The 57003-nt window shown below is 67.9% G+C and carries 48 protein-coding genes (1 of these 48 only partly in view); 28 read left to right on the top strand and 20 right to left on the bottom strand.

The features are described from left to right. The 11 genes from infB to ACFWZU_RS12400 form a co-directional block, all read left to right on the top strand. Positions 1–2288, top strand: partial view of a translation initiation factor IF-2 gene (infB, locus tag ACFWZU_RS12450; protein WP_439701833.1) — the 3' portion only. Its footprint begins 466 nt before the window's first position; 2288 of the gene's 2754 nt are visible here — the last part of the coding sequence; the start codon falls outside the window, past its left edge; it ends in the stop codon at positions 2286–2288. A 135-nt stretch (positions 2289–2423) separates the two neighbouring features. After that, positions 2424–2804: a 30S ribosome-binding factor RbfA gene (gene rbfA, locus ACFWZU_RS12445; RefSeq protein WP_439701832.1), complete on the top strand. Its 381-nt coding sequence runs from the start codon at positions 2424–2426 to the stop codon at positions 2802–2804. Continuing rightward, the gene (gene truB, locus ACFWZU_RS12440) at positions 2785–3741 is read left to right on the top strand and encodes a tRNA pseudouridine(55) synthase TruB (protein WP_439701831.1); all 957 of its coding nucleotides are present in this window, start codon (positions 2785–2787) and stop codon (positions 3739–3741) included. Before rbfA ends, truB begins: the two co-directional genes overlap by 20 nt. 207 nt (positions 3742–3948) lie before the next feature. Next, positions 3949–4218, top strand: coding sequence for a 30S ribosomal protein S15 (gene rpsO / locus ACFWZU_RS12435; RefSeq protein WP_439701830.1), 270 nt, complete (start codon positions 3949–3951; stop codon positions 4216–4218). A gap of 18 nt (positions 4219–4236) precedes the next feature. Then, positions 4237–6342, top strand: a complete 2106-nt coding sequence (gene pnp / locus ACFWZU_RS12430) for a polyribonucleotide nucleotidyltransferase (RefSeq protein ID WP_439701829.1) — start codon at positions 4237–4239, stop codon at positions 6340–6342. A gap of 158 nt (positions 6343–6500) precedes the next feature. After that, positions 6501–7331, top strand: a complete 831-nt coding sequence (locus ACFWZU_RS12425; protein WP_439701828.1) for a poly(R)-hydroxyalkanoic acid synthase subunit PhaE — start codon at positions 6501–6503, stop codon at positions 7329–7331. An 8-nt stretch (positions 7332–7339) separates the two neighbouring features. Next, on the top strand, positions 7340–8410 hold the full coding sequence (phaC, locus tag ACFWZU_RS12420; protein WP_439701827.1) for a class III poly(R)-hydroxyalkanoic acid synthase subunit PhaC: 1071 nt from the start codon (positions 7340–7342) through the stop codon (positions 8408–8410). An 81-nt stretch (positions 8411–8491) separates the two neighbouring features. Further along, positions 8492–9520 carry an S-methyl-5-thioribose-1-phosphate isomerase gene (mtnA, locus tag ACFWZU_RS12415; protein WP_439701826.1) on the top strand — a complete coding sequence of 343 codons (1029 nt, stop codon included), beginning with the start codon at positions 8492–8494 and terminating at the stop codon, positions 9518–9520. Next, positions 9517–9927, top strand: coding sequence for a GtrA family protein (locus ACFWZU_RS12410; RefSeq protein WP_439701825.1), 411 nt, complete (start codon positions 9517–9519; stop codon positions 9925–9927). Before mtnA ends, ACFWZU_RS12410 begins: the two co-directional genes overlap by 4 nt. Positions 9928–10075: 148 nt before the next feature. Next, positions 10076–12682, top strand: coding sequence for a DNA gyrase subunit A (gyrA, locus tag ACFWZU_RS12405; RefSeq protein ID WP_439701824.1), 2607 nt, complete (start codon positions 10076–10078; stop codon positions 12680–12682). Further along, positions 12682–12816 carry a hypothetical protein gene (locus ACFWZU_RS12400; protein WP_439701823.1) on the top strand — a complete coding sequence of 45 codons (135 nt, stop codon included), beginning with the start codon at positions 12682–12684 and terminating at the stop codon, positions 12814–12816. The genes gyrA and ACFWZU_RS12400 overlap by 1 nt, the downstream gene beginning before the upstream one ends. 58 nt (positions 12817–12874) lie before the next feature. Here ACFWZU_RS12400 and ACFWZU_RS12395 read toward each other — a convergent pair whose 3' ends face one another. After that, positions 12875–13270 carry a DoxX family protein gene (locus ACFWZU_RS12395; RefSeq protein ID WP_439701822.1) on the bottom strand — a complete coding sequence of 132 codons (396 nt, stop codon included), beginning with the start codon at positions 13268–13270 and terminating at the stop codon, positions 12875–12877. Next, positions 13267–13776, bottom strand: coding sequence for a peroxiredoxin (locus tag ACFWZU_RS12390; protein WP_439701821.1), 510 nt, complete (start codon positions 13774–13776; stop codon positions 13267–13269). The genes ACFWZU_RS12395 and ACFWZU_RS12390 overlap by 4 nt, the downstream gene beginning before the upstream one ends. A gap of 132 nt (positions 13777–13908) precedes the next feature. Between ACFWZU_RS12390 and ACFWZU_RS12385 the strand changes: the two genes are divergently transcribed. Then, positions 13909–14406 carry an Hsp20/alpha crystallin family protein gene (locus tag ACFWZU_RS12385; RefSeq protein WP_439701820.1) on the top strand — a complete coding sequence of 166 codons (498 nt, stop codon included), beginning with the start codon at positions 13909–13911 and terminating at the stop codon, positions 14404–14406. Positions 14407–14494: 88 nt separating this feature from the next. Next, positions 14495–15394 (top strand): DnaJ C-terminal domain-containing protein, encoded by a 900-nt coding sequence (locus tag ACFWZU_RS12380; RefSeq protein WP_439701819.1) that lies wholly within the window; start codon positions 14495–14497, stop codon positions 15392–15394. A 508-nt stretch (positions 15395–15902) separates the two neighbouring features. On the opposite strand, the gene pilH is transcribed toward ACFWZU_RS12380, so the two are convergent. From pilH to ACFWZU_RS12340, 8 genes are all read right to left on the bottom strand, one after another. Beyond that, positions 15903–16268, bottom strand: coding sequence for a twitching motility response regulator PilH (pilH, locus tag ACFWZU_RS12375; RefSeq protein WP_209614798.1), 366 nt, complete (start codon positions 16266–16268; stop codon positions 15903–15905). Between the two features lie 68 nt (positions 16269–16336). Continuing rightward, the gene (locus ACFWZU_RS12370) at positions 16337–17341 is read right to left on the bottom strand and encodes a YhdH/YhfP family quinone oxidoreductase (protein WP_439701818.1); all 1005 of its coding nucleotides are present in this window, start codon (positions 17339–17341) and stop codon (positions 16337–16339) included. Between the two features lie 20 nt (positions 17342–17361). Then, positions 17362–17958: a TIGR00730 family Rossman fold protein gene (locus ACFWZU_RS12365; RefSeq protein WP_439701817.1), complete on the bottom strand. Its 597-nt coding sequence runs from the start codon at positions 17956–17958 to the stop codon at positions 17362–17364. A 171-nt stretch (positions 17959–18129) separates the two neighbouring features. Beyond that, the gene (gene lpdA, locus ACFWZU_RS12360; protein ID WP_439701816.1) at positions 18130–19557 is read right to left on the bottom strand and encodes a dihydrolipoyl dehydrogenase; all 1428 of its coding nucleotides are present in this window, start codon (positions 19555–19557) and stop codon (positions 18130–18132) included. A 135-nt stretch (positions 19558–19692) separates the two neighbouring features. Continuing rightward, a complete protein-coding gene (gene odhB, locus ACFWZU_RS12355; RefSeq protein ID WP_439701815.1) occupies positions 19693–20904 on the bottom strand; it encodes a 2-oxoglutarate dehydrogenase complex dihydrolipoyllysine-residue succinyltransferase in 1212 nt (403 codons plus the stop codon). A 74-nt stretch (positions 20905–20978) separates the two neighbouring features. Continuing rightward, entirely contained in the window at positions 20979–23813 is a 2835-nt protein-coding gene (locus tag ACFWZU_RS12350) for a 2-oxoglutarate dehydrogenase E1 component (protein WP_439701814.1), read from the bottom strand. A gap of 483 nt (positions 23814–24296) precedes the next feature. Continuing rightward, the gene (locus ACFWZU_RS12345; RefSeq protein ID WP_439701813.1) at positions 24297–26348 is read right to left on the bottom strand and encodes a response regulator; all 2052 of its coding nucleotides are present in this window, start codon (positions 26346–26348) and stop codon (positions 24297–24299) included. 17 nt (positions 26349–26365) lie between these two features. Further along, entirely contained in the window at positions 26366–31717 is a 5352-nt protein-coding gene (locus ACFWZU_RS12340; RefSeq protein WP_439701812.1) for a HAMP domain-containing protein, read from the bottom strand. 462 nt (positions 31718–32179) lie between these two features. Here ACFWZU_RS12340 and ACFWZU_RS12335 point away from each other — a divergent pair, with 462 nt between their 5' ends. The 3 genes from ACFWZU_RS12335 to ACFWZU_RS12325 are packed head-to-tail and all read left to right on the top strand — an operon-like array spanning position 32180 to position 33036. Continuing rightward, a complete protein-coding gene (locus ACFWZU_RS12335; protein WP_439701811.1) occupies positions 32180–32491 on the top strand; it encodes a hypothetical protein in 312 nt (103 codons plus the stop codon). Between the two features lie 3 nt (positions 32492–32494). Continuing rightward, entirely contained in the window at positions 32495–32773 is a 279-nt protein-coding gene (locus tag ACFWZU_RS12330) for a DUF5985 family protein (protein ID WP_439701810.1), read from the top strand. Continuing rightward, positions 32770–33036: a DUF5985 family protein gene (locus ACFWZU_RS12325; protein ID WP_439701809.1), complete on the top strand. Its 267-nt coding sequence runs from the start codon at positions 32770–32772 to the stop codon at positions 33034–33036. The genes ACFWZU_RS12330 and ACFWZU_RS12325 overlap by 4 nt, the downstream gene beginning before the upstream one ends. A 76-nt stretch (positions 33037–33112) precedes the next feature. On the opposite strand, the gene ACFWZU_RS12320 is transcribed toward ACFWZU_RS12325, so the two are convergent. From ACFWZU_RS12320 to ACFWZU_RS12310, 3 genes are all read right to left on the bottom strand, one after another. Continuing rightward, positions 33113–33613, bottom strand: a complete 501-nt coding sequence (locus ACFWZU_RS12320) for a hypothetical protein (protein ID WP_439701808.1) — start codon at positions 33611–33613, stop codon at positions 33113–33115. Continuing rightward, positions 33610–34740 (bottom strand): ribosomal protein uL16 3-hydroxylase, encoded by a 1131-nt coding sequence (locus ACFWZU_RS12315; protein ID WP_439701807.1) that lies wholly within the window; start codon positions 34738–34740, stop codon positions 33610–33612. Before ACFWZU_RS12315 ends, ACFWZU_RS12320 begins: the two co-directional genes overlap by 4 nt. Before the next feature lie 149 nt (positions 34741–34889). Then, positions 34890–35639: a sulfite exporter TauE/SafE family protein gene (locus ACFWZU_RS12310; protein ID WP_439701806.1), complete on the bottom strand. Its 750-nt coding sequence runs from the start codon at positions 35637–35639 to the stop codon at positions 34890–34892. Between the two features lie 164 nt (positions 35640–35803). Here ACFWZU_RS12310 and ACFWZU_RS12305 point away from each other — a divergent pair, with 164 nt between their 5' ends. From ACFWZU_RS12305 to sat, 4 genes are read left to right on the top strand one after another with little or no spacing between them, the layout of a single operon-like run. Beyond that, positions 35804–37621 (top strand): assimilatory sulfite reductase (NADPH) flavoprotein subunit, encoded by a 1818-nt coding sequence (locus ACFWZU_RS12305; RefSeq protein ID WP_439701805.1) that lies wholly within the window; start codon positions 35804–35806, stop codon positions 37619–37621. Positions 37622–37623: 2 nt separating this feature from the next. After that, a complete protein-coding gene (cysI, locus tag ACFWZU_RS12300) occupies positions 37624–39309 on the top strand; it encodes an assimilatory sulfite reductase (NADPH) hemoprotein subunit (protein ID WP_439701804.1) in 1686 nt (561 codons plus the stop codon). After that, positions 39306–40028, top strand: a complete 723-nt coding sequence (locus ACFWZU_RS12295; RefSeq protein ID WP_439701803.1) for a phosphoadenylyl-sulfate reductase — start codon at positions 39306–39308, stop codon at positions 40026–40028. Before cysI ends, ACFWZU_RS12295 begins: the two co-directional genes overlap by 4 nt. A gap of 43 nt (positions 40029–40071) precedes the next feature. Further along, a complete protein-coding gene (gene sat, locus ACFWZU_RS12290) occupies positions 40072–41289 on the top strand; it encodes a sulfate adenylyltransferase (RefSeq protein WP_439701802.1) in 1218 nt (405 codons plus the stop codon). Positions 41290–41555: 266 nt separating this feature from the next. Here the strand turns inward: sat and ACFWZU_RS12285 are convergent, their stop codons facing one another. Next, positions 41556–42548, bottom strand: a complete 993-nt coding sequence (locus tag ACFWZU_RS12285) for a LysR substrate-binding domain-containing protein (RefSeq protein ID WP_439701801.1) — start codon at positions 42546–42548, stop codon at positions 41556–41558. A 280-nt stretch (positions 42549–42828) separates the two neighbouring features. Between ACFWZU_RS12285 and cysG the strand changes: the two genes are divergently transcribed. After that, positions 42829–44313 carry a siroheme synthase CysG gene (cysG, locus tag ACFWZU_RS12280; protein ID WP_439701800.1) on the top strand — a complete coding sequence of 495 codons (1485 nt, stop codon included), beginning with the start codon at positions 42829–42831 and terminating at the stop codon, positions 44311–44313. A gap of 44 nt (positions 44314–44357) precedes the next feature. Next, positions 44358–45338, top strand: a complete 981-nt coding sequence (gene cysK / locus ACFWZU_RS12275; RefSeq protein ID WP_439701799.1) for a cysteine synthase A — start codon at positions 44358–44360, stop codon at positions 45336–45338. 373 nt (positions 45339–45711) lie between these two features. Here the strand turns inward: cysK and ACFWZU_RS12270 are convergent, their stop codons facing one another. Next, positions 45712–46101, bottom strand: coding sequence for a winged helix-turn-helix transcriptional regulator (locus ACFWZU_RS12270; RefSeq protein WP_439701798.1), 390 nt, complete (start codon positions 46099–46101; stop codon positions 45712–45714). Positions 46102–46239: 138 nt separating this feature from the next. Between ACFWZU_RS12270 and gstA the strand changes: the two genes are divergently transcribed. Further along, positions 46240–46866, top strand: coding sequence for a glutathione transferase GstA (gstA, locus tag ACFWZU_RS12265; RefSeq protein ID WP_439701797.1), 627 nt, complete (start codon positions 46240–46242; stop codon positions 46864–46866). 223 nt (positions 46867–47089) lie between these two features. On the opposite strand, the gene purB is transcribed toward gstA, so the two are convergent. Continuing rightward, positions 47090–48457, bottom strand: a complete 1368-nt coding sequence (gene purB / locus ACFWZU_RS12260) for an adenylosuccinate lyase (protein ID WP_439701796.1) — start codon at positions 48455–48457, stop codon at positions 47090–47092. Positions 48458–48677: 220 nt separating this feature from the next. Between purB and ACFWZU_RS12255 the strand changes: the two genes are divergently transcribed. Further along, complete coding sequence (locus ACFWZU_RS12255; protein ID WP_439701795.1) at positions 48678–50060, top strand: class II fumarate hydratase; 1383 nt, start codon at positions 48678–48680, stop codon at positions 50058–50060. Positions 50061–50148: 88 nt separating this feature from the next. Here ACFWZU_RS12255 and ACFWZU_RS12250 read toward each other — a convergent pair whose 3' ends face one another. From ACFWZU_RS12250 to ACFWZU_RS12240, 3 genes are all read right to left on the bottom strand, one after another. Then, entirely contained in the window at positions 50149–50502 is a 354-nt protein-coding gene (locus ACFWZU_RS12250; RefSeq protein WP_439701794.1) for a TolB family protein, read from the bottom strand. A gap of 135 nt (positions 50503–50637) precedes the next feature. After that, entirely contained in the window at positions 50638–51225 is a 588-nt protein-coding gene (locus ACFWZU_RS12245; RefSeq protein ID WP_439701793.1) for a TolB family protein, read from the bottom strand. Between the two features lie 148 nt (positions 51226–51373). Then, a complete protein-coding gene (locus ACFWZU_RS12240; protein WP_439701792.1) occupies positions 51374–52462 on the bottom strand; it encodes a TolB family protein in 1089 nt (362 codons plus the stop codon). Between the two features lie 237 nt (positions 52463–52699). Here ACFWZU_RS12240 and ACFWZU_RS12235 point away from each other — a divergent pair, with 237 nt between their 5' ends. Then, on the top strand, positions 52700–52984 hold the full coding sequence (locus ACFWZU_RS12235) for a hypothetical protein (RefSeq protein WP_439701791.1): 285 nt from the start codon (positions 52700–52702) through the stop codon (positions 52982–52984). 34 nt (positions 52985–53018) lie between these two features. On the opposite strand, the gene ACFWZU_RS12230 is transcribed toward ACFWZU_RS12235, so the two are convergent. Then, complete coding sequence (locus ACFWZU_RS12230; protein WP_439701790.1) at positions 53019–54329, bottom strand: hypothetical protein; 1311 nt, start codon at positions 54327–54329, stop codon at positions 53019–53021. 145 nt (positions 54330–54474) lie between these two features. Between ACFWZU_RS12230 and hutU the strand changes: the two genes are divergently transcribed. The 3 genes from hutU to ACFWZU_RS12215 all read left to right on the top strand — a co-directional run bounded on the left by hutU (position 54475) and on the right by ACFWZU_RS12215 (position 56759). Beyond that, positions 54475–56145 carry a urocanate hydratase gene (hutU, locus tag ACFWZU_RS12225; RefSeq protein ID WP_439701789.1) on the top strand — a complete coding sequence of 557 codons (1671 nt, stop codon included), beginning with the start codon at positions 54475–54477 and terminating at the stop codon, positions 56143–56145. 94 nt (positions 56146–56239) lie between these two features. Then, on the top strand, positions 56240–56485 hold the full coding sequence (locus tag ACFWZU_RS12220) for a type II toxin-antitoxin system Phd/YefM family antitoxin (protein ID WP_231348976.1): 246 nt from the start codon (positions 56240–56242) through the stop codon (positions 56483–56485). Continuing rightward, the gene (locus ACFWZU_RS12215) at positions 56475–56759 is read left to right on the top strand and encodes a type II toxin-antitoxin system RelE family toxin (protein WP_439701788.1); all 285 of its coding nucleotides are present in this window, start codon (positions 56475–56477) and stop codon (positions 56757–56759) included. The genes ACFWZU_RS12220 and ACFWZU_RS12215 overlap by 11 nt, the downstream gene beginning before the upstream one ends. The last annotated feature ends 244 nt before the right edge of the window (positions 56760–57003 follow it).

The following is a 57003-nucleotide window of genomic DNA, read 5'->3' as shown; positions in this document are numbered from 1 at the left end:
CCGTGCGCGCGCAGGAAGAACAGCAGCGCCAGGCCGAAGAGGCCCGGCGAGTGGCCGCCGAGCAGGCTGCCGCCAGCGCGACGAGCGAAGCGGCGGTGGAGCCGGTGGCCGAAGCTCCCGAGGCGCCCGCGGTCGAACCGGCCAAGGCTGCCGCGCCGGCTCCCGCGCCGGCATCGGCTGCCGGGGTGACCGACCACAGCGCGTTCGGCATGATCGTGCCGCGCATCCACGAGCCGCGTAAGCGTGAGAAGAAAGTTGTCGTTGCCGCGCCTGCGCCGGCGCCTGCGCCCGCGCCAGCCCCCGCGCCGGCCGAAAACCGCGGCGCCAAGGCCCGCTACGGTCGCGACCGTGACGAAGGCCCCGGCGGCAAGCGTTTCGCGGGCGGCGAACTGCACCTGTCCGATGCCGATCGTGCGCGTCGCTCCAGCAAGCGCGGCAAGCCGGGCAAGGGTGGCCGCGACCTGGCCCGCGGTGGGTCCGCCGCGACCTCCGGTCCGCACGGCTTCTCCCGTCCGACCGCTCCGGTCGTGCGTGAAGTGGCGGTAGGCGAGGCCAATGTCGTCGCCGACCTGGCACAGAAGATGGCGGTCAAGGGCTCCGAGGTAGTCAAGGCGCTCTTCAAGATGGGCGTGATGGCCACGATCAACCAGACCATCGATCGCGACACCGCGACGCTGGTGGTCGAGGAACTGGGTCACACACCGGTCGAGGCGAGCGAGAACAACGCCGAGGCTGCACTGGCAGCGCACACCCAGAACGCCGAGCTGGAAGGCGAGAAGTCGCCGCGTCCGCCGGTCGTTACCATCATGGGCCACGTCGACCACGGCAAGACTTCGCTGCTGGACTACATCCGCCGCACCAAGGTGGCCGCGGGCGAGGCCGGCGGTATCACGCAGCACATCGGCGCTTACCACGTGGACACGCCCAAGGGCGTGATCACCTTCCTGGATACCCCCGGCCACGCGGCGTTCACCGCCATGCGCGCCCGCGGGGCCCAGTCCACCGACATCGTGGTGCTGGTGGTCGCCGCCGACGACGGCGTCATGCCGCAGACGGCCGAGGCCGTGCAGCACGCGCGCGCCGCCAAGGTGCCGCTGATCGTGGCGCTCAACAAGATGGACAAGTCCGACGCCAATCCGGACCACGTCAAGCAGGGCCTGGGCAACCTGGAAGTGATTCCGGAAGAGTGGGGCGGCGATACCCCGTTCGTGCCGGTCTCGGCCAAGACCGGCATGGGCATCGACGATCTGCTCGACGCGGTGTCGGTACAGGCCGAGGTGATGGAACTCACCGCCGTGCACGACGGTCCGGCCACCGGCGTGGTGATCGAGTCGAGCCTGGACAAGGGTCGCGGCCCGGTCGCCACCGTGCTGGTGCAGCAGGGCACGTTGAAGCGCGGCGACTTCGTGGTGTGCGGCGTGGAGTACGGCCGCATGCGTGCGCTGGTCGACGAGACCGGCAAGACCGTGCAGGAAGCCGGTCCTTCGATCCCGGTGCAGGTGCTCGGCCTCTCCGGCGTGCCGGAAGCCGGCGACGACTTCGTGGTGGTGGCGGACGAGCGCCTGGCGCGTGAAGTGGCCGCCGAGCGCCAGCAGAAGCGCCGCGAGACGCGCATGGTCAGCAAGGCCAACCGCCTCGAGGACATCATGGCGCAAATGGGCCAGGGCGCCGAGCAGCAGACGCTCAACATCCTGGTCAAGGCCGACGTGCAGGGTTCGGTGCAGGCGCTGCGCGACTCGCTGAGCCAGATCGGCAACGAGAACGTGAAGGTCAACGTCATTGCCGCCGGAGTCGGCGGCATCACCGAGTCGGACGCGACGCTCGCTGCCGCCTCCAAGGCACTGATCATCGGTTTCAACGTCCGTGCGGACGCCTCGGCGCGCAAGGTGATCGATACGGCAGGCCTGGATGTCCGCTACTTCTCGATCATCTACGACGTCATCGACCAGGTGAAGCAGGCTGCTTCGGGCCTGCTGGGCATGGAAGTGCGCGAGGAGATCATCGGCATCGCCCAGGTGCGCGAGGTCTTCCGCAGCTCCAAGTTTGGCGCGGTGGCCGGCTGCATGGTCACCGAGGGCACGGTCAAGCGGAACAAGCCCATCCGCGTGCTGCGCGACAACACGGTGATCTTCCAGGGCGAGCTGGAATCGCTGCGGCGCTTCAAGGAGCTGGTCGACGAAGTGCGCAACGGCATGGAATGCGGTATTGCCGTGAAGCAGTACAACGACGTCAAGGCCGGCGACCAGATCGAGTGCTTCGAGCGCATCGAGGTTGCCAGGACGCTGTGACGCCGTTGCGTTACGGCCTCCCGGGAAATCGGGAATGGCCGAGGGGGAATCGTCACGGCGATTCCCCGCGGCATCCCGGTTTCGCGCTGGCGGCTTTTCGATTGATGATTCCCTACCACGATTTCCGGCCTTTCCATGCCTTCACGTGACTTCAAACGTACCGACCGCGTAGGTGCAGAGCTCCGCCGCGAGCTCGGCCTGCTGGTCCACGCCGCCGTGCGGGACCACGCGCTGCCTTCCGTCAGCGTGTCCGACGTGGAAGTCACCCGCGACCTGGACTGGGCCACGGTGTGGGTCACTGCGCTGCAGCCCGACCGCGCCAGAGAGGCGGTCAAGGCGCTCAACGAACTGGCGATCGAGTTCCGCCGCACGCTCTCGCGCAGCATGCGCCTGCGGCGGGTCCCGGAGCTGCGCTTCAAGTACGACGATTCGGTCGACAAGAGCGAGCGGATCGAGCGCCTGCTGCGCGACTCGGGCGACATCCAGCCAACGAGCGATGACGAGAACGAGTCGTAACCGGCGGGGTTCCCGACGGGATTCCGCTCCTCCACTTCGCGACCTGCACGGCATCCTGCTGCTCGACAAGCCCCTGGGGCTGAGCTCCAACCAGGCATTGCAGGCCGCGCGCCGGTTGCTGCGCGCGGTCAAGGGCGGCCACACGGGTGCGCTCGATCCGCTGGCCACCGGCCTGTTGCCCCTGTGCTTCGGCGAGGGCACCAAGATTGCCGGCATGCTGCTGGGCTCGCGCAAGGCCTACCTGGCCGAGTGCCGGTTGGGCGTGACCACCACCACCGCCGACCTCGAGGGTGACGTCGTCGACCGCCGGCCCGTGCCGCCGCTGGATGCCACGCAGATCGAGGAGGCGCTCGCCACCCTGCGCGGGCGCATCACGCAGGTGCCGCCGGCGTACTCGGCGCTCAAGCAGGGAGGCGAGCCGCTGTACGTGAAGGCCCGCCGGGGCGAATCCGTCGACGTGCCGCCCCGCGAAGTCGACGTCCACCGCCTGGAGCTCCTGTCACACGAGGGCGACTGCCTGCGCCTGATCGTCGAGTGCGGCTCGGGCACCTACATCCGCAGCCTGGCGGTGGATCTTGGCGAGCGGCTGGGCTGCGGTGCCCACCTTACGTCGCTGCGGCGCCTTTGGGTGGAACCGTTCCGCGAGCCGGCGATGACCACCCTCGCGGAACTGGAACAGGCCGCCGGGCAGGGCGCGGCGGCGCTGGAAGCGCTGCTGCTCCCGCTGTCGGCCGGGCTTGCGGACCTGCCGGCCCTGGCGCTGGATGCGCCCCAGGCGCTCGCCGTGGCGAAGGGCCAGCAGATTCCGTGGCCAGGCGGGGCGGACCAGGGCCGCAGTGCCGCCTTCGCCCCGGAGGGTCGCCTGCTCGCGCTGGTCGAACCGGACCCGGCGGGACGGCTGCGCATCGTCCGCGGTTTCAATCTGCCTGAGGGTTGAGCCCGCCTGCCGAGCCGTCCATCTCCCCAAGGGGGCATCCGCGGACAAAATGGCGCCATTGGGCGCTCTTGTTGCCGGACGCCAGCCCTCGCTACAATAGCGAGCTTGTTCCAGCGTTTTACATTCAACCGGCGGAGCTTGTGCAACCTCATCGGGTGGTGACGTTGCGCAAGTTCCGCATCCGCATTTTCGAAGGAAGAGATACACATGTCCCTTACCGCAGAACAGACCGGCAAGATCATTGCTGAGTACGGCCGCGTGCCGAACGACACCGGTTCGCCGGAAGTCCAGGTGGCCCTGCTGTCCGCCCGCATCGATCACCTGACCGACCACTTCAAGGAACACAAGCAGGACCACCACTCGCGTCGCGGCCTGCTCAAGCTGGTCAACCAGCGCAAGCGCCTCCTTGGCTACCTCAAGGACCGTGACCTGGCTCGCTACCAGAGCCTGATCGAACGTCTCGGCCTCCGCCGTTAATCACTCGAGGAGACCAACGTGGCGAAAGTAACCAAGTCATTCCAGTACGGTAATCACGAAGTCACACTGGAGACGGGCGAAATCGCCCGCCAGGCGTCCGGTGCGGTCATGGTCAGCATGGGCGGCACCGTGGTGCTGGTCACCGCCGTGGCCGCGGCCAAGCCGCGCGAGGGGCAGGACTTCTTCCCGCTCACCGTCGACTACGTCGAGAAGTTCTACTCGGCCGGCCGTATTCCCGGCGGCTTCTTCAAGCGCGAAGGCCGTCCGACCGAGAAGGAAACGCTGACCTCGCGCCTGATCGATCGTCCGGTCCGCCCGCTGTTCCCGGAGGACTACAAGAACGAAGTGCAGGTCATCGCACAGGTCGTTTCGCTCAATCCGGAAGTCGACGGCGACATTCCCGCCATGCTCGGTGCCTCCGCGGCGCTCAGCCTGGCCGGCATCCCGTTCAAGGGCCCGATCGGCGCCGCCCGCGTCGGCTACGTGAACGGCCAGTACGTGCTGAACCCGTCGGCCACCGAGCTGAAGACCTCCGACCTTGACCTGGTCGTCGCCGGTACCGCGGGTGCGGTGCTGATGGTCGAGTCCGAGGCCAAGCTGCTGTCCGAGGAAGTGATGCTTGGCGCGGTCGTGTTCGGCCACAAGCAGATGCAGGTCGCGATCAATGCGATCGCCGAGCTCGCCACCGAAGCGGCCAAGCCCGCCTCGACCTGGCAGGCGCCGGCGCGCAACGAGTCGCTGATCGCCGCCCTCAAGGGCGAGGTCGGCAACAAGCTGGAAGAGGCCTTCCAGGTGCGCGACAAGCTGCAGCGCCGCGACGCGATCTCCGCGATCAAGGCCGACGTGATGGAAGCCCTCAAGGGCCAGGCCGAAGCCAACGGCTGGTCGAGTGCCGAGCTGTCGAAGGAATTCGGCGAGCTCGAGTACCGCACCATGCGCGACAGCGTGCTCAAGACCAAGGTGCGCATCGACGGTCGCCAGCTCGACGACGTCCGCCCGATCACCGTCCGCGTCGGCGTGCTGCCGCGCACCCACGGCTCGGCGCTGTTCACCCGCGGCGAGACGCAGGCGCTGGTCGTGGCCACGCTGGGCACCACCCGCGATGCGCAGATCATCGACGCGCCGGAAGGCGAGTCGAAGGATCCGTTCCTGTTCCACTACAACTTCCCGCCGTTCTCGGTGGGCGAGGCCGGTCGCTTCGGCGCGCCGAAGCGTCGCGAGATCGGCCACGGCCGCCTCGCCAAGCGTGGCGTGCAGGCGGTCAAGCCGAGCATCGAAGAGTTCCCGTACGTGCTGCGCGTGGTCTCCGAGATCACCGAGTCGAACGGCTCGTCCTCGATGGCGTCGGTGTGCGGTTCCTCGCTGGCCATGATGGACGCCGGCGTGCCGCTGAAGGCACCGGTGGCCGGCATCGCCATGGGCCTGGTCAAGGAGGGCAGCGACTTCGTGGTGCTGTCGGACATCCTGGGCGACGAGGATCACCTCGGCGACATGGACTTCAAGGTGGCCGGTAGCGCCGATGGCATCTCCGCGCTGCAGATGGACATCAAGATCGACGGCATCACCGAAGAGATCATGCAGGTGGCGCTGGAGCAGGCCAAGCGTGGCCGCCTGCACATCCTGGGCGAGATGGCCAAGGTGATCAGCACGCCGCGTTCGGAGATGAGCGAGTACGCCCCGCGCCTGCTCACCATCAAGATCCACCCGGACAAGATCCGCGAGGTCATCGGCAAGGGCGGTGCGACCATCCGCTCGATCACCGAAGAGACCGGCACCACGATCGACATCAGCGACGACGGCACCGTGATCATCGCCTCGGTCAACCGCCTGGCGGCCGATGAGGCCAAGAAGCGCATCGAGCAGATCGTCTCCGACGTCGAGCCGGGCCGCATCTACGAGGGCAAGGTCGCCAAGCTGATGGACTTCGGCGCGTTCGTGACGATCATGCCGGGCAAGGACGGCCTGGTGCACGTTTCGCAGATTTCCTCCGAGCGCGTGGAGAAGGTTTCCGACAAGCTCAAGGAAGGCGACATCGTGAAGGTCAAGGTGCTGGAAGTGGACAAGCAGGGCCGCATCCGCCTGTCCATGAAGGCCGTGGCCGAGGACGAAGCTGCCAACGGCTGATCGCCTCCGATGCCGATGGAACGAAAAAGCGGGCCTGTCGGCCCGCTTTTTTTATGCACGCATCAACCTCGCGCATCGGTCCGCTGCAGTCCCCGTAGTGGAGGTCAGTCGAGGCGCGGTTTTGCTACGATCCCAGCGATCCTACGCAAGGCACTCCCGTGACCGCCGCGAATAACCCCGTCACCGACTTCGAAACCCTGGCTCGACAGACCTGGGAGGCCTGGAGCCGCCAGTGGCCCGGGCATGCCGCGCCGCCGGCCGGGGAGGCCGTGCCGGGCATGGACGGCCTCAAGGGCTACCTCGACTGGATGCAGCAGGTGGCCGCCGCCATGACCGGGCAGGGCACCCCGATGCCCCCGCCGGTCGCCCCGTTCGCCGGCTGGACCATGCCCGGCATGGCCACACCGCCTTCCGGCCTGGACGTCATGCGCGGCCTGCTCGCCACCCCCGCCTTCGGTTACACGCGTGAACAGCAAGCCCAGCAGCAGGCGCTCCTGCGCGCGTTGCTCGACCATCAGCAGGCGAGCGCGCGTTACCAGGAATTGCTCGCCCGGGCTCAGGCGCAGGGCGCCGAACGCGTACAGTGCAAGCTGGCTGAGCCCGGCTTCCGGGTCGATTCGCTCAAAGCCATGTACGACCTGTGGGTCGACGCGGTGGAAGAGGCCCATGCAGAGATCGCGTTGTCTGACGAGTTCCGCGATGCCTACGCGGCCCAGGGCAACACGCAAATGCACGTGCGCCAGCTGCAACGGCAGCAGGTGGAGCAGTGGTGCCGCGAAGCGGGCCTGCCCACGCGCAGCGAGGTCGATACGCTCGGCCAACGATTGCAGGAGTTGCGTCGCGAGGTACGGCGCCTGCAGGCGGCAGGCGAGGCCGCGGCGGGCGCGGCCGTAAAGACGCCCAAACGCAAGACCCCCTCGAAGCCCGCATCCCGCGCCACTCCGTCCTCCAGGCCCACCACCCGCCGCGCGCCGCGCAAGACGCGCTGAGACCGCCCATGCAGACGCCAGGACCGCTGGATCCCACCCGGATCCTAGACGAGATCACCACCTTCCAGCGCAAGCTCGCCGCCGGCGCTGCCAGCCTGCGCGGCCTGGCCGAGCCTGCCTACGCGGACACCCCGCGCGAGCTGGTGTATCGCGAGGACAAGCTCAGGCTCTGGCGCATGCGTGGCGAGGGCCGGCCAACGTCGAAGACGCCGCTGCTGATCGTCTATGCGCTGGTCAACACGGTCTGGATGACCGACCTGCAGAGCGATCGCTCGCTGGTGCGCAACCTGCTCGCGCAGGGCGAGGACGTATACCTGATCGACTGGGGCTACCCGGATGGTGCCGACCGGTGGCTGACCCTGGAGGACTACATCGACGGCTACCTCGACCGCTGCGTGGATGCGGTGCGCGCCCAGGCGGGCGTCGAGGCCATCGACCTGCTCGGCATCTGCCAGGGCGGCGCCTTCTCGCTGTGCTACACGGCGCTGCATCCGGCGAAGGTGCGCAACCTGGTCACCATGGTGACGCCGGTGGACTACCACACGCCTGACAACATGCTTTCGCATTGGGCGCGCGACATCGACGTGGATCTGTTCGTGGACACGCTCGGCAACATTCCGGCCGCGTTGATGAACTGGGTGTACCTGACGCTCAAGCCCGTGCGGCTGTTACAGCAGAAGTACGTGAACCTGGTCGACATCCTGGACAACCCGCGCGAGCTCGAGAACTTTCTGCGCATGGAGCGCTGGATCTTCGATTCGCCCGACCAGGCGGGCGAAGCATTCCGCGAGTTCGTCAAGGAATTCTTCCAGGCCAACAAGCTCGTCAAGGGAGGCCTCGCGATCGGCGGGAGGCCGGTGGATCTGGCGCGCATCACGCATCCGGTCCTCAACGTCTACGCCGAACAGGACCACCTGGTGCCGCCCGATGCTTCGCGCGCATTGGGTCTACACATCGGCAGCGACGACTACTCGGAGCTTGCCTTCAGCGGTGGCCACATCGGCATCTACGTCTCCGGCCGTGCGCAACGCGAAGTGCCTCCTGCCATCCATCGCTGGCTGCGCGAGCACGACAGCTGACCCCGGCCGGGCGCTCCTGCAGGGCGGGGGGTGACGGGGCGCATGCTAGGCTTTTCCGCCTTCCTGCTTCGCACACCGACCATGAGCGCATCCACCGAATCCCTCCGCGAACACGACACGATTCGCGCCGTGCAATGGCGCGGCAATTGCCTGTGCCTGCTCGATCAGCGCCTGCTGCCTGCCGAAGAGCGCTGGATCGAATGCCGCGATGCCGGCCAGGTCACGCAGGCGATCCGCGACCTGGCGGTGCGGGGGGCGCCGGCCATCGGCATCGCCGCCGCCTGGGGCGTGGTGCTGGCCGCGCAGCAGGGCGCGCCGCTGAATGACGTGCTGGCCACGCTGCGGGCCGCACGGCCGACCGCGGTCAACCTGATGTGGGCGCTCGATCGCATGAAGGGGCGTATCGCCGCCGGCGCGGATGCTGCCGCGCTCGAGCGCGAGGCGCAGGCCATCCAGGACGAGGACCTGGCGGCCAACCGCCACATGGGTGAGCTGGGTGCGGCGTTGATCGCACCGGGCTCGGGCGTGCTGACCCACTGCAACACCGGCTCGCTGGCCACCGCGGGCTACGGCACCGCGCTGGGCGTGATCCGCGCGGGTGTGGCAGGCGGGCGCATCGACGAAGTGTTTGCGGGTGAGACGCGTCCCTGGCAGCAGGGCGCGCGCCTGACCATGTACGAGCTGGTGCGTGACGGGATTCCCGCGCATCTGATCGCCGACTCCGCGGCCGCGCACTTGATGCGTTCGGGCAAGGTGCAGTGGGTGATCGTCGGTGCCGACCGCATCGCGGCCAACGGCGATACCGCCAACAAGATCGGCACCTACCAGCTCGCCATTGCCGCGCGCCACCATGGCGTCAGGTTCATGGTGGTCGCGCCGTCCTCGACGGTCGACATGTGCACGCCCAACGGCGAGGCAATCGAGATCGAGCTGCGCCACGCCGACGAGCTGCTCGCTACCGCCGGTCGCCGTACGGTGGTCGAGGGCGCCAGCGCCTGGAACCCGGTGTTCGACGTCACTCCGGCGGAACTGATCGACGCCATCGTCACCGAGCGCGGGGTGATCGAGCGCCCCAACACGATGGCCATGCAGGCGATGTTTGGCCGATGAGGTTGCGCCGCGAGGCCGGGCTGTTCGCCATCGGCGGCGTGCTCGGCCTGCTGGTGGATGCCGGCACCGTGCAGGCGCTGGTCGGGTGGGGCGGGTGGAACCCGTACCTTGCGCGCGCACTGACGTTCATGCTCGCCGCCACCGTGACCTGGGCCTGGAACCGCCGCCACACCTTCGCCCACCGCGCGAGTGGCCGTTCACCGGCCGCCGAGTGGCTGCACTGGATGGCGCTGATGGGGTTGGGCGCGTGCGTGAATTACGCCATCTACGCCGCCCTGTTGCTGTCCTTCGATCCACTCACGCGGTGGCCGGCGCTGGCGGCCGCGGCAGGTTCGGCGGTGGCTGCGCTGGTCAATTTTTCGACAGCGCGCGGCATGCTTTTCAGGCAATCAAAACACCCTCTTTAAGCGGTTGTTTTTGAAGGGAAAAATAAGGGCCTTCCTGGCGCGTTCGTGATACAATTTCACGATTGCTTGAGGGCCGCGCAACCGCGCGCATGCAGCGTCCGTTGCGCGGCCTTTTCTGGTTCCACGGAAGCCACTGGGAAGCCGATTGATGGCAGAACTCGCCAAAGAAGTCATCCGCGTCAACATCGAAGACGAGATGCGCCAGAGCTACCTCGACTACGCCATGAGCGTGATCGTGGGACGCGCCCTTCCGGATGTGCGCGATGGTCTCAAGCCCGTGCATCGCCGCGTCCTCTTCGCGATGAACGAACTGGGCAACGCCTGGAACAAGCCCTACAAGAAATCGGCCCGCGTGGTCGGTGACGTCATTGGTAAATACCACCCGCATGGCGATGCGTCGGTCTACGATGCGATCGTGCGCATGGCGCAGCCGTTCTCGCTGCGCTATATGCTGGTCGACGGCCAGGGCAACTTCGGTTCGGTCGACGGCGACAACGCCGCGGCCATGCGTTACACCGAAGTGCGCATGTCGCGCCTGACGCACGAGTTGCTGGCCGACATCGACAAGGAGACGGTCGACTTCGGGCCGAACTACGACGAGTCCGAGCAGGAGCCGCTGGTCCTGCCCACGCGCGTGCCGAACCTGCTGATCAATGGCTCGGCCGGCATCGCGGTCGGCATGGCGACCAACGTGCCGCCGCATAACCTCAACGAGGTGATCGCCGGCACCATCGCATTGATCGACGAGCCGTCGCTGTCGGTCGACGAGCTGATGCAGCACATCCCGGGTCCGGATTTCCCGACTGCCGGCATCATCAATGGCGCCGCCGGCATCGTCGAGGCCTATCGCACCGGGCGCGGCCGCATCCTGGTGCGCGCGCGCACCGAGATCGAGACCGAGGCCAACGGCCGCGAAACGATCCTTGTCCATGAGTTGCCCTACCAGGTGAACAAGGCGCGGCTGATCGAGAAGATCGCCGAGCTGGTCAAGGAAAAGAAGATCGAGGGCATCAGCGAGCTGCGCGACGAGTCCGACAAGGACGGCATGCGCATCGTGATCGAGGTGCGCCGCGATGCGATGGCTGACGTGGTGCTCAACAACCTGTTCCTGCAGACGCAGTTGCAGGTGACCTTCGGCATCAACATGGTCGCGTTGCTGGATGGCCAGCCGCGCCTGTTGAACCTGAAGGAGATCCTCGAGGCCTTCATCCGCCACCGCCGCGAAGTGGTGACCCGCCGCACCATTTTCGAACTGCGCAAGGCCCGCGCCCGTGCCCACATCCTGGAAGGCCTGACCGTCGCGCTGGCCAACATCGACGAGATGATCGAGCTGATCCGCAGTTCGGCGTCTCCTGCCGAAGCGCGCGAGCGCATGCTGGCGCGCAAGTGGCAGCCGGGCATGGTCAGCACGTTGCTGGCGGCCGCCGGTGCCGACGCGTCGCGTCCGGAGGACATGGACCCGCGCGATGGCCTGAAGGGCGATGGTTACCAGCTGTCCGAAGTGCAGGCCCAGGAAATCCTGGCCATGCGCCTGCATCGCCTGACCGGGCTGGAGCAGGAGAAGCTTTCCGACGAATACCGGCAGATCCTCGAGACCATCCGCAGCCTGATCGAGATCCTCGAGAACCCTGAAGTCCTGCTCAAGGTCATCCGCGAGGAGCTGGAGGTCATCAAGGCCGAATACGGCGACGCGCGCCGCACCGAGATCCAGCACTCCCAGGAAGACCTCAACGTCCTTGACCTGATCGCGCCGGAGGACATGGTCGTCACGCTGTCGCACACCGGCTACGTCAAGCGCCAGCCGGCCAGCACCTACCGCGCGCAAAAGCGTGGCGGCAAGGGGCGCTCGGCATCGGCGCTCAAGGACGAGGATTTCGTCGAGCAGCTGTGGGTAGTCAACACCCATGACACCTTGCTCACCTTCACCAGCACCGGCCGCGTCTACTGGCTCAAGGTCTACCAGATGCCCGAGGCCGGGCCGGGTGCCCGCGGCAAGCCGATCGTCAACCTGCTGCCGCTGGGCGAGGGCGAGAAGGTGCAGGCGGTGTTGCCGATCCGCGAATACAGCCCGGACTGCTACGTGTTCTTCGCGACCAAGAGCGGAACGGTCAAGAAGACCCCGCTGACCGAGTTCGCCTTCCAGCTGCAGCGCGGCAAGATCGCGATCAACCTGGACGAGGGCGACGCGCTGGTCAACGTGGCGATCACCAACGGCAACAGCGACATCCTGCTGTTCGCCTCCAACGGCAAGGTCAATCGCTTCGACGAGAACACCGTGCGTTCGATGGGCCGTACCGCTACGGGCGTGCGCGGCATGCGCCTGGCCGAGGGCGCCGAGGTGGTCTCGCTGATCGTGGCCGCCGAGGGCGACATCCTCACCGCGACCGAACGCGGCTACGGCAAGCGCACCCCGCTGGAGGAGTTCACCAAGAAGGGTCGTGGCACCCAGGGCGTGATCGGCATCCAGTGCTCCGACCGCAACGGTCCGCTGGTCGCCGCGGTGCAGGTCACCGAGGGCCACGAACTCATGCTGATCTCCAACCAGGGCACGCTGGTGCGCACCCGGGTCGGAGAAATCTCGCAGCTGGGTCGAAACACGCAAGGCGTGACCCTGATCCGCCTGCCGGCCGACGAGAACCTGGTCAGCGTGGTGCGGCTGGATGCCGAGGAAACCAATGGCGAGGAGGCCGAACCGGCCGAGGATGGTCCGCCGGAAGGTCCGGTGCCTGCCCAGGACGGAACGCAAGAGGCCTGATGGATGAAAAAAGCCCCGGTTCGCCGGGGTTTTTTTTTGGCCTGGCCAGCCTGGGCCAGCGCCGGTCGATCGAATATCTTCCCGGCCCGGTCACGCACAGCAGCAGGCCGCCGATGATCGAGGGGTTCCTGTAGAAGTTGATCGTGTCGGCCGTGCGCTCGGCGCCGTCCATGGTCCCGTAGTGGTGCCCGATCAACGCCGTGCCCAGCGTGTACAGGGCCAGCAGCAAGGCGAGCGGTCGCGTGCAGAACCGAGCGCGATCGCCAGGCCCACGGAGAACTCCATGAGGGCGACCACGGCCGCCGCAAGCGTCGGCACCGGCAGGCCCAGGCTGGCCATGTAGCCGACCGTGCCGGAAAAGTCGGTCAGCTTGCTCCAGCCGTACAAGACGAACAGGACGACCGGAAGTATCCGCGCAAGCAGGACGGTTTCGTTACTGACCTTGTGAACCGTGCGTACCGCACGGCAACGCTCCCATGGCGATGGAAGGCTGTGGCCTGGACTGCTGGTGTTGCGTAGCGCGGTCGGGTCGTACTCCTCCCGGTAAGTCCAGGCCGTGCCCTGCGGCGCGTCGGCGCGGCAGATCAACCGGTCGTACTGGTCTCCGGCGCCCTGAGCGCCTGCAGCATCGCCTCGGCGGTGGACACCCGGAACTCCCCTGGCGCCTCCACGTACAACCGGCGCACCACGCCATCCTCGGCGTACAGCGCGAAACGGCGGGCGCGCAGGCCCAGCCCATAGGCGGTGCCGTCGAACTCCAGCCCCAGCGCGCGCGTGAAGCTGCCGTTGCCGTCGGCCAGCAGCTTCAGGCCGGGCGGCACCTGCTGCACGGACGCCCAGGCCTGCATCACGTACGCGTCGTTCACGGCCATGCCGACCACGCCGACGCCGAGCTCGCGGAATGCCTCGAAGTGCTGCACGTAGCCGGGCAGATGGTGGTCCGAGCAGGTCGGCGTGAAGGCGCCGGGTACCGCGAACAGCACCATCCGGCCCTGTCCGAGCAGGCTGGCGGTGGGCACACGCCGGACGGGAGCGCCATCCTCGATCACAGCCACTTCGAGGTCCGGCAGGGTCTGGCCGACTTGGATGGTCATAGGCTTGGTCCGTGGGTGGGGCCGAGCATCGTAGACCTGCCTGCGCCGGCTGTCGCCTTGAATCGGCGGCGGCCGTACCTACCTTTGGGTCAAGCGGCGCCTGCCGTGACCCTTTTCGGAGGAACCAAGCCCATGAGTTCGAACCGCAATCCGATGTGGAACGCAGCCAGCGCGTTTCCCGAGGAGATCCGCCATGCCTTCGACCGCTTCTTCCAGCAGGACGAGGCCGACCCGTCCAACGTGGTGACCAGCCAGTGGGCGCCGCGCGTGGACATCAAGGAAGAGGACCGGCGCTTCGTGATCTTCGTCGATGTACCGGGCGTGGACCCGTCGAACATCGAGGTGAGCATGGAAAAGGGCATCCTCACCATCAAGGGCGAGCGCACCGTGCAGAACCAGGAACAGACCGGCCGCTTCACCCGCATCGAGCGCGCGCACGGTACCTTCCATCGCCGCTTCGCGTTGCCCGACAGCGCCGATCCGGAGGGCATCACCGCGGTCGGGCGCCACGGCGTGCTGGAAATCATGATACCCAAGCGTGCGGAAACCACGCCGCGGCGGATCTCGATCAGCACCGAGCACGGCAGCACGTCCGGGAGTTCCGGTCCAGGCTCCAGCAGCAACCACTGACCGGCTACCGTAGCGTGAACCCGGCGGCCCTTCGCGGAGCACATCCGCGGCGGGCCGCCTGCCTGCGCAGTCTTGCCGAGGAAGGCCAGTGGAATTCAAAGACTATTACGAGATCCTCGGGGTGAAGCCCGATGCCAGCGAGGCCGAGATCAAGTCGGCATACCGCAAGCTGGCGCGGCAGTACCACCCGGACAAGAACAAGGAACCTGGTGCCGAGGAGCGCTTCAAGGCGATCAACGAGGCCAACGAGGCGCTGCGGGATCCGGAGAAGCGCCGTACGTACGACCAGCTGCGCGCCGGCGGCTACCGCGGTGGCGAGCAGTTCCGCCCGCCGCCGGGCTGGGGGCAGGGCGGCGGTTTCGACTTTGGCGGCGCCGGCGACGGCGATTTCAGCGATTTCTTCGAAAGCCTGTTCGGCCGGGCCGGTGGCGGGCCGCGCGCCCAACCACGCGCGCGCCGTGGCCGCGACGTGCAGGCGCAGGTGCAGATCGACCTGCAGACCGCCTTCGACGGCGGGCGCACGCGCCTGGCGCTGCAGGATGGCAGCGGCAGCGAACGCGTGCTGGAGGTGAAGATCCCCGCCGGCATCCTGCCCGGCCAGGTCATCCGGCTGAGCGGCCAGGGCCAGCCGGGCGCCGCTGGCGGTCCCAACGGCGACCTGATGCTGGAGGTGGCGATCCGCGACGATCCGCGCTTCAAGCTGGAAGGGCGCAACGTGCTGCATGTGCTGCCGCTGGCGCCATGGGAGGCGGCCCTGGGCGCGACCGTGCCGGTGCCGACGCTTGCCGGCGCGGTCGACCTGCGCATTCCGGCCGGCTCGCAGTCCGGTCGCAAGCTGCGGCTGAAAGGTCGTGGCCTGCCTGGCAATCCGGCGGGAGACCAGTTGGTGGAACTGTCGATCCGAGCACCGGCCATCGAGAGCGATGCCCAGCGCGAAGCCTACGAGGCCCTGAGCAAGCAGTTCGAAGGGTACGACCCGCGCGCCTGAGATCCCGTTGCCGCACCCTGCGCAAGGCGCGCTCTGGCAGGGAGCTGCTGTCGCTCTCAGGAAACCGAGGCGCAACGGTGAAAGATGCTGGCGAGCCCCGGCCCCTCACCCAACCCTCTCCCCGGAGGGGAGAGGGCTCGAAGGCGGGCGGGCTTTCGCAGAACCGGACTTGCCACAGCCCCGCTCCCTCTCCCCCCCGGGGAGAGGGCTGGGGTGAGGGTGCTCTTGCCGGAAGCCGCTGATCGCGCTCGGAAATCCGACGCGCAAAGGGACGGTGGACGTTGGCTAGCCCGCGGCTGTCACCCAGCCTCTCCTCGGAGAGGGAGGGCTCGAAGGCGGGCGGGCTTTCGGAGAGCGGACGTGCGACAGACCCGCTCCTCCCCTTCGGGGAGAGGGCTGGGGTGGGGGTCGCTCTTGCGGGGGGAACCCGCTGCGTGAAAAGCCGGGCCATCACACATGGGCGCGATGGCGGCAACCCTCCGAGGGAAGCGGAGGGCGAAAGAAAATGTCAGGCCGGCAGCAGCGGCTTGATGGTGGCGACCAGTTCGTCTTCCTTGATCGGCTTGGTCACGTAGGCCTTGGCACCCTGACGCATGCCCCACACGCGGTCGGTTTCCTGGTCCTTGGTGGTGACCAGCACGACCGGTATGTGCGCGGTGTCCGGGTCCTTGCTGATGATGCGGGTGGCCTGGAAACCGTTGAGGTTGGGCATGACCACGTCCATGAGAATCAGATCGGGGCGTTCGCGCTTGGCCGCTTCGACGCCTGCCGCGCCATCTTCGGCGGTCAGCGACTCATGGCCGAGCTTCTCGACGATGCGCTTGAGGCCCAGCAGCTGCGATGGGGAGTCGTCGACGATGAGGATTCGTGCCATGAGGTGGGGGTTTCCTGGTAGTTGTCGTGGATTCTATGCCGCGCGCGGAGCGCTTCCAAGCGCGGGCTTCAGGCGCCGCCGACGCGCACGAGGGTACGGCCGAAGGAGCGCCCGGCCAGCATGCGCTCGAACACGGCCGGCAGCTCCTCCAGCGTGACCTCGTCGGTCGCGATCCGGTCGAGGTGGCGAGGCTTCCAGTCGTCGGCCAGGTGTTGCCAGAGGGTTTCGCGCAGGTCGCGCGCGGTGCCGGCCGAGGCGATGCCGAGCAGGCTCACGCCACGGATGATGAAAGGCATCACGGTACTGTCGAAGGCGATGCCGCCGGCGTTGCCGCAGATCGCCACGTTGCCGTAGGGCGCGACGAGCGGCAGCAGGCCCGCGAGCATCGGGCCACCGACGTTGTCCAGCGCACCGCCGAAACGGGCCGAGTCCATCGGCTTGCCGCTGAAGGTGAGCTGGTGGCGGTCGATGCACTGGCTGGCGCCGATCCCCTGCAGGAAGTCGAAATGGTCGGCCTTGCCGCTGATTGCGTGCACTTCATAGCCGGCGCGACTGAAGATGTCGATCGCGAGCATGCCGACGCCGCCGCTGGCGCCGGTGACGGCGATCGGGCCGAGGTCGGGGGTCTGCCGGTTGTCCTGCATGCGCAGCAGGGCCAGCGCCGCGGTGAAACCGGCGGTGCCGAGGATCATGCTTTCGCGCAGGGACAGGCCCGCCGGCAGCGGGACGGTCCAGCGCGCGTCCAGCCTGGCGCACTCGGCATACCCGCCGTCGCGCGTCTCGGACAGGCCGCTGCCGGTGCACAGCACGGCGTCGCCTTCCTTGAAAGCCGGGTCCGTCGAGGCGATCACGTGGCCGGCCAGGTCGATGCCGCCGTTGAGCGGGTACTGCCGAAGGATCTTGCCCTTGCCGGTGCCGGCCAGCGCGTCCTTGTAGTTGACCGACGACCAGGCGACCTTCACCAGCACTTCGCCCGGCGTAAGCGCGTCGGTATCGATGCGTTCGATGCCGCTGCGATAGCCGGCCGGGTCGCTGTGGATGCGCATGGCGCGGAACGCGTTGGACGGGCTCATGCTTGCCTCCTTGCCTGCACTCAGGCGTCGATGCTGCGGTCGTCGACCCACTTGGGCAGGTAACGGCCCTCGTAGCTTGCCATCCAGTCGAACAGCGCGACCATGTCATCGCCGAACCAGACGTCCTCGCGCTGTTCCGGGCGCACGAAGCGCTCGGCGACCATGTGGTCCATCATCGCGCGCAAGTGCGTGTAGTAGCCGCGTACGTCGAGGAAGCCACAGGGGTAGCGGTGCAAGCCCAGTTGCGCCCACGTCAGCATCTCGAACATCTCGTCCATGGTGCCGAAGCCGCCGGGCAGGGCAGCGAAGGCGTCGGAGAGTTCGTACATGCGCGTCTTGCGCTGGTGCATGGTCTCGACCACCACCAGTTCGGTCAGGCCGGGGTGGGCGACCTCCAGATCCACGAGCTGGCGCGGAATCACGCCGATTGCCTTGCCGCCCGCTTCCAGTACCGCATCGGCGACCGTCCCCATCAAGCCGACCTTGCCGCCACCGTAGACGAGCGCGATGCCGCGGCGGGCCATCTCGGTGCCAAAGGCGCGGGCCTGTTCGACGTACTCGGGGTGGCTGCCGCTGCTGGAGCCGCAATAGACGCAGAGGGCGGTGGGTTGGGGCATGGGTATCCGGTATGCGTGCTTGCCTGCAGGAGCCTGCTTGCGGGGCGATGTCTTGCTCTGCGGCGCATGCGGCGAGGAGCATCGCCCACAAGTGGGCTCCGACAGGGATGATGAAACGAAACGGCCCGCCCATGTCGCCACGAGCGGGCCGTTCGGCCGTCCAGCGGGCGGTCAGTTGCCCTTGTGGATGGCGCGCTTGTCGACCGACAGCGCGGCCTCGTGCACGGCCTCGGAAAGGGTCGGGTGAGCGTGGACGATGCGCGCCAGGTCCTCGGAGGAACCCTTGAACTCCATCGCCACGACGCACTCGGCGATCAGCTCGGAGACGCCCGGGCCGACCATGTGCACGCCCAGGATGCGGTCGGTCTCGGCGTGGGCGAGCATCTTCACCTGGCCGATCGCCTCGTTCATCGCCACGGCACGGCCGATGGCGGCGAACGGGAAGGTGCCGACCTTGTAGGGCACGCCTTCGTCCTTGAGCTGCTTTTCGGTCTTGCCGGCCCAGGCGATTTCCGGTTCGGTGTAGATCACCCAGGGCACGGTATCGAGGTTGATGTGGCCAGCCTTGCCGGCGATCCACTCGGCCACCGCCACGCCTTCCTCGGAGCCCTTGTGCGCGAGCATCGGGCCGCGCACGGCGTCGCCGATGGCCCACACGCCATCGACGCCGGTGTGGTTGTGCTCGTCGACCACGATGCGGCCGCGCTCGTCCAGCTTGACGCCGGTATCCGAAGCCAGCAGGCCGTCGGTGTAGGCGCGGCGGCCCACGGCGACCAGCAGCTTGTCGACGACCAGCGACTGCTCGCCATCCTTGTCGGTGTAGCTCAGGTGCACGCCGTCCTTGTTGACCTCGGCCTTGGAGACCTTGGCGCCGAGCTTGATCGCGAGCCCCTGCTTGGTGAATTCCTTCAGTGCGATCTTGGCGACGTCCGCATCGGCGGCGCCCAGGAAATCCGGCAGCGCCTCCAGCACCGTGACCTCGGCACCCATGCGCTTCCACACGCTGCCGAGCTCGAGGCCGATCACGCCCGCGCCGATCACGCCCAGGCGCTTGGGTACCTCGGTGAAGTCGAGTGCGCCGGCGTTGTCGACGATCGTCTTGCCGTTGAACTTGGCGAACGGCAGCTCGATCGGCACCGAGCCGGAAGCCAGGATCACATTGGTGGCACTGAGCGTCTGCTTGGCGCCGTCCTTGCCGGTCACCTCGACCTGGTTGCCCTTCAGCAGCTTGCCCTTGCCATAGAAGGCCGTGACCTTGTTGGCCTTGAACAGCTGGGCGATGCCGCCGGTGAACTGCTTGACGATCTTGTCCTTGCGGCCGATGAAGGTGCCCAGGTCGACCTTGGCGCCCTCCACGCTGATGCCGTGGACCGGGAAGTTGTGCGAGATGTTCCAGAACTGGCGCGAGGAGTCGAGCAGCGCCTTGGACGGGATGCAACCCACGTTGAGGCAGGTGCCGCCCAGCGCCTGCTTGCCGTCCTTGCCGGTAAAGTCGTCGACACAGGCGGTCTTCAGGCCCAGCTGCGCGGCGCGGATCGCGGCCACGTAGCCGGCCGGGCCGGCGCCGATGACGATGACGTCGAATTGTTGGTCACTCATGGGTTGTTCCTTGCTGCGTGCCGTCGTATGGACGTCAGGGTGACGCGGGGAAGAGTCCGGCGGACATGGGTTGCTCCACTGCTCGCCGCCAGAGCTTCGTGCCTATAGCATGTGAGCGAGGGCGCTCACATGCGATCAGAGCCCGAGCAGCATCCGCTGCGGGTTCTCCAGCTGATCCTTGATGTCGACCAGGAACAGCACCGCATCCTTGCCGTCGATGATGCGGTGGTCGTAGGAGATGGCGATGTACATCATGGGCGCGGCGATGACCTGGCCGTTCTCGACGATCGCGCGCTCCTTGATGGTGTGCATGCCCAGGATCGCGCTCTGCGGCGGGTTGACGATCGGCGTGGAGAGCAGCGAGCCGAAGGTGCCGCCGTTGGTGATGGTGAACGTGCCGCCCTGCAGGTCGTCCAGCGAGAGCTTGCCGTCGCGGGCCTTCCTGGCGTAGTCGGCGATGCCCTTCTCGATGTCGGCGAAGCCCATGTCCTGCACATCGCGCAGCACCGGCGTCACCAGGCCCTTGTCGGTGGACACGGCGATCGAGATGTCCTGGTAGCCGTGGTAGATGATGTCGTTGCCGTCGACGGACGCGTTGATGACCGGGTGGCGCTTGAGCGCCTCGGCGGCGGCCTTGACGAAGAAGCTCATGAAGCCGAGCTTGATGCCGTGGGTCTTCTGGAACTGCTCGCCCAGCGACTTGCGCATCTTCACGACCTCGGCCAGGTTCACCTCGTTGAACGAGGTGAGCATGGCGATCGAGTTCTTCGACTGCATCAGGCGCTCGGCGATCTTGGCGCGCATGCGGGTCATCGGCACGCGCTCTTCCGGACGCGAACCCGGCGTCGGCCTGGCGGCCGGCGCGGCGGGGGCCGGGGCGGCACCGCCCTTGCCGTAATTGACCAGGTCTTCCTTGGTCACGCGGCCGTCGCGGCCGGTGCCGGCGACCTTGGACGGGTCGATGTGTTCTTCGGTGGCGACGCGGCGGCCGGCCGGGGAGAGCCCTTCCACGCCCTTGCCGGCGGACTGCGGAGCTTCGGCCTTCGCGGGCGCCGGAGCAGCAGCCTTCGGCTCTTCCTTCGCGGCGGGCGCGGGGGCCGGCGCAGCGGCGCCTTCCTCCAGGATCGCGATGACCTGCTGGCTGTTCACCGTGTCGCCGGCCTGGTGCCTGATCTCCTTGAGCACGCCGTCGACCGGCGAGGGCACTTCCAGCACCACCTTGTCGGTTTCAAGGTCGACCAGGTTCTCGTCGCGCTTGACCGCCTCGCCGACCTTCTTGTGCCAGCTGGCGATAGTGGCGTCGGAAACCGACTCGGGCAGGACGGGGACTTTGACTTCGATGGACATGACGGGTCCTTAAGGGTGGGCGCCGGTCCTGGCGCGGCACAAAGCGGCCATCCTGGCCGCACGATCCGAAAAGTTTACTCTGCCGCCTGGTCGTCGCCGACCGGTGCGACCAGCGCCTGCTCGACCAGCGCCGTCTGTTCGGCGATGTGGGTGTTGAGGTGGCCGGCGGCCGGGGCGGGCGAGCGGCCACGGCCGGCATAGGACAGGCTGTGCTTGGTGCCCACGCAGGCCTGCAGGTGGTGGCGGATCTGGAACCAGGCGCCCTGGTTCATCGGCTCTTCCTGGCACCACACCACTTCCTTGGCCGACGGGTACTTGGCCAGCTCCTCGACCACGCGCGGGCGCGGGAAGGGATACAGCTGCTCGACGCGCACGATGGCCACGTCCGTCAGCCCGCGCTTCTCTGCGTCTTCGAGCAGGTCGTAGTAGACCTTGCCCGAGCACAGCACCACGCGCTTGACCTTCTTTGCCGGCAGGTCGCGGTGCTCGCCGATTACCACCTGGAACTCGCCCCCGGCCAGTTCGTCCAGCGTGGACACCGCCAGCTTGTGGCGCAGCAGCGACTTGGGCGTCATCACGATCAGCGGCTTGCGCACCGGGCGCACCATCTGCCGGCGGATCATGTGGAACGCCTGCGCCGGGGTGGTCGGCACGCACACCTGCATGTTGTCCATGGCGCACAACTGCAGGAAGCGCTCCAGGCGGGCGGAGGAATGCTCCGGGCCCTGGCCTTCGTAGCCGTGCGGCAGGAACAGCGCCAGGCCGCACAGGCGGTTCCACTTGGCCTCGCCGGAGCTGATGAACTGGTCGATGACCACCTGGGCGCCGTTGGCGAAGTCGCCGAACTGCGCTTCCCAGATGTCGAGGGTCTGAGGATCGGTGGTGGCGTGGCCGTATTCGAACGCCATCACCGCTTCCTCGGACAGCAGCGAGTCGATGATCTCCACGTCGGCGCCCGGGCGCACGGTGGCCAGCGGCATGTAGGTGTGGCCGTCCTTCTGGTCGTGCAGCACCGCGTGGCGGTGGAAGAAGGTGCCGCGGCCGGAATCCTGGCCGACCAGGCGCAGGTTGTAGTCCTGGTCGATCAGCGTGGCGTAGGCCAGGTTCTCGGCGAATCCCCAGTCGGCCGGGTGTTCGCCCGACGCCATCTTGCGGCGGTCGTCATAGATCTTGGCCACGCGCGGCTGCAGCGTGAGGTCGGCCGGCAGATCCAGAAGTTTCTTGGCGAGTTCCAGCAGCTTCTGCCTGGGAACGCCCGTGTCGGTCCGGGTGGAGAGCTTGCCGCCGACGAAGCGGCTCCAGTCCACGTGGATGTCGCGCTGCGGGTCCGAGTCGAGCGCGGTCATCGAACCGCCGGCTTCGAGGCGGTCGCGGTAGGCGTCGAGCTCCTTCTGGGCGTCGCCCTCGGCCAGCACGCCTTCCTTCACCAGCTGCTGCGCGTAGAGGTCGCGCGTGGTCGGGCGCTTCTTGATGATCTGGTACATGACCGGCTGCGTGGCGGACGGTTCGTCCGCCTCGTTGTGGCCGTGGCGGCGGTAGCACACCAGGTCGATCACCACGTCCTTGCGGAACTGCTTGCGGAAGTCGTAGGCCAGGCGAGTGACCTCGATCACCGCTTCCGGGTCGTCGCCATTCACGTGGAGCACCGGCGCGTTGACCATCTTGGCCAGGTCGGTGCAGTACAGCGTGGAACGCGCGTCCTGCGGGTTGGAGGTCGTGAAGCCCACCTGGTTGTTGATCACGATGTGCAGGCTGCCGCCGATGCGGAAGCCGCGCGCCTGCGACATCTGGAACAGTTCCATGTTGACGCCCTGGCCGGCGAAGGCCGCGTCGCCGTGGATCAGCACCGCCATCGACTGGGTGCGCTCGCCGTCGTGGCGGCGGATCTGCCGCGCATGCACGGAACCGGCGACCACCGGGTTGACGATTTCCAGGTGCGAGGGATTGAACGCCAGGGCGACATGCACGCCGTTGCCCTTGGGCGTCCTGACGTCGGCGGAGAAGCCCATGTGGTACTTCACGTCGCCCGAGTGCGCCGGGTCGTCCGGGTGCTCGAACTTGCCCTCGAACTCGTTGAACAGGGTCTTGGGCGGCTTGCCCAGGATGTTCACCAGCACGTTCAGGCGGCCGCGGTGGGCCATGCCGATGACCAGATCCTTGACGCCGTTGTCGCCGGCGGAGGTGACCACGTCGTCGACCATCGGGATCAGGCTGTCGCCGCCTTCGAGCGAGAAGCGCTTCTGGCCGACGTACTTGGTGTGCAGGTAGCGCTCCAGGCCCTCGGCCGCGGTGAGGCCCGCCAGTACGCGCTTCTTGCCGGCGGCGTCCAGGCCGGCGCTGCCGTTGGCCTGCTCCAGCCGGGTGTAGATCCACGCGCGCTGCGCATGGTCGGAGATATACATGAATTCCGCGCCGATCGTGCCGGCGTAGGTCTTCTTCAGCCGCGCCAGCAGGTCGCGCAGCTTCATGCGCTGGCCACCGCCGGCGTAGGTGCCGCAGTCGAATTCGGTGTCGAGGTCCGCGTCGGACAGGCCGTGGAAGGCCAGGCCCAGGTCGGGCGCCTCCATCTTGTTGGCCAGGCCCAGCGGATCCAGGTTCGCCGCCAGGTGGCCGCGCGAGCGGTAGGCGGTCAGCAGGCGCAGCACGCCGGCCTGCTTGCGGGCGTGGGCGTCGTCGACCGGGGCGCCGGCCGTGCGGCGCTGCTTCTGCGCCGCCTCGATGCGGGCGATGGCGGCCGAATGCGCAGTATCGCTGCCGCGCCCCTTGAACGATTCGAAGTAACCAGCCCAGTCGGCCGTTACCGACGCAGGGTCGGCGAGCCACGATTCGTACAGCTGCTCGACGTAATCGGCGTTGCCGCCAGCGAGTTGGGAGGACTCGGAAAACTCGCGAATCAGGTTCGTGCTCACGTCACCACCGGCAGGGAAGGGAGGCTTTGCGGCCGCTCGACTGGGGAGGACGAAGGGCCGTATGCAATCTTAACGATTATACGCCGGGCCTGCTGCGCCGCGGCAAGCCGGACAACCCCTTCGAGGTCGCGGTGCGGGCGCGGATTTCAAGGGCGCGCACGCGAGGATTGGCATGGCGTGGTGGATGGGGGCATGCGCGGGTGACCGATGGCCACGGGCACGGGATGCAGCCTTCGTTCAGTTGCTGGCTGTCGCAAGCCCGTTGATGGGCGCGGGAAGGTTGGCTGCGCGTCCTTCCCCGTTTGATGGTGGGGAGGTGCCGGCAGGCGGATGGAGGAAGCCTGGCCTCGGGCAGCCGCGAACCGGGCCAGCCAGGCCGTACGCTCGGCTTTCCGCATCCGCCCTCCGGTACCTTCGCCCGCGAGGCGGGTGAAGGGTGGTCCGAACCGGTCCGAGCCTTCCGCGCGGGGCGGGAGGGACGCGTCAGGGCCGCGCGTGCGCCGCTGCGGCGATCGCGTCCTGCAACTGGGCGGGCGTGAACGGCTTGGAGACGACGATGACGCCTTCGGGTGCGCCCGAGATCGCCGCCTTGTCCGCGTAGCCGCTGATGATGATGCCCGGCAGCCCTGGCTTCAGCGCGCGCAGCTTGCGGATCACCTCCGAGCCGGACACCAGCGGCATGGCGTAGTCGCTGATGATGAAGTCGATCGCCTGCAGGTGATCGTCCTGGATCAGCTGGCTCACATGCTCGCCATCGGCAGCGGTGGTCACCCTGTGCCCCAGGTCTTCGAGCATCGCGGCGGTGGTGGCGCGCACGCCCTCGTGGTCATCGACCAGCAGGATGTGACGGGTACGGTTGACCGCGGACGAACCGTCGGTCGGGACGAGCGCCGGACGGCGCGCCGCCTCCGGTGCACGTGGCAGCCACAGCTCGACCGTGGTGCCCTCGTCGAGGTGACTCTCGATGCGCATGGTGCCGCCGGACTGCTGGGCGAAGCCGTAGACCATGGAGAGGCCCAGGCCGGTGCCCTTGCCGACGGCCTTGGTGGTGAAGAACGGCTCGGTGACGCGCTCGAGCATGTCCGGCGGGATGCCGCAGCCGGTGTCGGAAACCGCGAGCACCACGTAGTCGCCCGCAGCCGCTTCGTCGCCGCCGACGACACTGACGTTGCGGCAGGCGATACGGATCTTGCCGCCCTGGGGCATGGCGTCGCGCGCGTTGATCGCCAGGTTCATCAGCGCCAGCTCGAGCTGGGTCTCATCGGCGTAGGGCGACCACAGGCCGTCCTGCAGTTCCCATTCCAGCGCGACCAGTCCGCCCAGCGTGTGCCCCAGCAGTTGGGTGACGGTCCCGGACAGGTCCATCATGTCGATGTGCGCCGGCTCGAGCTTCTGCTTGCGCGCGAAGGCGAGCAGCCGCGAAACCAGCTCCGCACCCTGCTGGGCGGCGTGGCGGGTCATGTCCAGCACCTTGCGCTGGTCGTCGGCCAGCGTGACGCGGCGCTCGATCAGGCCCAGCCCGCCGAGCACGGCCGCCAGCAGGTTGTTGAAGTCGTGCGCGATGCCGCCGGTGAGCTGGCCCAGTGCATCCATCTTGCGCACGTGCAGAAGCTGGGTCTCGAGGTTCTTGCGGTCGGTGACGTCCAGCAGGGTGCCGGCGTATTCCAGCGGGCGACCGTCGGCGTCGCGCAGCAGCACGGCCTGGTCGAGGAAATGCTTGTAGGTGCCGTCGGCGCACTGCCAGCGGTATTCCACCGCATAGGCGCGGCCCTGGCGGCGCGCGCGCAGGGCATCGGCGACGCGGTCGCGGTCGTCCGGGTGCAGCCGGTCCAGCCACAGCGTCGGGGTGGCCAGCACGTCGTCGTAGCTGAAGCCGGTGACGGCGCTGAAGTTGCCGCTGACGAACTTGGGCAGGCGCGGGATCGCGTCCTGGTCCTCCAGGTAGAGCACCAGCGGCAGTGACTGGATGATCGCCGCCTGGCGCTGTTCAGCCAGGCGCAGCTCCTGCTCGGCGCGCAGGCGTTCGGCGTTCGCGCGAAGGTTGGCATCCAGCAGTTCCTGCTCCTGCTTCGCCTTGCGGCGCACTTCGCGGGTCATCATGTAGAGGTCGACGAAAACCGCGGCCTTGGAGCGCAGCACCACCGGCTCGACCGGCTTGAACACGTAGTCGACCGCGCCCATCGCGTAGCCGCGGATCAGATGCTCGGTCTCCTTGTTCACCGCCGAGAGGAAGATGATCGGGATGCGTTTGGTCTGCTCGCGCGCGCGGATGATCTGCGCGGTTTCGTAGCCGTCCATGCCGGGCATGTAGACGTCCAGCAGGATCACCGCGAACTCGCCCTTGAGCAGTTGCCTGAGCGCGTCCTCGCCGGAACGGGCGAGCACCACGTCGGCGATGTCTTCCAGTACGGTGCGAATGGCCAGCAGGTTGCGCTCGTCGTCGTCGACGATGAGGATGCGTGCCCGCTCGGGCGGCTCGGCCGGACGGCCGCGCCGCAGGGCGGACAGGGATTGGCGGGAAACAGGTACGTTCATGGCTCTTGGGCTCTGCGCTACAGCGCAATGGCAGGCGACCGCTCGCGCGAGCGGGCAAGCCACACGCGGAGCAGTGCCAGCAGCAGTTCGATATCCACCGGCTTGGCAATGTAATCCGAAGCGCCCGCGTCCAGGCACTTCTGGCGGTCTCCCTTCATCGCCTTGGCGGTCACCGCGATCAGCGGCACGTCGGCCAGGGCCGGCTGCGCGCGGATCTGCTGCATCGTCTCGTAGCCGTCCATCTCCGGCATCATGATGTCGATCAGCGCAATGTCGATCCCGGGCGTCTGCTCCAGGATCGCGATGCCCTCGCGACCGCCTTCGGCGTGCATCACCTCCACGCCGTGGCTTTCCAGCACGCTGGTCAGCGAATAGATGTTGCGGATGTCGTCGTCCACGATGAGGATGCGCGCGCCGCCCAGCTCCGGTACCGGGCCCATGCCACTGGCGGCTTCCGGTACCGGCTGCGGCGCAGGCGCCTGGCGGATGTGGCTGGCCAGCCGCGTGAATACCTCGCCGAGCTGCTCGGGCGCGGCCGGCTTTTCGGTGACGCCGAACGCGCCCAGGCTCAGCGCCGAACCGAGCTTGTCGGCGCCGGAGATCACCTGGATCGGCATGTGCATGGTCTGCGGGTCATGCTTGAGCAGATCCAGCAGCACGAATCCATCGATGTCCGAAAGACCCAGGTCGAGCGTGATCGCGTGCGGCTGCAGTTTGCGCGCGAGCGCCAGCGTGCCGGCGCCGGCGGTGGAAACCACGCCCTTGAGGCCGGCTTCGCGGGCGATGTCCAGCAGGATCGAGGCGAAGGTCGGATCGTCCTCGACGATCAGCACGAACGGCGCGTCGCCCAGCGCGTCGCGGTCGTCGGTGACTTCCATCGGCGCGGGCAGGGCCCCCGGCACCATGGCGCCGCTGTTGTCGTAGCGGGCGGTGGTGCTGCCCACGGGCAGGGGGGTGGCAGTGACTGCTTCGAGCGGGACGAACAGCGTGAAGGTCGAGCCGACCCCCGGTGTCGAACGCACCTGCAGCTCGCCGCCGATCAGGCGTGCGATCTCGCGGCTGATGGAGAGGCCCAGGCCGGTGCCGCCGTACTTGCGGCTGGTGGTGCCGTCGGCCTGCTGGAACGCCTCGAAGATGAGCTTCTGCTTGTCCTTCGGGATGCCGATGCCGGTATCGGTGACGGCGATCTCGATCGCGCGCTCGGCGTAGCGCAGCACCGGGTGGTTGGTGCTCCAGCCGCTGGACACCGGGCGCACGGCCAGCGTGACGCTGCCTTCGCCGGTGAACTTGAAGGCGTTGGAGAGCAGGTTGAGCACCACCTGCTGCAGGCGCTTCTCGTCGGTGCGGATCGAGGCGGGCAGTCCCGGGTCGAACTCCACCTTGAACTCGAGGTTCTTGTCGCTGGCGAGCTGCCGGAAGGTGCGCTCCATGTGCTGCTTCAGCCCGCTCATCGGCATGTCGCCGATCTCGATCGACACCGTGCCCGATTCGATCTTGGACAAGTCCAGGATGTCGTTGATCAGGCTCAGCAGGTCCGAGCCGGCCGAGTGGATGGTGCGGGCGAACTCGGTCTGCTTCTCGCTCAGGTTGCCCTGCGGGTTGTCCGCCAGCAGGCGCGAGAGGATCAGCAGCGAGTTGAGCGGCGTGCGCAGCTCGTGGCTCATGTTGGCCAGGAACTCGGACTTGTACTTGGAGGTGAGCGCCAACTGTTCGGCCTTCTCCTCCACCGCGCGGCGGGCCATGTCGATCTCGAAGTTTTTCGCTTCCACCTGCTTCTTTTCGTTTTCCAGCAGCTGGGCTTTTTCCTGCAGCTCCTCGTTGGTGGCGTGCAGCTCTTCCTGCTTGGTGGTGAGCTCGGTCTGGCGCGCCTGCAGCTCCTGGGTGAGCAGCTGCGACTGCTTGAGCAGGCCCTCGGTACGCATCGTCGCTGCGATCGTGTTGAGCACGATGCCGACCGATTCCATCAGCTGGTCGAGGAAGTTCTGGTGGGTCTCGTTGAAGCGGTTGAACGAGGCCAGCTCGATCACCGCCTTGACGTCGTCCTCGAACAGGGCCGGCAGGATCGCCACGTTCGCCGGCGGCGCGTGGCCCAGGCCGGAGCCAATGCGGATGAAGTTCTCGGGGATGTCGGTCATCAGCATCGCCCGCTTGTCGGCCGCGCACTGGCCAACCAGGCCCTCGCGCAGCTTGAAGGTGGGCTTCAACTGGTCGCGGCTCTCGGCGCCGTAGCTGGCGACCAGGTCAAGCACCGTTTCGTTGTCCTCGCGGCGGGCCACGTAGAACACGCCGTACTGCGCGTTCACCAGCGGCGCGAGCTCCGACATGATGAGGTTGGACACCGTGGCCAGGTCGCGCACGCCCTGCAGCATGCGCGAGAAGCGGGCGAGGTTGGTCTTGAGCCAGTCCTGTTCCGCATTCTTCAAGGTCTGGTCCTTGAGGTTGCGGATCATCTCGTTGATGTTGTCCTTCAGCGCGGCCATTTCGCCCGAGGCGGCCACCGCGATCGAACGCGAGAGGTCGCCCTTGGTCACCGCGGTCGCCACGTCGGCGATCGAGCGCACCTGGTTGGTGAGGTTGGCGGCGAGCTGGTTCACGTTGTCGGTGAGGTCGCGCCACAGGCCGGCGGCGCCGGGCACGCGCGCCTGGCCGCCGAGCTTGCCCTCGATACCCACCTCGCGCGCCATGTTGGTCACCTGGTCGGCGAAGGTGGCGAGCGTGTCGATCATGCCGTTGAAGGTATCGGCCAGCGCGGCGATCTCGCCCTTGGCGTCCACCGACAGCTTGCGCTTCAGGTTGCCCTGCGCCACCGCGGTCACCACGTCGGCGATGCCACGCACCTGGCTGGTCAGGTTGCCGGCCATCAGGTTGACGTTGTCGGTGAGGTCCTTCCAGGTACCGGCGACGCCCGGCACCTGCGCTTGGCCGCCGAGCTTGCCCTCGGTACCCACCTCGCGCGCCACGCGGGTCACTTCCGAGGCGAAGGAGTTCAACTGGTCCACCATCACGTTGATGGTGTCCTTCAGGGCGGCGATCTCGCCCTTGACGTCCACGGTGATCTTCTTGGACAGGTCGCCACGCGCCACCGCCACCGTCACCTCGGCGATGTTTCGCACCTGGCCGGTGAGGTTGTCGGCCATCAGGTTCACGTTGTCGGTGAGGTCCGCCCAGGTGCCCGCTACGCCGCGCACCTGCGCCTGGCCGCCGAGCTTGCCTTCGGTACCCACCTCGCGCGCCACGCGGGTCACTTCCGAGGCGAAGGAGTTGAGCTGGTCCACCATCGTGTTGATGGTGTTCTTGAGCTCGAGGATCTCGCCCTTGACGTCCACCGTGATCTTCTTGGACAAGTCGCCCAGCGCCACCGCGGTGGTCACCTCGGCAATGTTTCGCACCTGGCCGGTGAGGTTGGCGGCCATCGCATTCACGTTGTCGGTGAGGTCCTTCCAGGTACCACCCACGCCGGGCACCTGGGCCTGGCCGCCGAGCTTGCCTTCGGAACCCACCTCGCGCGCCACGCGGGTCACCTCGGAGGCGAAGGAGTTGAGCTGATCGACCATCACGTTGATGGTGTTCTTCAACTCCAGGATTTCGCCCTTGACGTCCACGGTGATCTTCTTGGAAAGATCGCCGCGCGCCACGGCGGTGGTCACCTCGGCGATGTTTCGCACCTGGCCGGTCAGGTTGCCGGCCATCAGGTTCACGTTATCGGTGAGGTCCTTCCAGGTACCGGCGACGCCCGGCACCTGCGCCTGGCCACCGAGCTTGCCTTCCGAGCCCACCTCGCGCGCCACGCGGGTCACCTCGGACGCGAAGGAGTTGAGCTGGTCCACCATCACGTTGATGGTGTCCTTCAGGGTGAGGATCTCGCCCTTGACGTCAACGGTGATCTTCTTGGAAAGGTCACCGCGCGCCACCGCCACGGTCACCTCGGCGATGTTTCGCACCTGGCCGGTGAGGTTGTCGGCCATCAGGTTCACGTTGTCGGTGAGGTCGGCCCAGGTGCCGGCCACGCCAGGCACGGTCGCCTGGCCGCCGAGCTTGCCTTCGGTACCGACCTCGCGGGCCACGCGGGTCACCTCGGAGGCGAACGCGTTGAGCTGGTCCACCATCACGTTGATGGTGTTCTTGAGCTCCAGGATCTCGCCCTTCACCTCTACCGTGATCTTCTTTGAGAGATCGCCGCGCGCCACGGCGGTGGTCACTTCGGCGATGTTTCGCACCTGGCCGGTGAGGTTGTCGGCCATCAGGTTCACGTTGTCGGTGAGGTCCTTCCAGGTGCCGGCGACGCCGGGCACCTGCGCCTGGCCGCCGAGCTTGCCTTCGGTACCCACTTCGCGCGCCACGCGCGTCACTTCCGAAGCGAACGAGTTCAACTGGTCCACCATCACGTTGATGGTGTTCTTGAGCTCCAGGATTTCGCCCTTGACCTCCACCGTGATCTTCTTGGAAAGGTCGCCGGAGGCCACCGCGGTGGTCACCTCGGCGATGTTTCGCACCTGGCCGGTGAGGTTGTCGGCCATCAGGTTCACGTTGTCGGTGAGGTCCTTCCAGGTGCCGGCGACGCCGGGCACTTGCGCCTGGCCACCGAGCTTGCCCTCGGTACCCACCTCGCGCGCCACGCGCGTCACTTCCGAGGCGAACGAGTTGAGCTGGTCCACCATGGTGTTGATGGTGTTCTTGAGCTCCAGGATCTCGCCCTTGACCTCCACCGTGATTTTCTTTGACAGGTCGCCGGAGGCCACCGCGGTGGTCACCTCGGCAATGTTTCGCACCTGGCCGGTCAGGTTGGTGGCCATCGCGTTGACGTTGTCGGTCAGGTCCTTCCAGGTGCCGGCAACGCCCTTCACGGTCGCCTGGCCACCGAGCTTGCCCTCGGTGCCCACTTCGCGGGCCACGCGGGTCACCTCGGAGGCGAACGAGGCCAGCTGCGACACCATGGTGTTCACCACCTTGCCGATGCGCAGGAACTCGCCGCGCAGCGGGCGCCCGTCGATCTCGACGGTCATCGTCTGGGAGAGGTCGCCCTTGGCCACTGCCCCGATCACGCGCGCCACTTCGGCGGTGGGCTGCACCATGTCCTCGATCAGGTCGTTGACCGAGCGGATCGCGCTTTCCCAGCCGCCGGTGGCTGACTTGACCCGGCCACGCTGGTTGATGCGGCCTTCCTTGCCGACCACGATCGACAGGCGTTCGAGTTCATCGGTGAGCTGCCGGTTGAAGCCGACCACTTCGTTGAACAGGCGCGCCACTTCGACGTCGGCGCCCGGGCCGCTTTCGGGAAGGCGTACACTGAAGTCGCCGCTGCGCAGGCTGCGCAGCGCGGCGATGAGCTGGGTACGGTCCAGCGGCTCCTGGCGAATTTCGGCGCTCACATGAGTCTCCTGTGGTGACAGCTCGTCCTGTCCAGGGTCGAGTCATGGATACGTGGCTGGCCCCGACCATCGAGGCGCAAGCCGTTGAGAGTGCGCTTTCCACACTGAACCCATGCTTCAACCGGTCAACACGATGGGCGGGCGCAACCGACACGGACGTGTCACGGCGCGGCCCGCGCCATGGTGTCCAGGTCAACGCTTCCCCACCGGCACCCCGTTCCAGGTGCCGCATCCGGCCTTCCGGCGCCGCCGCAACATAGCATGGTGGCGGGTTGGCTTCGCGCGAAAGAGTCCATAGAATGCGGGCGGCTAACTGCAGCAGGTCGCTCCGCTTGGGGGATCGGCTTTTGGGGGTTTAAAGGGGGCCCGCGTGATCCGCCAGACAAGGGGGCGAACTTCGGAATGCCATTGGAGAAGGATGTAGCCGGTTTCCTGCGGTCGACATTCCGGTCCATCTGGTCGATGGAACTGCTGTTCCTGCTGCTGCGTGATCCCGCGCGCTGCTGGTCTTCCCCGGAACTGGTCGATGCGCTGCGAGCCAGCGAACTGGTCGTGAGCCAGGCCGTGGAGTCACTCCACGCCGCGGGACTGATCGTGCGCGAGAGCGACGATCTGATCCGCTACGGCCCGGCCTCTGAAGACCTCCACGAACTCGTCGAAGCTTCCCGGGCCTTGTACGTGCGTTCTCCCGACGCCGTGCTGCGGCTGATCATGCGGTCGCGATCCGACAACCTCGTCGCGTTCGCCGACGCCTTCCGATTCCGTAAGGATTAGCGCGTGTCCCAATACTTCGCACCGGCGGTTTACCTGTTGTGCTTCCTGGCCAGCACGGTCTGTGCGGTGATGCTCGGTCGCAGTTTCCACCGTACCCGGGCCGGGCTGCTGTTCTGGAGCGCGCTGTGCTTCCTGCTGCTGGCACTGCAGAACCTGTTGCTGGTGCTTGACCTGATTGTCCTCACGGGCTCGGTCGACCTGGCCGTGCCGCGCGCACTGCTGTCGCTGGCGGCGGTCGCGACATTGCTGTTCGGCTTCATCTGGAACGGGGAAGGGGAATGACGCTTCTGATCTATTTCCTCTCCGGCGCGGTCACGCTCGGCTTCTTCGTCGGCGGCCTGTTCTTCCTCAGGTTCTGGCGGCGTACCGGCGACAAGCTGTTTCTCGCCTTCTCGCTGGCATTCGGCCTGCTGGGCGCGGCCCAGATCGTCATCGCGATGACCAACGTCTACTTCGAGGACCGCAGCGCCGCCTATCTGGTGCGCCTGGCGGCGTTCGCCATCATCATCGTGGCGATCGGCCGCAAGAACCGGAAGGTCCTGTAGGTCCCGCGGCGGGGCTTTCTCTCGCCGCTTTTTCCCGGAAGTCACGAAGGTGGGCCGAAGCCCGCCCTGCAGTCCGCTACAGATCCAGCGGCTGCAGCACGCGCGCCCGCTCGGCTCGCTCCCACATCTCGTCGAACTGCTGGCGCAGCGGAGCCCAGCCTGGGCGGTCGATGCTTGCCGCGCGGCCCTGCGGGCGCTCGGCGTCCGGCTGGAACAGGTAGCCGCCGCCATCGGTGAGCAGGCAGGCGGAAGGGTTGCCCAGGTCGATCTCGTCGACCGGCATGCGCACCTGGATCACGCTGGGCAGCCGCTGCATCAGCAGGATCAGCCGGTGGCCGTCGCGCAGGGCCATGCCCGGATCGCCGAGCAGCAGGCGGATCTGCGCGCCGCGCCCGCAAGTGGCAATGCGGCGTAGCTCGGCCATGTCTTCCGCGCTGGCGTAGAGCGAGTCATCCAGGCGCGGTACGCGGATGTCCACCTGGCGACGCGCCGACGCCAGCAGTGCCAGCCGCGCGGCCGCCAGTTCGGCGGCGTTGCCGGCAGGCAGGGTGGCGTCCGGGGCGGCATGATCCGTCACCGGCGACCCTTGTGGGGAACGAGGTGACCGTCGTTGACCAGCGTCAGCAGCAAGGCGAGGGTGTCGTCGCCGGGCACCGCTTCGAAGGAAAGCGACCGCTCGGCGCACAGGCGCCGGGCCAGGTCGGCCGGGGCGGCATATGCCTGGCCGTTGGCGAACAGCGCGGCTGCGCGCCGGCCGCGGCTCCAGGCCAGCCGCGACCAGGGATGGCGCAGCAGCGTGGCGCCGCCTTCCAGGCGCTTGCGCAGCGCGGCCAGGGTCAGTGGTCTGGCAGGCGGCGCGGGCGTTTGCGCGTTGCGGTAGCGGGTGATGAAGCGGCCGAACCAGTCGCGCAGGCTGTCCTCGTCGAGCGCGCCGGCGAAGGGCAGGGCGCTGCGCAGGCGTTCGAGGGCGGCGGTGTCGATCTCGCCGATCGAGCGCGCGGGCGCGAGGTCGGGATCGGTGTAGCGCTGCGATTCGTCCAGCCGTTCGGCGAGGTAATCGGCCAGGTCGCCGGTGAGTTCCGCCTGCGACGGCGCGCGCATGCCGACCGAGAAGGTCATGCACGGACCGCCGAAGGCGACGCCGTCGTGCGGCACACCCGGCGGGAGGTAGAGCATGTCGCCTGGTTCGAGCAGCCATTCGTGGGTGGGCTCGAAATGCACCAGTTGCTTCAGTTCGATGTCCGGGCGGAAGTCCATCGGCGCGGACGGATCGGTGCTGATCGCCCAGTGGCGCTGCCCCAGGCCCTGCAGCAGGAACACGTCGTACTGGTCCACGTGGGCGCCGACGCCACCGCCCGGCTCGGCGTAGGAGACCATCACGTCGTCGATGCGCCAGCTCGGCAGGAAGCGGAAATGCTCCAGCAGCTGCGCCACGTCGGCGTCCCACTTGTCCACGTCCTGGACCAGCAGCGTCCAGTTGCCGTCGGGCGTACGGGCGAAGTCGGCCTCGTCCAGCGGGCCGGTCTTCACCGACCAGCGCTCGCGCGCCTCGTCGTGGATGATCAGTCGCGACAGCGCGCCCTCTTCGCAGGCCAGGCCACCCAGGTCATCCGGTCGCAGCGGCGGTTGGAAATCGGGAAACGCGTTGCGGATCAGCAGCGGGCGCTTCTGCCAGTAGTCGCGCAGGAATTGCGCGGGTGGCATGCCCAAGGGCTGTTTCGTCGAACCGCGGACTTCGATGGGATGAGCGTTCATCGCGCCATTGTAAGAGCGCGAGGGTCCTGTAGGAGCGCACCCGTGCGCGACCGGTGCATGGCGGTCGCGCACAGGGTTCGCTCCTGCAAGGTGTTGGGCTAGCCGAACGCCTTGACCACGTTGTTGACGCCCAGCCCCAGCACGGCGATCGCCGCCAGCACCGTGGCCACCCGTGCCGGCATGCGCCGCGCGAAGATCGCGCCCACCGGCGCGGCCACGACGCCCCCGGCGATCAGGCCCAACACGGCCGTGCCGTGGCTGAGGCCGATCATCAGCAGGAAGCTCACGCTGGCGGCGATGCTCACCACGCACTTGGCCAGGTGCACCGTGCCGATCACCATCCGCGGCGTGGCGCCGCGCGCGACCAGCGTGGTGACGGTAAGCGCGCTCCAGCCGCCGCCGGCCACCGCGTCGGCAAAGCCCGCGCCCAGGCCGAGCACGGGCGTGCCGCGGGGTACGTCCGGGCCGGGCGGGCGGCCCAGCGCGCCGCGCATCAGCAGGAACACGCCCATGCCCAGCAGGTATGGTGTCAGCGCCAGCCGCATCCAGTCGGCCGGTACATGGACCACGACCGCCGCGCCGATCACCGCGCCGATCACGCCCGGAATGGCCAGTACCCAGAACAGGCGCCAGCGCACGTTGCCGGCAAGCCAATGGCTCAGCCCGGAAGCCCCGCAGGTGAACGCCTCGGCCTGGTGCACGCTCGCGGTCGCGGTGACCGGCGGCACGCCCAGGCCCAGCAGCATCGCCGCGGACGCCACGCCATAGGCCATGCCCAGCGCGCCATCGACCAGCTGGGCCAGCGCGCCGACGGCGGCGAAGGTGAGGAACTCGGCGGGAATCATCATCGATACGCCCGGGCGGAAGGCTGGCTGGAGTATCGAAGGCGCTGCCCACGCGCGGAAATAAGGGGCTGGTATATCCACATGCCGAGCTGTCCTTTCCCTGGCGCGGCCACCGCGCCCTAGATTGTCCGGGCCCTACATTTGGACGTCCAAAAGGACAAGATTACGTGAACGCCCTGGCGGTACCGGAGCCCTTGCCCGTCATTCTCGATGCGGAAAAGACGGCCTTGCTCGCCAGGCTGGCCGATGGCTTGGCACCGGAGCAATTGTATTGGGTCGCCGCCTGGAGCGCCGCGCGAGCCAGCCACGCCCGGCAAGGCACGTCGCACCCTGGTAACCCCGCGGAAACAGCCCGGGCGCAGCGGCTGACCATCCTCTATGGCAGCCAGACCGGCAACGCAAAGCGGCTGGCCGAACAGTTGGCCGCCCGCGGCGAAGCGGCAGGATTGCCGGTGCGGCTGGTGCGCGCCGACGCCTATCCCCAGCGCGAACTGGCCAGGGAAACGCACCTGCTGATCGTGATCAGCACCCAGGGCGAGGGCGAGCCGCCGGATGACGCCCGCGGCTTCGTCGAGTTCGTCCTGGGCAAACGCGCCCCCCGGCTGGCGGACCTGCACTACGCGGTGCTGGGCCTGGGCGATTCGAGTTACCCGCAGTTCTGCGCGATCGGCGGCCTGCTCGATGCGCGGCTGGCCGAGCTTGGCGCGAGCCGTTTCGCACCGATGGGCGAAGCGGACGTCGACATCGACCAGGTCGCCGTTCCCTGGTCCGCCGAGGCGCTGGAGCAGGCGCGCGAGGCGCTGGGCAAGATGTCGTCTCCATCAGCGACACACAGCGCCACCGTGCATGCGCTGCCCACGCGCAGCATGCATTCGCGGGAACAACCCTTCGCCGCCACCGTGCTGGCCAACCAGCGCATCGTGTCGCGTGACAGCGAACGCGCCGTGCACCACCTGGAGCTCTCGCTGGGGGGCTCCGGCTTGCGCTACGCGCCCGGCGACGCGATCGGCATCTGGCCGACCAACCCGCCCGCGCTGGTCGAACAGTGGCTGCAGGCCTTGCGCCTCGATGGCGCCCAGGAAATCACCCACGAGGGCCGCACGCTGCCGCTCGCGCAGTGGCTGGGCCGCGAGCGCGAACTGACCCGGCTCACCCGCGCCTTCGTCGCTGCTCACGCGGCCGCGAGCGGGCATGCGGACCTGATGCGCGTACTGCGCAAGGAGCATGCCGCGTCCTTCGCCGAGCTTCTGGCCAGCCACCAGCCGATCGACCTGCTGCGCCGCCATCCGGTGCCGTGGCGCGCCGATGATCTCGTCGCTGCCTTGCGTCCGCTCACGCCGCGCCTGTATTCGATCGCATCCAGCCCGCGTGCGGTAGGCGAGGAGGAGGTGCACCTCACGGTCGCGCGGGTCGAGTACGAGGCTTTCGGCCTGCCGCACCTGGGTGCGGCCTCCGCCTTTCTTTCCTCGACCGAGGACGACGCCACCGTGCCGGTGTTCATCGAGGCCAACGAGCGCTTCCGTCTGCCGGCCGACGACAGCCGCGACATCATCATGATCGGCCCGGGTACCGGCGTGGCGCCGTTCCGTTCCTTCGTGCAGGACCGTCGCGAGACCGGTGCGCGCGGCCGCAACTGGCTGGTCTTCGGCAACCGTCATTTCACCCGCGACTTCCTCTACCAGGTCGAATGGCAGGAGGCGCTGAAGGGCGGCGCGCTGCACCGCCTCGACCTGGCGTTCTCGCGCGACGGCGCGCACAAGGTCTATGTGCAGGACCGCCTGCGCGAGCAGGGCAGGGAACTTTACGCCTGGCTCGAAGGCGGCGCCCACCTGTACGTGTGCGGCGATGCAAACCACATGGCGAAGGACGTGCACGGGGCTCTCATCGACATCGCCGTCGCGCATGGCGGCCATTCCCCCGACGCAGCCCGCGAGTGGCTCGCCGATCTCCTCACCCAGGGGCGCTACGCCCGCGACGTGTACTGACCATGCCAGCGCTCTCCGAACTCGAACACCTCAAGGACAACAGCCGCCAGTTGCGCGGCTCCATCGCCGACGGCCTGGCCGATCCGGTCACCGGTGCGATCGCCGAGGCCGACACCAAGCTGCTCAAGTTCCACGGCAGCTACCAGCAGGACGACCGCGACCTGCGCGACGAGCGCCGCCGCCAGAAACTGGAGCCGCTCTACAGCTTCATGCTGCGCGCACGCCTGCCCGGCGGCGTGGTCACGCCGGCGCAATGGCTGGTATTCGACCGGCTCGCCCGCGACTACGCGAGCAGCGGCCTGCGCATCACCACGCGCCAGACCTTCCAGTGGCACGGCATCCTCAAGCACGACCTCAAACCCACCATCGCAGCGATCCACCACGCCATGGCGAGCACGATCGCGGCCTGCGGCGACGTACTGCGCAACGTGGTGAGCACGCCGTTGCCGGTGCAGTCCGCGGCGCATGCCGAGGCCTACGCCTGGGCCGCCAAACTGTCCGAAGAACTGGCGCCGAAAACCACCGCCTACCACGAGCTCTGGCTCGACGGGGAAAAGCTGGTTGGCGAACCGGAGCCCGAGCCGCTCTACGGCCGCACCTACCTGCCGCGCAAGTTCAAGATCGGGTTGGCGATCCCGCCGCTCAACGACATCGACGTGTTCGCGCAGGACCTCGGCCTGATCGCGATCGCCGAGGACGGCCGGCTTGCCGGCTTCAACCTGGCGGTCGGCGGTGGCATGGGCGCCACCCACGGCGATCCCACGACCTACCCGCGGCTGGCCGAGGTGATCGGGTTCGTCACGCCGGAGCAGTTGCGCGACGCCGCCGAGCAGGTCATCGCCATCCAGCGCGACTGGGGCGATCGTGGCGAGCGCAGGCACGCGCGGCTCAAGTACACGCTGGACCGCCGCGGCACCGATGCGTTCAAGGCGGAACTGGAGCGGCGCCTGGGCTTCGCCCTGCAACCCGCGCGCCCGTACCGCTTCGAGCACAACGGCGACCGCTACGGCTGGCTGCAGGGTCAGGACGGCCGCTGGCACCTGACGCTGCACATCGAATCAGGCCGGCTCACCGATCGCGGCGACCACCGGCTGCTGACCGGCATGCGCGAGCTCGCCAAGGTGCACAACGGCGACTTCCGCCTGACCTGCAACCAGAACGTGATCGTCGCCAACGTCGAAGCGGCCGACCGCGAGCGCATCGACGCGATCGTCGCCGCGCATGGCCTGGACGACTACCGCCAGCAGAGCGCGATCCGCCGCCACGCCATCGCCTGCGTGGCGCTGCCGACCTGCGGCCTGGCGATGGCCGAAAGCGAGCGTTACCTGCCCACGATCCTCGACAAGCTGGAAGCGCAACTGGGCCGCCACGGCCTGCTCGATGCGCCGATCCTGCTGCGCCTGTCCGGCTGCCCGAACGGCTGCTCGCGGCCGTACCTCGGGGAGATCGCGCTGGTCGGTCGCGCGCCCGGCCGCTACGACCTGCGCCTGGGCGCGGATTTCGCTGGCCGGCGGTTGAATCGTCCCTATCGCGAGAACGTCGACGAGACGGCGATCCTCCACGCGCTCGATGCGTTGTTTGCGCGCTATGCGGCCGAGCGGGTGCAGGAGGAGGGTTTCGGTGACTTCCTGCAGCGCAGTGGCGTGCTGGCACCCCCGCGCCGCATTCCCGCCGAGGTGGTTGCATGAGCGCAGCGTTGCTGCGCCAGGCCGTCGGCGAACCGCAGGCGCTGGCCGACATCAACGCCCACCTGGCTGGGCTCGATGCCGAGGCACGCGTGGCCTGGGCGCTGGAACACGTGCCGGGCGAGCACGTGCTTTCGTCCAGTTTCGGCGCGCAGGCCGCCGTGTCGCTGCACCTGGTCACGCGCCAGCGGCCGTGGATCCCGGTGGTGTTGATCGACACCGGTTACCTGTTTTCCGAAACCTATCGGTTCGTCGACGCGCTCACCGACCGCCTCAGCCTCAACCTCAAGGTCTACCGGGCCGCGATCAGCCCGGCCTGGATGGAAGCCCGTCATGGCCGCCTGTGGGAGCAGGGCGTCGCGGGCATCGATCGCTACAACCAGATGCGCAAGGTCGAGCCGATGCAACGCGCGCTGGCCGAACTGGGCGCCGCCGGCTGGTTCGCGGGGCTGCGTCGCAGCCAGGCCAGCACCCGCGCCGGCGTGGAGTTCGCCGAACACCGCAACGGCCGCTGGAAATTCCACCCGCTGGCCGACTGGACCGACCGCGACGTCGGCCTTTACCTCAAGCGCCACGGCCTGCCGTATCACCCGCTGTGGGAGCAGGGCTATACCTCCATCGGCGACGTGCACACCAGCCACCGCTGGGAGCCGGGCATGGATCCGCAGGACACCCGCTTCTTCGGTCTCACGCGTGAATGCGGCCTGCACAACATCCTCTGAGCCTTGGACTAGCCTAGTCGCCCAGCGACTGGAGGAGGGCCACATGAACGTGACTGCGCTCGCTGCCGACACGGCTGCCACCGATCGCTTGATCGCCCCGCACGGCGGCGTGCTCAAGGACCTTTACCTGCCACCGGCGGAGGCCGAGGCGCTTGGCGCGCGCGCCGGGGGCCTGCCATCCCTGTCACTCAATACCCGCCAGTTGTGCGACCTGGAATTGCTGCTCTCGGGCGCGTTCTCGCCGCTGGAAGGTTTCCTTGGCCGCAGCGACTACAACGGGGTCGTCGAGGAGATGCGCCTTTCCGACGGCACGCTGTGGCCCATGCCGATCACGCTGGACGTGGAGGAGGCGTTCTCGGCCCAACTCTCGCGTGGCAGCGAAGTGGTGCTGCGCGATGGCGAGGGCGTGGCGCTGGCGGTGCTCGACGTGGAGGACATCTACTGGCCCGACCGCCTGCACGAAGCGTTGCGCGTGTTCGGCACCAGCGACCGCACGCATCCGGGCGTGGCCGAACTGCTCGACCGCACCGGCCCGGTCTACCTGGGCGGTCGCGTGCGGGGCCTGCAACGGCCCGCGCATCCGGATTTCGCCGAGCTGCGCGACACGCCGCGGGAACTGCGGGCGTGGTTCGAAGCCAATGGCTGGCGCCGCATCGTCGCCTTCCAGACGCGCAACCCGATGCACCGTGCGCATCGCGAACTGACCCTGCGCGCGGCCGAGCAGGTCGGCGCCCGCCTGCTGATCCAGCCCTCGGTCGGGCGCACCAAGCCCGACGACGTCGACTACTCCACCCGGGTGCGCTGCTACCGCGCGTTGCTCTCGCACTATCCGGAGGGGCAGGCGAAGTTGTCGCTGCTGCCACTGGCCATGCGCATGGGCGGCCCGCGCGAGGCGATGTGGCACGCGCTCATCCGCAAGAACTACGGCGCCAGCCACTTCATCGTCGGGCGCGACCACGCGGGACCGGGCAAGGACGCCAGCGGCAAGCCGTTCTATGGCCCGTACGAGGCCCAGCAACTGCTGGAACGGCACCAGGAAGAACTTGGCATCCGGATCGTGCCGTTTCCGGCCATGGTGTACGCGGTCAACCGCGACACCTATATCCCGGCGACCGAGATCGAGCCCAGCGACGAGGTGCGCGACATCTCCGGCACCGAACTGCGCCGGCGCCTGCGCGAAGGCAGCGAGATCCCGGAGTGGTTCTCCTTCCCCGACGTGGTGAAGATCCTGCGCGAGCGGCATCCGCCCAAGGTGCCGTAGGCAGGCTCCCCCCTGCCCGGAGGGGAGAAGGAGCTGGAGCGTGTCCTGCGGGGGCGGAGCCTCAGGCGCCGTGCGAACGGCCGCTTGCGCGAGCGGCATCCGCCACGCCGTAAACCTGGCTCCCTCTCCCCTCCGGGGAGAGGGAGCTGGAGCGTGTCCTGCGGGGGGCGGAGCCTCAGGCGCCGTGCGAACTGCCGCTTGCGCGAGCGGCATCCGCCGCGCCATAAAACCTGGGGGGAGCTGGAGCGTGTCGGGCGAAGCGAACTTCAGGCAGCGTCCGGAAGTGCCACGGCCCGCTCGCGCCAGTGCGGCGCCTGCGGCCAGTCCGCCGGCGCGTCGTCGCCGGCCAGCGCACGCGCCACGTTCCGCCGATCCAGGTGCGGCGCGAATTGCCGGATGAACTCCAGCACGAACTCCCGTACCACCGCTTCCCGCCGCAGCACGATCCACGTCGTGCATTGCGGGAACAGGTGATCGGCCGGAAGCACGTGCAGGTCCGCGTCGTTCGCCAGCATGGCCATCTCGGCGAGCACGCCCACGCCCATGCCCGCGCGCACGTAGGTCTTGATGAGATCGGCATCGCCCGCCGTCATCGCGATCTGCGGTTCCAGCCCCGCCGTCTCGAACACGCGCCGCAGCGAGGACTCGGGCTTCAGCGAGGAGTCGTAGCTGATCAGCGGTTCGGCAGCGAGCTCGGCCAGCGTCGGCGGCAGCGCCCGCCGCGCCAGGGCATGGCCGCTCGGCGCCACGACCACCCGATGCCAGCGGTAGGCGGGCAGGGCGATACCAACCGACGGTGGTGCGCCGGCGGTGCTGATCACCGCCACGTCCACGCGGCCGGCTTCCAGTTGCGCCAGCACATCCGCGTCCTGGCCCGGCTGCAGGTGCACGCTGACCTGCGGATAGGCGAGGTTGAGCGCGGCGATCGAGCCGGGCAGGGCGAAGCGCGCCTGGGTGTGCGTGGTGGCGATGCGCAACTCGCCGTGCGCCTCGTTGCGCAGGTTAGCGGCGATCGACCGGATGTTGGCCGCCTCGGCCAGGATCACCCGCGCGCGTTCGAGCACCTGCCGCCCGGCGTGGGTGACCGCATCCAGGCTCTTGCCCTTGCGCACGAAGAGCTTGAAGCCCAGCTCGTCCTCAAGCTGCTTGAGCTGCTTGCTGAGGCCGGGCTGCGTGGCATGGACGCGCTCGGCGGCCAGGGTGATGTTGAGCCCGGCGTCGGCGATCGCGACCAGGCAACGGAGTTGGACGAGGGTCATGGCGGGGTACCCGTGTTCGTTCGGCCAGCAGGGATGGATGCGGACGAATCACGGCTACATCGCCCGGACGCTCGCAGGCGCGGGTCGTGATGATTGCGTGGCGGCTGTCGTTCGTTTGACATATTTGGACGTCTATACGTCCAATGATGCACCGTGTCAAGGCAATGTAGCCGCCGCTCCGGTCCACATGCCGTGAAGGCATATGTGGCTGGCGACAAATCATTTGTCGCCTCCGAAGCGGCCGCCTAGCGTGGCCGGACTCCTCCCGCAGGCTGCTCCCTTGAAGCTCTACCCGCTGTTTGCCGATCTTTCGCGTCGCGCCGTGCTGGTCGTCGGCGGCGGCGCCGTGGCCGAGCGCAAGGTGGTGGCCTTGCTGGATGCCGGCGCGCAGGTGACGGTGAACGCCCCCGCGCTGACGCCGCTACTGTGCCAATGGGTGGAACAGGGCGTTGTAGCCTATCGTCCGGAAGCCTTCCGCGAGACCTGGCTCGACCACGTGTGGCTGGTGGTGGCAGCCACCTCCGACCGAGCGACCAACGCCCTGGTCGCCGAGCTGGCCGGTCTTCGGCGCCTGTTCGTCAACGTGGTGGACGACGCACAGTTGTCCAGCTTCCACGTGCCCGCGGTCATCGACCGCGCGCCGCTGACCATCGCGATCTCCAGCGGCGGCCAGGCCCCCATGTTGGCGCGCCTGCTGCGCGAGCGGCTGGAGACCCTGCTGGATCACTCGCTGGGGGCGCTGGCCACGCTGGCGGCCCGGCTGCGACCGCGCATACGCCTGCGTTTCGGCCAGCCGGCCGCGCGGCGGCGCTTCTACGAGACGCTGTTCGCCGGCCCGGTGGCGACCCTGTTGCGCCAGGGCCGCGAGGCCGAGGCGCGCCTTGCCGCCGAGCGTGCATTGGCCGAGGAGCCCGGAACTTCCACCGGATCCGTGGTGCTGGTCGGCGCCGGCCCCGGCGATCCGGGCCTGCTTACCCTGCGTGGCCTGCGCGCGCTCAACGAAGCGGACGTGATCCTGCACGACCGCCTGGTCAGTGCCGAGGTGCTGGCGCTGGCGCGCCGCGATGCGGAGCGTATCGAGGTCGGCAAGCAGGCGGGCAACCACCACGCCACGCAGTCGCAGATCCACGACCTGATGCTCGAGCACGCCAGCGCCGGTCGCCGGGTCGTGCGGCTGAAGGGCGGGGACCCGTTCGTGTTCGGCCGTGGCGGCGAGGAACTGGAGTTCCTGCGCGCCCACGGCATCCCGTACGAGATCGTCCCGGGCATCACTGCCGCGCTGGCCTGCGCCGCCTACGCCGGCGTACCGCTGACCCACCGTGATCACGCGCAGTCGGTGCGCCTGCTCACCGCGCACTGCCAGGCCTCGCGCGACACGCTCGACTGGTCCGCGCTGGCCCAGGAAAAGCAGACGCTGGCGGTCTACATGGGCGTCGCCGAACTGGCCACGCTGCAGTCGAAACTGCTCGAGTACGGTCGCGCGCCGGCCACCCCGTTCGCCCTGGTGGAGAACGGCTCGCGCGCCGGACAGCGGGTGGTGACCGGCACGCTGGCCCAGCTCGCCGAACGCGCCGCGGCCCATGCGGTTCGTTCACCTGCGCTGCTGATACTCGGCGAGGTCGCCGCGCTGGCGGATTCGCTGGCGTGGTTCGGTGCGCCCCCGTTGGGGGCAAGCGTCCACGACATCGGCGAAGCGGGCAGGGCCGCCCGCACTCGCCCACCGGCACGCCAGGACGACGTGCTCGCCGCGCTCCACCAGGCATGACCCTTCGCCGGCGCTCGCCGGCACCCTTCCAGGAGTCAGTACCCATGATCTACGACAGCATCCTCGACACCATCGGCAACACGCCGATCGTCAAGCTGCACCGGCTCGCCCCGAAGAACGTCGAGCTCTACGTGAAGGTCGAGGCCTTCAATCCCGCCGGCTCGGTGAAGGACCGCCTGGCGCTGGCGATCATCCTGGACGCCGAGCAGCGCGGCACGCTCAAGCCCGGCCAGACCGTGATCGAGGCGACCTCTGGCAACACCGGCGTGGCGCTGGCCGCGGTATGCGCGGCGCGTGGCTACCCGTTCGTGGCGGTGATGACCGAAACCTTTTCGATCGAGCGGCGCAAGCTGATCCGCGCCTACGGCGGCAAGGTCGTGCTCACGCCCGCGGCGGCCCGCGGCACCGGCATGGTGGAGAAGGCGGCCGAGCTCGCGAAGAAGCACGGCTGGTTCCTCGCCAGCCAGTTCGAGAACCCGGCCAACCCGGCCTACCACCGGAGCACCACGGCGGCCGAGATCCTGCGCGACTTCGCCGGTCGCCGGCTGGACTACTTCGTCACAGGCTGGGGTACCGGCGGCACCCTCACCGGCGTGGGCGAGGTGCTCAAGGTGGCCCGTCCCGAGGTCAAGATCATCGCCAGCGAACCGGCTGGTGCAGCCATGCTCTCGGGCAAGGAGTGGCAGCCGCACAAGATCCAGGGCTGGACTCCGGACTTCGTCCCTGGCGTGCTCAACCGCGACGTGGTCGACCAGATCCTGCCGGTGGACGACACGCTTGCCCGCGACACCTCGCGCCAGTTGGCGGAGCAGGAAGGCATTTTCGTGGGCCTCTCGTCCGGGGCCACGCTGGCGGCGGCGCTGCAGGCGGCCAAGGGCGCGCCGGAAGGCTCGGTGCTGCTGGCGATGCTGCCCGATACCGGCGAGCGTTACCTGTCGACGTTCCTGTTCGAGGGTGTCAACGAGGGCTCGGACGAGGTGGAGGGCGCAGGCTCCTCGCTTGCCGCAAAGGCCACGGCGGCCTGAGGTCGAGGCACCGCTGCCACGCGTGCTCTTGCTTGGATCCTCCTCCCCAAGGGCGAGGGAGCTGGACGCTCGAATAGCGCGGCGTTGAGCTTGGACCCTCCCCTCCGGGGAGAGGGAGCCGCAGTGCAACGCCGCCCGGTCCCGGGTTTGAACCTCTCCCCTCCGGGAGAGGGAATGCAACGCCGCGAGCTTGAACCCTCTCCCCTCCGGGGAGAGGGCAGGGTGAGGGGCCGGGGCTCGCCCGACCGTTCGGGTGGTCGGAAAGCGGTGCCGTCGGCCTGGCAGGAAACGAGCCATCCGCGCAAGCGCCGCCCCTCACCCCAACCCTCTCCCCGGGGGAGAGAGAGCTGCAGTGCAATGCCAGTAGCCCACTTCAGGCAGCCCGGCGTCCCCGCACCTTGGTGCTTCGTGCCCCCAGCTCCCACTGATCGATCAGCTTGCGACCCACGCGCGCCAATGCCTCGATCGCCGGCAGCAGTTCGCGTCCCAGCGGCGTCAGTGCGTACTCGGCCGAGGGCGGCGAGGTATCGAGCACTCGCCGCGTCACCAGCCCACGCGATTCCAGCTCGCGCAGACGCGCACTGAGCACGCGCGCGGAGATGCGCGGGATGTCGTGGCGCAACTCGCCGAAGCGACGCGGTTCGGCGCTCAGGTACCAGATCACGTTCGGCGCCCATGCGCCGCGCAGAAGCGCCAGGCTTTCGGTGAGCGGGCACGCCGGCGGCGGCGCGGCGACCTTGCTCTTGCGTACGGGCAGGCCCATGGAGGCGTGTCCTCGGTAACCGTGGAGATACCACATTCTGGCACTAATCCATGGTTAGGTGGTATCCATCAGTAACCTTCAAGGGCTAGGATGCGCGCCACGTCCAAGGACGTCCCACCCCACGAAGGAGAGTCATCCATGAAGCTCTACTACATGCCCGGCGCCTGCTCGCTTTCCCCGCACATCGTCGCGCGCGAAGCCGGCATCGACCTTCAGCTGGTGAAGGTCGACGGTGCGACCAAGCGCACTGAGGACGGTGCCGATTTCCTGGCGATCAACCCCAAGGGTTACGTGCCGGCGCTGGAACTGGACGACGGCCAGTTGCTGACCGAAGGGCCGGCGATCGTGCAGTACCTGGCCGACCTCAAGCCCGCCTCGCGCCTGGCGCCTGCCAACGGCACGCTGGCGCGCTACCGCCTGCAGGAAGTGCTCGGCTACATCAACTCCGAGATCCACAAGTCCTACAGCCCGCTGTTCAAGCCGGACACGCCCGAGGCGACGCGTGAGGAGCGCAAGGAGTACCTGCGCAAGCGCTATGCGTTGCTGGAAAGCGCGCTGGCGACGCATCCGTGGCTGCTGGGCGAGCAGTTCACCGTGGCCGACGCCTACCTGTTCACGGTGACCAACTGGGCGCGTCACGTGAAGCTGGACCTGTCCTACTTCCCGGCGATCCAGGCGTTCCAGCACCGTATGCTGGAGCGGCCGGCGGTGCAGGCGGCGATGGACTTCGAAGGGCTTGCGCGTCGGGCCACCGCGGCCGCCTGAGCGTTGCTGGTCGGGGGAACGCGTCCCCCGACTTCGCTCGACACGCCCGGAAGGAAACGGCGGGTTGTGGCGAGCAGCGCGCGAGGGTCGACCGGTCACCGGACCCCTCTTCCGGCGGAAGAGGGGTTTTTTGCTGACCCTGCCCAGGTGAAGTCGATCCTGCCCCTAGTAAGGGCGGCTATCAAAGCCGCCCGGGGCGTAGCGAAGCGCGCCGGGGGAGCGATCAAACGTCCCGAGCCAACCCCTCGGCCAGCCCGACATAGCCGCCCGGCGTCAGCTCCAGCAGCCGCTGCTTCGCCTCGGCGGGCAACGCCAGCCCCTCGATGAACGTCCGCATCGACTCCCGCGTGATGCCCTGCCCACGCGTTAGCGCCTTCAACTGCTCGTACGGCTCCGGCAACCCGTAGCGGCGCATCACGGTCTGCACCGCCTCGGCCAGCACTTCCCAGCTCGCGTCGAGATCGGCAGCCAGGCGATCCGCATTCACCGTCAACTTGCCCAGACCCTTCTGCAGCGACTCCAGCGCCACCACCGTATGGCCGAAGGCCGTACCCAGCGCGCGCAACACGGTCGAATCGGTCAGATCGCGCTGCCACCGGCTGATCGGCAGCTTCTCGGCAAAATGCCCCAGCAGCGCATTGGCCAGCCCGAAGTTGCCCTCGGCATTCTCGAAGTCGATCGGGTTGACCTTGTGCGGCATGGTCGAGGAGCCGACCTCGCCCGCCTTCAACGCCTGCTTGAAGTAGCCCAGCGAGATGTAGCCCCAGATGTCGCGCGCCAGGTCGATCAGGATGATGTTGGCGCGGCGCACCGCATCGCAGTACTCGGCCACGCCGTCATGCGGTTCGATCTGCGTGGTGTAGGCGTTGTAGTCGAGCCCCAGGCTCTCCACGAAGCGCCGCGAGAACGCACGCCAGTCCAGCTCGGGATAGGTGATCGCGTGGGCGTTGTAGTTGCCCACCGCGCCGTTGATCTTGCCGGGAATCTCGACACCGGCCAGCTGCGCGCGCTGGCGCTGCAGGCGCGCCACCACGTTCGCCAGCTCCTTGCCGAGCGTGCTGGGCGAGGCGGTCTGGCCGTGCGTGCGCGAGAGCATCGGCAGGCCGGCGTTGGCGTGGGCCATCTCGCGCAGGCGGGCGATGAGACGATCGAACATCGGCAGCAGCACGCCCTCGCGCGCATCGCGCAGCATCAGCGCGTAGGACAGGTTGTTGATGTCCTCGCTGGTGCAGGCGAAATGCACGAACTCCTTGGCCTGCGCCAGCGCCGGGTCCGCGCCGATGCGCTCCTTGATGAAGTACTCGATCGCCTTGACGTCGTGGTTGGTGGTCGCCTCGATCGCCTTCACCCGCTCGCCGTCCGCCACGCTGAAGTCATTGGCAATCGCGCGCAGCTGATCGACCTGGGCGCCAGAGAAGGGCGGCAGCTCGACGATGGCGCCCTCGGCGGCCAGCGCCAGCAACCATTCGATCTCCACCTGCACGCGCCGGTGCATCAGGCCGAACTCGCTGAAGATCGGGCGCAGCGCCTCGACCTTGCCGGCGTAACGGCCATCCAGCGGCGACAGGGCGGTAAGGGCGTGGGTGGACATCGGCATGGGTTCCGGCAAGGGGAAACGGGGCATTTTACATCCCGCTTTCCATGGGTGCCCGCGGTTCTTCCCCTCGCGTCTGTAGGAGCGCCCTTGGGCGCGACCTGGATGGCGGTCGCGCCCAAGGGCGCTCCTACAGGGCCCGGTGTTTGTCCAGAGTTGTTGTGCCCGACTCCACGCGGCCCAACCTATAGTGGCCTGACTTCCCGAGGAATTGACCATGGCCGACTTCCGCACCGAACACGACAGCATGGGCGAACTCAAGGTCCCCGCCGACGCGCTCTACGGCGCCCAGACCCAGCGCGCGATCGACAACTTCCCGATCTCCGGCCTGGCCCTGCCGCGCGACTTCATCCGCGCTCTGGGCCTGATCAAGGCCGCCGCGGCGTCGGCCAACCTGGCGCTGGGCCACCTGAAGAAGGGGCAGGCGGCGGCGATCCGCAAGGCTGCGCTGGCGGTGGCGGAAGGGCGGTACGACGCCCAGTTCCCGATCGACGTGTTCCAGACCGGCTCCGGCACCAGCACCAACATGAACGCCAACGAGGTGATCGCCCATCTCGCCGCACAGGGCGGCGCCAAGGTGCACCCCAACGACCACGTCAACTACGGCCAGAGCTCCAACGACGTGATCCCCACGGCGATCCACGTGAGCGCCACGCTGGCCACCAGCGAGCGCCTGCTGCCGGCGCTCAGGCACCTGCAGAAGGCCATCGACAAGCGCTCCCGCGAGCTGAAGAACGTCCCCAAGACCGGCCGCACCCACCTGATGGACGCGATGCCGGTGACCTTCGGCCAGGAGCTCTCCGGCTGGTCCGCGCAGATCGGTTCGGCCATCGAGCGCATCGAGGATGCCTTGAAGCGCATACGCCGCCTGCCGCAGGGCGGCACCGCGGTCGGCACGGGCATCAACGCCGATCCCAAGTTCGGTCCCGCTGTGGCGCGCGAACTGAAGACCCTGACCGGCGTGCGCTTCGAGTCGGCCGGGAACTTCTTCGAAGGCATGGCTTCGCAGGACGCGGCGGTCGAACTCTCCGGCACGCTCAAGACGCTTGCCGTAGCGCTGATGAAGATCGCCAACGACCTGCGCTGGATGAACTCCGGCCCGCTGGCCGGCCTGGGCGAAATCGAACTGCCGGCGCTGCAGCCGGGCTCCTCGATCATGCCCGGCAAGGTCAATCCGGTGATCCCGGAAGCCACCGCCATGGTCGCCGCCCAGGTCATCGGCAACGATGCGGCGATCACCCTTGGCGGCCAGTCGGGCAACTTCCAGCTCAACGTGATGCTGCCGATGATCGCCTACAACCTGCTGCAGTCGATCGACATCCTGGCCAACGTCAGCCGCCTGCTCGCCGACAAGGCGATCGCCGGCTTCAAGGTGAACCGCGAGCGCGTCAACCAGGCGCTGGCGATGAATCCGATCCTGGTCACCGCGCTCAATCCGGTGATCGGCTACGAGAAGGGCGCGGCCACCGCCAAACAGGCCTACAAGGAAAAGCGCCCGATCATGGACGTGGCGCTGGAAACCACCGGCCTGTCGAAGGACGAGCTGAAGAAGTTGCTGGACCCCACCGCGCTGACCCGCGGCGGCATCCACGGCGAATAGCGCGCTCCGGCACGGACCGCATTGGGATCCAGCCCATCGCTGGCGGGAAAGGCGGGGCGGCCGGGAGGCCGCCGCCCCGTCGAACCATTTACGGATGGAACCACGCGTGCTTGTCCGCGACGCCGTTGGTGACGTTCCTGGCGGTCCTGTCGCGCAGGTCGATCATGCGTACCCACTGGTTGTTGCCGACCTGATCGAACAACAGGCGCGTGCCGTCGAAAGACCAGTCGGAAATAGCCGTGATGCTCACGTCGGGATTCGTCTGCGCCGGCGCCGGATGCACGTTGCTCCCGTCCGCGCGCATCAGGTAAACGCGGGCATTCGAGCCCAAGGTGTCGCCACGGAGGAAAGCGATCTTCGAGCCGTCCGGCGAATACATCGGGTCGCCGCCAAAGGTCGAGAGCGGCGTGCGGGTGTTGCTGACGAAATCGAGCGTGTACATGGGGTTGCCGCCGTACACCCCATGCTGGTTGTCAGGTGCGATGGCAAGATCGCGGTCGTACGAGTTGTCGAAGACCTGCGCGGCGAGCTTGACCGCCGCACCGGTGGAAACATTGACCCGATAGATGCTCGAGTATCACATCACCGGCTCGAGTCCGCCCTCGTCACCGGCCGCCTCGATCAGGATGCCGTTGCCGCTGGGCGTCCAGTGGAAGAGCGAAAGCAGGATGCTCCCGTGCTGCCCGGATTCGTGTGGCGGGCAGAACACCACGTGCTGTTGCGTGCCATCGGGTCGAACCGTGGCGAGACAACTACCGAGCGCGAAGGCGATGACGCCGTTGGGCCCCCACGAGGGCTGCGAGTGCAGGGCATCGCCGGTGGTGATCTGATGCAGCGACCCGCCCTGGCGATTGACCACGTAAAGCTGGGATGTATAGGTCGGGCTGCCGATCGCCTGGTGGATCAGCTCGTACACGACCGAGGCGCCGCCGGGCGACCAGCTGGCGCCATGAATGTCGAATCCGTAGGTCACCGGCGCCAGCGTCACGACGTTCTGCCCCGACGGCTTCACGCGGTAGAGCTGGCTTCCAAGGGCGCCATCGAAGCGGAAGACCTGACGGGTGAACAGGATCGAGGCCGTGGAAGTCTGTGCGAACGCGGACGACGCACCCAGGGCAGTGAGCAGAACGGCACAGATGGAACTGGCTAGCTTGTTGGTTTTCATGGTTGATGCTCCCGGACGTTAGTCCCCCTCATTCGGGGCGTGCGGTCGCGTCCGGCCCGCAAACGCAGGCTCCCCTGCCGGGCTGGATCAGCACGGATGTTCGGCCAGCGAAGTGGGGGCGACCTGGCAGCCGCCCCCGGCAAGCGGCTTACGGATGGAACCAGGCGCGCTCGTCCGCCACGCCGTTGGTGACGTTCCTAGACGTCTTGTTGCGCAGGTCGATCATGCGCACCCATTGGTTGTTGCCGACCTGGTTGAACAACAGGCGCGAGCCATCGGCTGACCAGTCGGAGATCGAATTGTTGTAGACGTCGGAGCGGGTCGTCTGCGCAGGCGCCCGGTGAACGTTGCTGCCATCGGCGCGCATGATGTAGATCCGCCACGTCTGGATATCGGACTCGTACTTGAGAAACGCGATCTTTGCGCCGTCGGGTGAATAGACCTGATGCAGGCCATCGGTCGGAAGCGGCGTCAGCGTGTCGGTCGTCAGGTCGATGGCTTGCATCGGGGCGCCGCTGTACACACCGTGTACCCGATCAGGCGAGATCGCCAGGTCCCTCTCGCCCCCGTCGAACACGTGCGAGGTGAGCTTGACGGCCGCGCCGGTGGAAACATTGACCCGGTAAATCTCCGAGTACCACTTTTCCGGCTCGAGCCCGCCTTCGTTCGCTTCGGCCTCCAGCAGGACGCCGTTGCCGCTGGCCGTCCATCGCAACACGTGCACCCAGATGCTCCAGGACTCGCCCGGCACACCGACCGGGCAGAACACGATGTGCTGGCCGGTGCCGTCGCCGCGGACGGTCGCCAGACACTGGCCATGGCCCTTCTGGGTGACAAACGCGATCACGCCCTTCGGTCCCCACCAGGGGCTCACCTGCAGGCCGTCGCCGGTCGTCAGCTGCCGCGGTGAGCCGCCTTGCCGGTTGACTACGTACAGATGCGCGCCGCTGTACCTGTCGTTTGTTTCCCGTGCGCCCATCTCGAACACGACGGAGGAGCCACCCGGCGACCACGAAGGGTTGGCGATGTCGACCCCGTAGGTGACCGGCACCAGCGTCGTCAGGCCCTGGCCGGACGGCTGCACGCGGTAGAGCTGGCTGCCGTGGGCGCCGTCGAAGCGGTAGATCGGCCGGGTGACGAGGATCGAGGCGGTGGAGGTCTGTGCGGCAGCGGTCGACGCGCCCAGGGCAGTGAGCAGAAGTGCACAGATGGAGCCGGCAAGCTTATGGTTTTTCATGGGTGATGCTCCCTTGCGGTAGTCCCCCTGGTTCGGCTCGTGCGGTCTGGTCCGTCCCGCTTCAAACGCGGGCTCCCTGTCGGGCTCGGATCGCCACGGGTGTTCTGGCGGCGCGGAATAGTGCTTCGGATTCCGTGAGCGTTTTGCGTACGTTCATGTTCAGCTCGCTGTCTAGACAGCTTTCCGGCCGAACGGCTGCCTGGTTGGCCGCGGGCGTGGTCCCCGCCGATTCGGCGAATGGCGGTGGACAAGGAAATCGCGCCGTCCGTCGTCATCGCCGCGCAGTGGCTGAGAGCGACTTCCATGGAAGGGTTCGATGACAGCCATGGCCGCGGCAAACCGGCGATCGAGCAGCCACGGGCTGGCGCGGGTCACCCTGGCGGACGGCACGGTTATCTTTGCGTGCACCGGCACCGCCACCCGCGCGAACCGCAAACCTCCGCCGCGCAATGTGCCCAGCCCGCGACGGCACAGGTGGCCTTCCGCGCACCATCGCCCTCGCGCGATGAGACGGTGGGCTGACGACGACCGTGCGACCCGCGTGGATCCCGATCGGTCAGTGGCCGCCCCGGGCAACGGTCCAGTCACCCTTGCGCGGGCCGGGTGCCACGCGCCAACCCGCTGCCAGCTTCATCGTCCAACCCTGGCCGTGCAGCTCGTCATCCCCCGGCTCGCCCTCGGGCGCGGCCACGGTGAGCAGCGTCCAGTCGGGCGCCATCAAGGCGCCGCCATCGACCGTGATCGAGCCCCAGTCGTCGATCACCTGCATGGTGGGATACACCGTGCCCGCATCACCAAGGGGCACGAGGTTGCTCGGGTTGAACTGCACCTTCATGTGCTTGAGCGGCAGCTTGAGCACCGGCCCGGTCACCAGTTGCGCGGTGTACCTCGCCGCCTGCCGCGCACGGGCTTCGGCGCGCGCATGCTCGCTGGCGAGCAGGGCAGGGCCGTCGTAGCGCGCGGCCAGCTTCTGGACGTCCGGCGTGGCGCGCATGTCCACATGCAAGGCCTCCGCCAGCATGCGCGCGGGCGAGCCGCCCTTGACGATCGCCTTGCGCCAGCCGGGCCGATAGCGATCCAGCAGGATGCCGTACGCCGGCCCGCTGGGGTACGCGAACGAGCGCGCGAACGTCGCATCGTTCTTCGGATGCCAGATGAGGTCCCAATGCGCCATCGCCACCTGTTCGGCCGGCGTGCGGTTGCCGACCATCACGCCGGTGTATTCGGCCAGGCCTTCGTTGCGCTCGAGCGCCGTCTCGGCCTGCTCGGCCTCGGGAAACGTCTGGTAGCGCGCGGCGCGGAAGGCCAGCGCATCGGCGGCCCGCGCACGGCGCTCGGCATCGGTCTTCGCCGCCAGCGCCGCATCGAGCGCACGCCACTCCAGTTGCACCGTGTAGCGGCCTCCGAGCGTGTCCAGGTGCGGGGCATCACGCCCGCCCGCGGGCAAGCCCAGGCTGTCCTGGATCCGATGGAACGCCTCGTGCGCCATCATCGTGCGGCGTACCGGCGCCTCCTCCGGCAGCGGCCAGAGCATCTCGCTCCAGTGCACGCCCGCCCAGTCCAGCGCGGTGTTTGCGATGGTCTGGCTCGTGGGCAACGCGCCGACGTACACGCCGCCCTTGGCATGCAGGCGGCCTTCGCCATCGGCCTGGTTCGCCACCACGCGCCGCGATGCCGGTTCCACCAGCAGCATCGGCCCGCACAGCGACTTGCCCCACAGCCATGCGCCATCGGACCGGCACTGCTGCGCGGCCTCGTCGAAATAGCGGTGGGCGAGGGTGGCATCGATCGTCGGCGCATCGGCGCGGCTCACGGCGGGCGCCAGCGCCAGCAGCGCGAGCCAGGGCATAGCGGATCGAAGCAACATGCGCGTCTCCGGGGAGGAACGATCGACAGCCTGCCGCGCGAGTCTAGCGCCGCGTTCGCCCACCACCCCGTGCCGCCCGTCACCCCCGAAAGCACCCCCAGCCCCGCTGGCTATACTCGGCCATCTGCCTCAAGGAGAGCCGGCCATGAACGCCCCCACCCGCATCGACACCACCCGCACCATCCGCGCCCCGCGCGGCAGCGAGCTCACCTGCAAGAGCTGGCTCACCGAGGCGCCGTACCGGATGATCCAGAACAACCTCGACCCCGAGGTGGCGGAGAACCCGGCGGAGTTGGTGGTCTACGGCGGCATCGGCCGCGCCGCGCGCAACTGGGAATGCTTCGACGCCATCCTGCGCAGCCTGCGCGAGCTCAACGACGACGCAACCCTGCTGGTGCAGTCCGGCAAGCCGGTCGGCGTGTTCCCGACCCACCCGGACGCCCCGCGCGTGCTCATCGCCAACTCCAACCTGGTGCCGGCCTGGGCCAACTGGGAGCACTTCAACGAGCTCGATAGGAAGGGCCTGATGATGTACGGCCAGATGACGGCCGGAAGCTGGATCTACATCGGATCGCAGGGCATCGTGCAGGGCACCTACGAGACCTTCGTGGAGATGGGCCGCCAGCACTACAACGGCAGCCTCAAGGGCAAGTGGATCCTCACCGCGGGCTTAGGGGGCATGGGCGGCGCGCAGCCGCTGGCCGCGAGCCTGGCCGGCGCCTGCTCGCTCACCATCGAATGCCAGCAGAGCCGCATCGACTTCCGCCTGAAGACCCGCTACGTCGACGAGCAGGCCACCGACCTGGACGACGCGCTGGCGCGCATCGAGAAGTACACCAAGGCGGGCGAAGCCAAATCCATCGCGCTGCTGGGCAACGCGGCCGAGGTGCTGCCCGAGCTGGTGCGCCGCGGCGTGCGCCCCGACGCCGTCACCGACCAGACCAGCGCGCACGACCCGGTCAACGGCTACCTGCCGCTCGGCTGGACGGTGGAAGAGTGGTTCGAGCGCCGCAAGAGCGACCCCAACGGCACCCGCGACGCCGCCAAGCGCTCGATGAAGCAGCACGTGGAAGCCATGCTCGCCTTCCACGAAAAAGGCATTCCCACCTTCGACTACGGCAACAACATCCGCCAGATGGCCAAGGACGAAGGGTGCGAGAACGCCTTCGCCTTTCCGGGGTTCGTGCCCGCGTTCGTGCGGCCGCTGTTCTGCCGGGGCATCGGCCCGTTCCGCTGGGTCGCGCTCTCGGGCGACCCCGAGGACATCTACAAGACCGACCAGAAGGTCAAGGAGCTAATCCCCGACGACAAGCACCTGCACAACTGGCTGGACATGGCCGAGCAGCGGATCAGCTTCCAGGGGCTGCCGGCGCGGATTTGCTGGGTGGGGCTGGGGCAGCGGCACAAGCTGGGGCTGGCGTTCAATGAGATGGTGCGGAAGGGGGAATTGAAGGCTCCGGTGGTGATTGGGCGGGATCATCTGGACTCTGGATCGGTGGCGAGTCCGAATCGGGAGACCGAAGCGATGAAGGATGGCTCGGATGCGGTGTCCGACTGGCCGTTGCTCAATGCGATGCTCAATACCGCCGGTGGGGCGACGTGGGTTTCGCTGCATCACGGTGGTGGGGTGGGGATGGGTTACAGCCAGCACTCGGGGGTGGTGATCGTGTGTGATGGCAGCGAGGCGGCAGACAAGCGGATTGCGCGGGTGTTGTGGAATGACCCGGCCAGCGGTGTGATGCGTCATGCGGATGCCGGCTACGACATCGCCATCGAGTGCGCAAACGAGCAGGGCTTGAACCTGCCGATGATCTGAGCCCCGCGCTCCCTTGCGGCGGTCAGCATGCCTGGCCGCCACTTGAAGCCCATCCGTCTGCGTGCCATATTCGTCCCCGAATTTGGAGACGAATATGGAAGCCATCCTGGCCGGCGCAAGCATCAGCATCACCGAGCTCAAGCGCAACCCCAGTGCCGTGATCGAGGCGGCCGACGGCGAGTCGGTCGCCGTGCTGGTGCACAACAAGCCCAGCGCCTATCTGGTCCCTGCGGAAACCTACAAGCGCCTGCTGGACCGCCTGGAAGACCTGGAGCTGGCCGAACTGGTGCGCCAGCGCAAGGGCGAGCGCCGGGTCAAGGTCAAGCTCGATGACCTATAGCCTGGAGTTCGTCGAGTCCGCGCTCAAGGAATGGCGCAAGCTTTCCCCCGACATCCGCGCGCAACTGAAGAAGAAACTGACCGAACGGCTGGAGCACCCGCACGTGCCCGCCGCGCGGCTGCACGGCATGCCCGATTGCTACAAGATCAAGTTGCGCGCCTCCGGCTATCGGCTGGTCTATCAGGTGCAGGACAAGGTGCTGGTGGTGACCGTGGTGGCGGTCGGCAAGCGCGAGCGGGGCCTGGCCTACCTGGCGGCGAAGGAGCGGCTCTAGCCCGGTCAGATCGCAAGCGTGCACCGCGCGGGTTGGGCCTGCCGGTCACATCTGTTTCAATGCCGGGTAGCTGCCTGCGCAGCCATCTTTCAGGGGATCGTCGAGTGTCGAAGTACGCCCGTAAGCTCCCCCGTTAGGCAGACATCTCGAAAGTAGAACTTTCTGGCATCGTTCCCGAGCCAGGAGGTTCCATGAAGAAGTCGAAGTTCACCGAGACGCAGATCGTCTCGATCCTCAAGCAGGC

Origin of the sequence: Frateuria sp. GZRR33 (assembly GCF_051900425.1) — a bacterium.
Classification (GTDB): domain Bacteria; phylum Pseudomonadota; class Gammaproteobacteria; order Xanthomonadales; family Rhodanobacteraceae; genus Frateuria_A.
Note: the sequence above shows the minus strand (reverse complement) of the source record. Positions and strands in the feature narration are given on the sequence as shown.

Excerpts from the sequence above, each read along its gene's own strand:
- lpdA (WP_439701816.1), bottom strand. The coding sequence starts at position 19,557 with ATGAGTGACCAACAATTCGACGTCATCGTCATCGGCGCCGGCCCGGCC.
- ACFWZU_RS12385 (WP_439701820.1), top strand. The coding sequence starts at position 13,909 with ATGAGTTCGAACCGCAATCCGATGTGGAACGCAGCCAGCGCGTTTCCC.
- ACFWZU_RS12345 (WP_439701813.1), bottom strand. The coding sequence starts at position 26,348 with ATGAACGTACCTGTTTCCCGCCAATCCCTGTCCGCCCTGCGGCGCGGC.
- ACFWZU_RS12370 (WP_439701818.1), bottom strand. The coding sequence starts at position 17,341 with ATGAGCCCGTCCAACGCGTTCCGCGCCATGCGCATCCACAGCGACCCG.
- odhB (WP_439701815.1), bottom strand. The coding sequence starts at position 20,904 with ATGTCCATCGAAGTCAAAGTCCCCGTCCTGCCCGAGTCGGTTTCCGAC.
- ACFWZU_RS12410 (WP_439701825.1), top strand. The coding sequence starts at position 9,517 with ATGAGGTTGCGCCGCGAGGCCGGGCTGTTCGCCATCGGCGGCGTGCTC.
- gyrA (WP_439701824.1), top strand. The coding sequence starts at position 10,076 with ATGGCAGAACTCGCCAAAGAAGTCATCCGCGTCAACATCGAAGACGAG.
- ACFWZU_RS12245 (WP_439701793.1), bottom strand. The coding sequence starts at position 51,225 with ATGAAAACCAACAAGCTAGCCAGTTCCATCTGTGCCGTTCTGCTCACT.
- ACFWZU_RS12220 (WP_231348976.1), top strand. The coding sequence starts at position 56,240 with ATGGAAGCCATCCTGGCCGGCGCAAGCATCAGCATCACCGAGCTCAAG.
- ACFWZU_RS12215 (WP_439701788.1), top strand. The coding sequence starts at position 56,475 with ATGACCTATAGCCTGGAGTTCGTCGAGTCCGCGCTCAAGGAATGGCGC.
- ACFWZU_RS12235 (WP_439701791.1), top strand. The coding sequence starts at position 52,700 with ATGGCGGTGGACAAGGAAATCGCGCCGTCCGTCGTCATCGCCGCGCAG.
- ACFWZU_RS12285 (WP_439701801.1), bottom strand. The coding sequence starts at position 42,548 with ATGACCCTCGTCCAACTCCGTTGCCTGGTCGCGATCGCCGACGCCGGG.
- ACFWZU_RS12310 (WP_439701806.1), bottom strand. The coding sequence starts at position 35,639 with ATGATGATTCCCGCCGAGTTCCTCACCTTCGCCGCCGTCGGCGCGCTG.
- phaC (WP_439701827.1), top strand. The coding sequence starts at position 7,340 with ATGCAGACGCCAGGACCGCTGGATCCCACCCGGATCCTAGACGAGATC.
- ACFWZU_RS12270 (WP_439701798.1), bottom strand. The coding sequence starts at position 46,101 with ATGGGCCTGCCCGTACGCAAGAGCAAGGTCGCCGCGCCGCCGCCGGCG.
- ACFWZU_RS12250 (WP_439701794.1), bottom strand. The coding sequence starts at position 50,502 with ATGTACACGCTCGATTTCGTCAGCAACACCCGCACGCCGCTCTCGACC.
- rbfA (WP_439701832.1), top strand. The coding sequence starts at position 2,424 with ATGCCTTCACGTGACTTCAAACGTACCGACCGCGTAGGTGCAGAGCTC.
- ACFWZU_RS12315 (WP_439701807.1), bottom strand. The coding sequence starts at position 34,740 with ATGCCACCCGCGCAATTCCTGCGCGACTACTGGCAGAAGCGCCCGCTG.
- pilH (WP_209614798.1), bottom strand. The coding sequence starts at position 16,268 with ATGGCACGAATCCTCATCGTCGACGACTCCCCATCGCAGCTGCTGGGC.
- hutU (WP_439701789.1), top strand. The coding sequence starts at position 54,475 with ATGAACGCCCCCACCCGCATCGACACCACCCGCACCATCCGCGCCCCG.
- ACFWZU_RS12325 (WP_439701809.1), top strand. The coding sequence starts at position 32,770 with ATGACGCTTCTGATCTATTTCCTCTCCGGCGCGGTCACGCTCGGCTTC.
- mtnA (WP_439701826.1), top strand. The coding sequence starts at position 8,492 with ATGAGCGCATCCACCGAATCCCTCCGCGAACACGACACGATTCGCGCC.
- ACFWZU_RS12335 (WP_439701811.1), top strand. The coding sequence starts at position 32,180 with ATGGAACTGCTGTTCCTGCTGCTGCGTGATCCCGCGCGCTGCTGGTCT.
- gstA (WP_439701797.1), top strand. The coding sequence starts at position 46,240 with ATGAAGCTCTACTACATGCCCGGCGCCTGCTCGCTTTCCCCGCACATC.
- ACFWZU_RS12240 (WP_439701792.1), bottom strand. The coding sequence starts at position 52,462 with ATGAAAAACCATAAGCTTGCCGGCTCCATCTGTGCACTTCTGCTCACT.
- ACFWZU_RS12365 (WP_439701817.1), bottom strand. The coding sequence starts at position 17,958 with ATGCCCCAACCCACCGCCCTCTGCGTCTATTGCGGCTCCAGCAGCGGC.
- cysI (WP_439701804.1), top strand. The coding sequence starts at position 37,624 with ATGCCAGCGCTCTCCGAACTCGAACACCTCAAGGACAACAGCCGCCAG.
- cysK (WP_439701799.1), top strand. The coding sequence starts at position 44,358 with ATGATCTACGACAGCATCCTCGACACCATCGGCAACACGCCGATCGTC.
- rpsO (WP_439701830.1), top strand. The coding sequence starts at position 3,949 with ATGTCCCTTACCGCAGAACAGACCGGCAAGATCATTGCTGAGTACGGC.
- ACFWZU_RS12400 (WP_439701823.1), top strand. The coding sequence starts at position 12,682 with ATGGATGAAAAAAGCCCCGGTTCGCCGGGGTTTTTTTTTGGCCTGGCC.
- ACFWZU_RS12230 (WP_439701790.1), bottom strand. The coding sequence starts at position 54,329 with ATGTTGCTTCGATCCGCTATGCCCTGGCTCGCGCTGCTGGCGCTGGCG.
- ACFWZU_RS12295 (WP_439701803.1), top strand. The coding sequence starts at position 39,306 with ATGAGCGCAGCGTTGCTGCGCCAGGCCGTCGGCGAACCGCAGGCGCTG.
- truB (WP_439701831.1), top strand. The coding sequence starts at position 2,785 with ATGACGAGAACGAGTCGTAACCGGCGGGGTTCCCGACGGGATTCCGCT.
- ACFWZU_RS12255 (WP_439701795.1), top strand. The coding sequence starts at position 48,678 with ATGGCCGACTTCCGCACCGAACACGACAGCATGGGCGAACTCAAGGTC.
- sat (WP_439701802.1), top strand. The coding sequence starts at position 40,072 with ATGAACGTGACTGCGCTCGCTGCCGACACGGCTGCCACCGATCGCTTG.
- purB (WP_439701796.1), bottom strand. The coding sequence starts at position 48,457 with ATGTCCACCCACGCCCTTACCGCCCTGTCGCCGCTGGATGGCCGTTAC.
- ACFWZU_RS12390 (WP_439701821.1), bottom strand. The coding sequence starts at position 13,776 with ATGACCATCCAAGTCGGCCAGACCCTGCCGGACCTCGAAGTGGCTGTG.